This is a genomic window from Kitasatospora sp. NPDC056184 (genome assembly GCF_042268405.1).
GTDB lineage: Bacteria > Actinomycetota > Actinomycetes > Streptomycetales > Streptomycetaceae > Kitasatospora.
This window is the reverse complement of the sequence record NZ_JBHJUI010000010.1, coordinates 280,220-325,706: the sequence shown is the minus strand read 5'-3', so window position 1 is coordinate 325,706 and position 45,487 is coordinate 280,220. Positions and strand designations below refer to the sequence as shown.

The following is a 45,487-nucleotide window of genomic DNA, read 5'->3' as shown; positions in this document are numbered from 1 at the left end:
GCCTCCGGCACGGCGGCCCGGGCCGCGGCGGCGCGGCCGAGGCCGGCGACGGCCCGGGCGGCCGCGGCGGCCGGGTCGGCGGCCGGTTCGGAGCGGAGGGTGCCGCGGTCGGCGGCACCGGGCCGGCCGTCCCAGGCCGCGTCGGGCCCGGTGACGGCGACGGCGGCCACCACGGTGGTGAAGCCGTGCCCGCGGTCGAGGGTGTGCCGCACCGCCGTGACGTACAGCGGCCGCGCCCCGTCCCCGGGCCGCACCAGGTCGCCCGGCAGCAGCCGGGCGTCACCGGGGAGCCCGAGCCGGACGGCGGGCCGGTCGGCGCGCGCGCCGGCCAACTCCTCGGTCCAGCGCGGCCGGACGTCGTGGACGGCGACCAGGGCGGCCGGCCGGGCGCCGAGGTGCAGCACCCCGTCCCGGAACAGCGCGAGGGCGCGCCCGCCGCGGCCGCCGCGCTCGGCCAGGGCCGCTTCGAGGCCGGCCAGGTGCTCCAGGTGGCTGGGCCCGGCGGCCAGCGGCCCGCTCCGGACGGCGGCGCCGTGCGCCTGCACGTCCACGCCGGCCCGGCGGCCCAACTCGGCGGCCTGCGTGCGGTGGTCGCCCGCCGGCACCGGGGTGCGGGAGGCCGCCGACAGCCGGTGGTAGGCCCCGTCGATCCCGTCCAGCCTCAACTCCGGCCCGTACCGGCCCCGGTGGCGCGCCACCCGCTCGACGGCCGCGGCCGCCACCCGGGCCGCCGGGTCGAACGGCCGGCCGGCGGCCGCGCCGTGCAGGTACAGCTCGACGGCCAACGGCCCCGGACCGGCGAGCAGTTGGTCGGCGACGGCGTCGGCCAGCCCGCGCACGGTCAGCCGCACGGTGGCGGCGGCGAGGCCGGACGGCAGCGTCGCCTCGGCCCGCAGGGTGACCACGCCGCGGGTCTGCGCACCGGACAGCTCCAACGGCGCCGCTCCGCCGGTGATCCGCAGCGCCCAGTCACTCACGCCGCACCCCCGAGGTCCCACCAGGCGAGCCGGATCCGGGAGCCGTGGCGGCCCGCTCCGCGTACCGAACCGGCCCGCAACTCCCAGTCCAGCAGGGTGATTTCGGTGGCGACGCGGGGCGATCCCGGCAGTTCGACGATCCGCCGGGCCCCGGCGGTGAGCGACAGCGCACCGGCGTACGCGCCGCCGGCCCGCAGCACCAGCCGGAACGTCCGGCCCGGGTCGGCGGGGGTGCTGACCACGGCGGCCGGGTCGGCGTCGTGCCAGGTGTCGGCGCGGCCGAGCACCGCCGCCACGAACACGCCCAGGTCGGGGTGGAGCGGCAGGTACTCGGGCAGGCCGCCGTCCAGCGCGGCGTCGACCACGGTGGCGCCGGGCGGCAGCGGGTCGGGCTCGGCGGGGGTGAGCAGCCGGAGGATCGGTGCGGTGGGTCTCAACGGTATCCCTCCCTCGGCGGGCGGTTCGGTGGGGTGACGGGGCGGTTCATCGGATGCGCGGGTCGGTTCATCGGATGCGTGGGTCGCTTCGCCGGACGGGCGGGGCGGTTCGCCGGGGGACGGCGGCGGGGGGTCATCGGCGGCCGTCCCGGTCCCGGCGGCCCTCCCAGTCGGCGAGGGCCGAGAGGCCCGCCACCGCCGCGTCGGCCGGCACACCCGGTCCGCCCTTCCACTCGGGCGCGTGGGCGAGCGTGAGCGAGACCTCGACGACCTCCCGGCGTTCGGCCCGCTCGGCGAAGGCCAGCGAGACGATCCGCAGGTCGGTGCGGATGGTGGACTCGGCCAGCAGGGTCAGCTGCCGGCCCGCGGCCCCCGCGCCGGCGTCGGCGAGGCCCGCGAGGGCGGATCCGGCCGCGAACGCGCCGGTGCCGGTCTCGTGCTCGGCCAGCGCCTCCAGCGCCGCCTTCCAGGCGAACCGCTCGGCACCGACCAGCAGCCCGGAGACCACGACGGTCTCCCGCACCTCTGCGGGCCCGATCCGCTCGTAGCTGTACTGGCGGCTCAGGTCCAGGCTGGTCACCGCCCACAGGGGCACGGTGGCCAGCCCGTCCGAGAGGACCAGGGACGGCGGCCCGTACCGCTGGAAACTGGACACGATCGGTTCCCCCCTCAGTCCCGGCGCGGGGCGGGGTCGAGTGCCTCCAGCTGGGCGGTGAGCCGCTCCAGCACGAGGTCGGCGATGGCCTGGTGGTCGACCTGGGGCGCGTGGGCGACCTCGATCTCCACCGGGAAGTGGTAGTGCGCGGCCTCGGGCACGTGCGCTCCTCGGTTCGTGGCGGGTGGCGGGTGGCGTGTGGGGCGGCGGTGCCGGGCCGGCGGCCGGGTGCGGCCGCCGGCTCCGGTGCGGGCGCGCGGATCAGGGGATCGAGACCGCCGGACCGGACTTGCCCTCGACCTTCGCCGCGAGCGAGAAGCCGGAGAAGGTCGCGGTCGGCGCGCCGGCGATGCTCGCCGACTGCGCGGAGGCGGTGATCACGCAGTCCGACACGACCACGGTCCGGAAGGACCAGTCGGTGCCCGACTGCTCCTGGAGGACGATGTCGAAGCGGCCTCCGCGCAGCGCGATCGCGGTGAGCTCGGCGGCGGCGGGCCCGATGGCCTTCACCGTCATCGAGAAGTTGACCTGCGAGGGCTGGTGGACGACGCCGATGTGCGTCGCGCCGAGCGAGTGCAGCGGTTCGGCGTTGAGGTTGAACGTGGTCGACATCGAGTCGATCGGGGCGATCTCGGCGCTCTTGCCGGCGTCGTCGATGTACGCGACGGCCAGGCGGGTGTTCCAGTCGGCCATGGTTGCGGGCTCCCAAGGTCCTCGGCGGGGTTGGCGGGTGGCTAGTAGGTGACGGCGAGCTTGACGTGCAGGCGGTGCACGGCCGGGCCGTAGGTGATCGAGGTCTGGACGTCGACCGCCCGCTGCTCGCGCGCGGCGCGCACGGCGTCCCGGTCCGCCTGGGTCCACTCCGTCTCCGGGCGGCCGAGGACCTCCAGCACCGGGATCCGCACCTCGAACCCGGCGATGACCGCCTCGCGCAGCAGACCGCCGAGGATGCCCTCGGTGCGCTGCTTGAGCATGGTCAGGCCGGTGCGGGTGATCCGGGCGTCGCCGACGCTGCCGATCAGCCCGGCCCGCAGCAGGAACTCCACGTGGTCCACCACCCGCCGCAGGTCGATGTACCCGTACGCGGGGTCGGTGGTGAAGGTCTGGCCCTCGGCCAGGTGCAGTCCCTCCCCCGCGATCAGCGCCGGGTCGATCACCGGGTTCAGGCCGGCCTTGGAGAGCTCGATGATCTCGGACGGCCCGTACTGCTTCTCCTTCGCGATCCGCACCCCCTTGACCTGCTTGAGCAGCAGCGAGACGTGCGGCGGGTGGGCGGCGATCACCGCGGCGGTGGCGGCGGCGACGTCGCCGTCCGCGCCCCGGGCGGCGACCAGGACCATCCGGCCGCTGTCGCTGCGCAGCTTGAGCAGCGCCGGGGTCACCACCTTCGCGACGTAGTCCGGCGCCTTCTCCACCTTGGGGTCGATCATGGCGACGCCGATCCGGCGCAGCCCCTTCGCGGAGATCTCCTCGACGTGCGCGCGCAGCGCCAGCAGACCGGCCGGCGGGGTCTCGGTGCCGATGTCGGTCACACCGGCGAGGCAGACCACGGACACGTCGTCGGCCGCTTCCAGGGCGGCCAGCCCGGCGGCGTACTCGGTGCCCTTGGCGCGCACGCCGTAGATCTTCTGCGGCACCCGGTCCTGGGTGAGGGCGAGCAGCAGCGCCTTCTGCAGCACGCTGTCCTGGCCGAACAGGGCGCGCGCCTCGTCCGGGGTGGTGACGACGTACGGGACGTTGACGGCGGCGCCGCCACCGCTCGCGCCGTCCGGGGTGGTGCCGACGATCGCGATCACCCCGCTGGACGGCTGGACGCGGGGCGTCAGCCCGGACTTGTCGATCTCGATGTCGACGAAGGGGTACGCAGTGGGCATGGCTTTCCTCTCCTGCTCTCCCGCCGGTGAACCGGTCGGTGGAAGCGGTCAGTTCTGGGATGGCGCGGTGTCGGGGACGACCAGCAGGGCGATTCCCTGGGCGGCGAGCAGCCGCCCGGCCGCCGCCGCGCGGGCGGCGCGCTGCTCGGCGGGGCCGCCGACGGCGGTGCCGCCGGGCCAGTCCGGGTCGTCGAACACGGCCGGCGGCACCAGCCAGCCGACCTGGGCCCGGCCGCGCGGTGGCAGCGGCACCGAGCCCGGCGCCGCCGCCGCGCCGAGCGCGCCCAGCGCGTCGGCCAGCGCCCGGCTCTCGGCCAGCAGGTCGGCGGGCCGGACGGACTCGCGGACCAGCAGGGCCGCCAGCACCGGCAGGACCACCGGGCGCGGCGCCCCCGCGCCCGGCCGGTAGCGGACGGTCAGCTCCGGCCCGTCGGCCGGGGTGCGGGGCGCGGCGTCCACGGCACCGACCCGGTCGGCGCCGGCGCCGGTGCGCACCGTCACGCTGCCGCGCCACAGCACGTCGGCGGTGGGCCCGGCGAGGCCGGTCAGGGTGAACCGCCCCTCCTGGCGGGCGCCGCCGGGAGCGGACCAGCCGCCCTCGGCGGTGACCGGGCGCTCCAGTCGGACGCCGAGCCGCAGCTCGTCGAAGGCCGCCCGGTACGGGCCGGTCACGTCGGCGGCCGTCTCGTAGCCGGCCGCCACCAGGTTCTCCAGCGACCGCTGGTCGAACAGCCGGTCCCGCTGCTCCGGATCGGCCAGTCGGACCATGGTGCGGTCGCGGAAGTCCATCGCGTCCCCTCTCGGTCGGCCCGTGAACCGCTCGATCCGGTCCGGGGTTCCGTCATCCGCCACAGAGCGTGTCCGTCGGCGCGTGCAAACCGCGTGCAACCGGCGTGCATGACGCGTACACCCGGAGGAGAAGCCGGGCAGAGCGGCACTGGATCGTCGACGAAGTCTGCACACGGTCAAGCGTTTAGTCGCTGTTGAGTGGCCGTCTACGCGCAGAGAGCACGCTGCTCGCTCACGGTTGGAACAACCGGGAACACGAACGACAGGGAAGGTGGCGCAGCGTGATCGGCAGCGCGGGCGGCGGAACGGACGGCGGAGCGGGCGGCAGATCCGGCGGAGCGGGCAACGGAGTGGGCGGCGCGGGCGACGGGGCCTACGGAGCGGACTGCCGAGCGGACGGGGCATGGCAGTTGTGCGCGCTCGGCCCCCTGGAGATTCGGTTCGGCGGCGGGAGCCTGCCGATCGGCGGCACCCGGCAGCGGGCGGTGCTGGCCACCCTGCTGCTCTCCCCCGGCCGTCCGGTGCCGGTCGGACCGCTGATCGACAACGTCTGGGGCGGGCGGGAGCCCGCGAGCGCGCTCAACACCCTGCAGAGCTACGTCTCGCGCCTGCGCACCGCCCTGGCCCGCCCGGGCGACACCGGCGGATCGGCGCCGCGGCTGCTCGGCGGCCCGTCCGGCTACCGGCTCGTCGTCCGGGACGAACAGCTCGACTACCGGCGCGCCGAATGGCTCCTCGACACCGCCCGGGCCGCGTTCGCCGGCGGCGACCCGGCCGCCGCCCACACCTCGGCCCGGGAGTCGCTGGCGCTCTGGCGGGGCCCCGCCCTGGGCGAGCTCCAGGGCCTGCCCGCGTTCCAGTGGGAGGCCGCCCGGCTGGACGAGGTCCGGCTCGGGGCCGAGCAGCTGGTCGCCCAGGCGGACCTCGCGCTCGGCCGGTCGGAGGAGGCGGTGGCCCGGCTCCGGCGGCTGGCCTCCGGCCACCCGCTGTGGGAGCAGCCGCAGGCCCTGCTGATGCAGGCCCTGTACCGCACCGGCCGACAGGCGGAGGCGCTCGCGCTCTACCAGCGGACCCGCCGCCGGCTCGTCGACGAGCTCGGCATCGAACCCGGCGCGGAGCTCGCCGGCGTCCACCGCGCCATCCTGCGCCAGGACCCGCTGCCGGGACGGGCCCAGGAGTCCGCGCCGGGCGGGCGGCTTGCCCGTTCGGGCAGTGTGGAGCGGCACGGCGGGGACCGTGCGGGCGGCCCGCGTTGACACCTCTGCTGGTCTAGTCCACCGTAGTCGGAGGCCGGGCCTCGAACTGCCTGAGGCCTGGTGAACGCGCTTGTCAGCAGCGCGAATTCACCGCGTCCCAGGTCCGCGCCGCCCCGGCGGGCCCGGGACGCGGCAATGTGGGGGCGGCCCCGGTCCCGCCGCGCGCGGGCGCCCCTCGGGGCCCGGCGCATCACACCCTCGGTATCCGACGACCACTCAGCTCACCCATCGGAGAAGCGGCATGAGAAGAATCTGCCCCGCCCTGCCCGCCGACCGGGCGCGCGGCGCGATGATCACGGCCCTCGGCACGGAGGCCGCGCACGCCGCCGAACTCGCCCTCCCCGACGTCGCGTTGGCACCTTCCGGGCGACCGGCGGCCGCCGCGCGGACCGGGGCGGTGCGCGGATGACGGCGAGCACCGGCGCGGGAGCGGCCGTCACGGAGGCGGTCGCGTTCCGCCGGCTCGCCGAGGGCGACTGGGACACCGTGGTGGAGCTGGAGTCCGCCGCGTACGCCGCCGACGGCCTCTCCGAGGGACGCCAGGCGCTGTACTCCCGGGGCCAGGCCTCGCCCGACACCTGCTACGTCGCCGAGCACGACGGCCGGGTCGTCGGCTACCTGCTGAGCCTGCCGTACCCGCTCTACCGTTGCCCGGACCTGAGCAGCCCGGAGGAGGCCGTCTTCGAGTCGACCAACCTCCATGTGCACGACCTCGTCATCACCGAGGAACTGCGCGGCCGGGACCTCGCCCTGCGCTTCATCCGGCACCTGCGGGAGGAGGCGCGCCGCCGGGGCTTCGACCGGATCTCGATGGTCGCGGTGCGCCGCACCGACATCCTGCTCACCCTGCTCGGCTACCGCGCGCACCGCGACGTGGCCGTCCCCGAGTGCTACGGCGAGCGCGCCGTCTACATGTCGATGCCGGTCGACCGGTAGTCCCCGGCCCGCGCGGGGCCGGCGGCGCCCTGTTCGTAGGCCTCGACGGTGCGGACGAACAGGGCGCGCTCCTCGGGCGCGAGCGGCGCGAGGGCGCTGCGCCAGGCGGCCGCACCGTTGGCCAGCCAGCCCTCGATGGCCGCCCTGGTCTCCGGCTCCTCGGTGATGGTGACGATGGTGCGCCGGCGGTCCGCCGGATCCTCCCGGCGCTCCACCACGCCCTGCCGGCTGAGGTCGCTGACCATCAGGCTCACCGTGGTCGGGGCCACCTCCAGCCGCGCCGCCAACTGGTTCACCGGCATCGGCCCGTCGAACAGCAGGAAGGACAGCATCGACAGGTGACGGGGCGCCAGGTTCGCCGAGCGCAGCCGCTCGGGCACCGGCGTGCGCTTCAGCCGCGCCGCCACCCTCGGCATGAAGAGCAGCATCGCGCGCACCGCCTCATCGGCGCTCAGGCCGCCCTCGGGCACCGTGGACATCCGCCCCGCCCTCCTCTCCTCGCCCACACCGTACCGGACCGCCCGGCCGCCCCCGCCGAGGGCGGTCGCCGTCGCCGCAGGTCACAACGCCTGGGGCGGGGCGGTGATGTCCGGGACGGAGGTCGGGGCGGGCACCGCGTCGAACCGGAACACCTGACCGGACTCCGCGGGATCGCAGGCGAGTTGGACCACCGGGGTGCGCGCCGTCGTGGCGGCCCCGCCCGACACCGTCAGGCAGGAGCCGCTGTGCTGCGGCACGATCCGGAAGCCGCCGCCCGCGACCGGCTCCAGCCGGAAGCGCTCCGAGGTACCGCGCCCGCCGCAGTAGTCGTCCGCCGCCTGCGCGGCCGGCCGGGTACTGCCCTTCTCCACCCCGAGACAGCCGTAGCCGAACACCGGGTGCAGCGAGCGCAGCCGGAACAGCCCGCCGTCCAGCGGCTCCAGGGAGTACACCGGGAAGGCCGCGGCGCAGTCCGCCTGGTAGATGTGGCCCTTGCCCTCGTCCTCGTGTTCGGAGAAGCACAGGCCCGAGGCGTCCGAGCGGATCCGATAGGTGCCGGACGGCGGGGCGCCCGCCTCCGGGGCGGCCCGGTCCGCCGTTCCCCCCTCCGCCGTCAGCAGGTAAGCGCCGCCGCCCAGCAGGGCCGCCGCCGCGACGGTGGCCAGGGCGAGCAGCCGGGGGCCGGGCCGGCGCGCGGGCGGCGGCGGCGGCGGTACGGACTCGGCCGCGGCCTTGTCCGGCTCCGGGCCGGGGCCTGTTGCGATCCGGTGCCACGCCGCGAGCCAGTCGTCGGTGTCGGCGCCCTCCCCGCAGGCCCGCAGGAAGGCCAGCAGCACCTCCTGCCTCGGCAAGGTGTCGCGCCGCAGCAGATCGGCGATCGTGCTGCGCGGCAGCACCTCCCCGCGCTCGGCCGCGCGCTCCTCCAACTGCCGGAAGGACAGCCCCGACCGCTCCTTCATCTCCCGCAGCAGCGCGTTGAACTCCGCGGCGTCCCGGGCGTCCTGCGGCTTCGCTCCGCCCCGCCCCGGGTCCCTGCCCTCTGATCCGTCCCCGTCCTGGTCCCGCATGCGGCCGATCCTCCCCGAGCCGCGCCCGGCCGGGCAAGAGCACCTTCGGCCGACCTGACCGGCCGGTTCAACCCCGTTGCGGCAGCTGCCCCTTCTCCGCCCGATTCATTGCCGGACCGCCGGCCCGGGGGCGGGGGACACCCCCGGTACGAGCCGGCGGCACCGAGCGGCCCCCGGTCCGGCGCGGCGGCGCGCCGACTCCCGATCGACCCGGCGCCGGACGTACCGACGGCCGGCGGTGTCCCGGGAGCGTCACGGTCGGGCCACACCCCGGCCGCCGAGGTCGTCCGGCGCCCCCGCACGGGCAGGATCGGGGCGACAGCGACAGTCCAACAGGAAGGCCTGGACGTGGAGTTCACGACACGGAGGACGATCCTCCGGCGCGCCCGTTTCCGCATCCTCTGCTCGCTGGCGGTGGTGACCGGCACGGCCGCCTGGACGCTCGTCACCGGCTCCCGGCCGGGGGCGGCGTCCCTGCTCGTCCTGGCGCTCCTGGCGTCCGCCGGTCTGATCGGGCTCCGCGACCTGGTCCGCCTGAGGAAGCCGTTCCGGCTTCGGATCGACGACGACGGAATCACCCTGCGCGACGCCCATCTGCCCTGGCACCACGTCGAGTCGGCCATGCTGTACTACCCGCCGATCACCGACCGCGTACCCCGCAGCGCGGACGAGGCCCCGCCGGTCCCGCCCAAGCCCCGGCTGGTGCTCACCCTGGTGCCCGGGGTGGTCCTGCCGCGCAGGTCCGCCGTGCTCGGCTCCGGCGGGCGGTCCTACACCGTGCTGAACTGCGAGGACCTCGACCAGCCGATCCCCGACCTCGCCGACGCGCTGCGCCGCCACGCCGGGCCCCGGCTTGAGAGCGCCCCTCCCGGCGTCCTCCCGCCCGGCCCGGTGGACGTGGTGGATCCCCGTCGCGGCGGACCGGAACGGGTGTTCACCGCGGGTCGGGCCGCCTGGCTCCGGTCGCTCCTGCTGCTGACCGCCACCACCGCCGTCGCCGTTCCCCTGGCGGTCGTCGCCGGCCCCCCGCTCTGGCCGATCCTCACCCTCGTCGAGATGTTCCTGGTGTTCCAGGCCGTCCTGCACCGGCGCCGGCTGCTGCGGCTCCGGGTGGGTCCGGCCGGCATCGGGGTCCGCGAGGCGACCGAGGACGAGGTGTTCCTGCGCTGGGAGCAGCTCTCCGCCGTGACGTGCGGACGAGTGCCGGGGCGGACCGACCGGCACCCGTGGCTCGCGGTGTACTCGGCGCCGGGCGCCGAACTCGGCATCGACCGGTCCGACGTCGTGGACGGCCACCAGCTCTACGTGTTGCTGCGCCTGGACCACCTGCCGGACCGGGGCCGGGGCGTCCCCGACGCGATCCGCGCCTTCGCCGCCGACCGCTACGCCGACGCCGACGCCGCCCCGGACTGACCGACCGGCCGCTGCCGGGAGAACGCCCACCCGGCACACGGAACGACCCGGCGCGCCAACCCTCGCGATGTGCGGCGCGCCACGCTGGCGCAGAAACGTTCCCCCTCGCTCCAGGAAGTCGACCCGGCCGACTTCCCACTCCACACCACCCGCCGGCACGAGCCTCCATGGTGAGGGAACGATTCCTCCCCGGCGCAGGAAGCCGACCCGCACCGTATCTCTCCCCCCGGCACGCCTCAGAAGGTGCGGAAACGCTTCTCCTTCGGAATGGAAAGTCGGTCAGGCCGACTTCCCACTCCAGGCCGGCCGACCGGCGCGGGCATTCCAGGGATGCGGGAACGTTTCCTCTACGGCGTGGAAAGTCGGCCCAGCCGACTTTCCACGCCACCCCTCACTGGCCCCCGGGGTGAAGAAGCGGTTCCTCGCTGGCGCGGGAAGTCGGCCAGGCCGACTTTCCGCTCCAGGTCGGCGGCCCCGCCTGCGGGTGCTTCGGGGGGATGCCGGCGAGGTGAGTGAGGAGGTGACCGGTGGGGGTGGTGGAGAGGAGGTGGCCGGCGTGGGAGGTGAGGGTGCGGGTCGGGGGGAAGGAGGTCGTGGGGGTGAAGGGGGGATCGGGGGTGGTGGTCGGGGGGCGGGTGGTGAGACCCGTGGGGGTGGTGGCGTGGAGGCGGCCGCCCAGGACGGTGAGGGTGGTGGCGCCGGCCGCGCCGCAGAGGGGGCGCCAGGGGGCGTCCGGGTCGGTGGCGGGGCGGTGGTGCAGGGTGTCGTCGTGCGGGGTGACGGCGAAGAGGGTGCCGTCGCACACCGCGAGGGCGGCCGTGCCGGGCGGGGTGCGGCCGGCCGGGGTCCAGGGGGCCGCGCCGGGGACGGGGTCGCGGACCAGGAGGCGGTCGTCCTCGGTGACGGCGAGCAGGGCGAGCGGGAGCGGACCGGCGGCCTCCCGCGGGGCGGTGAGGCAGCGGATCCGCGGCGCGGGCGCCGGGCCCGCGGCCGGCGGGCACGGTGTCCACGGGAGGTTCTGGTCCGAGGGCTCGCGGTGCAGCAGGGTGGTGCCGTCCGCGGCCACCGCGAACAGCAGGCCCTCGCAGGCGGCGAGCGCGCGGACGCCGTCCGCCCGGCCGACGGCGTGCCAGCGCGGTGCCGGGGCGACACCGCCGAGGCGGTCCAGCACGTTGCGGGTGATCCGGTCGACGACCGGATCACCCAGCGCCCGGCCCCAGTTGATGGTGGCGGCGTTGAACACGGTGCCGGCGCCGAGCCGGAACACGCCCATCGTCGCCCAGCCGCCCTGCCCGTAGCGGCGCCAGTGCCGCAGGTCGGCGGTGGCGAGCACGGCGAAGGAGCGCGGTGTGCCGTCCCGCCCGGTGGCGCGCGGCACACCGGCGGACCAGTCGAGTTCGGCCGCGTCGGTCTCGTAGCCGAGCGAGCCCCGCGCGAAGGCGTCGCCGTCGGCGAGTCCGGTTCCCTCGAAGGCCCAGTGGTCGGCGAAGCGGACGGTGTAGGACTCGCGGCCGATCACCGCCATGCCCTCGCCCCAGGCGCCCGCGCCGTGGCGGAAGCTGACGCCGGTCATCCCGTTCTCGGGCCGCTCCACCGGGGAGCCGGACCACTCGACGGTGGCCCGGCGCGGGTCGGTGGCGGTGACCGGGTCGGCGGCGGCGTCGCGGTGGCAGACCATCGAGCGGCCGCCGTCGGGCTCGTCCTCGATCCGGATCTGCCACCACGCCGTGTTGGCCGCGAAGAAGGCGAGGTTGCCGCCCCGGCGGGCGAACTCCTCGACGCTGTCGCGCATGCCGGCGGACCAGTACTCGTCGTGCCCGTTGACCACCAGCAGCCGGTAGCGGGCCAGGGAGCGGGCGAAGGACCGGTCGTCCAGGTCGAAGCCGGAGCAGTACTCGACGGGGTACCCGGCCCGGGGCAGCCAGCGCAGCAGCGGCTCCTCCCAGCGCTCCGGCGGCGGCCCCCCGCCGGGCGCGTCGAGCCGGACCCGGACGGCGCGGTCGGGCTGCTCGGCGTAGTAGAGGCCGCGGCCGGTCTGGCCGGCCCGGTGGTAGGCGCGCCAGGTGGCGAACGGGACGGAGACGAGGATGCCGGAGCCGGCACCGGGGCGGGCGGCCCGCACCACGAACCAGACCTCGTGCTCGGCGTCGCGCTCGGGCGCCGGCTGCTCGGGGCGCTCGTCGTGGAAGCTCGCCCGGTAGAGCGAACTCGGCCAGTGCGCGGGGACGTCGAGGTCCCACCGGGTGACGCCGTCGAGGGCCGCCTTCAGCCGCACTTCCCCGCTCACCTCGTCGGTGACGACCACCCGGCCGCGCAGCGGGCGGCCGGCGGTGCCCCGGGCGCCGAGGCGGAAGCGGAGCCGGCCGCCCTGGACGCAGGAGGTCGCCTCGGCACCCGCCAGCGGACGCGCGACGCCGTCGGGGCCGTCCGCCGTCACGGGGCCGGGTCCCGGTGCTCGGCGAACCGGCCCAGCAGACCGGGCAGCGCCGCGAGCCGGGGCGGGGCCCCGGCGGCGGAGGCCACCACCACCTCCTCGATCGCCCGCAGATGGGCGTGGATCGCCGCCGGCGGCAGGTGGGCGGTGTCGGCGGTGAGCGTGACGGTGAGCGCGGAGTCGTCGCCGGTGAGGTGGAGGCAGTACCGGCAGGCCACCAGTTCCTGGGTGGCCGGGAAGTCCAGCACGGTCCGCCGCCGCAGCCCGGCCAGCTCCTCCGGGCTCGGCAACTCATCGGACGAGAGCGGTCGTTCGACGAGCCGCATGTCGTTGAAGCAGCAGTACGGATGCACCTCGGTGCCGCGCTCGCGGGCGATCCGGGCGAGCAGGGCGTCCCACTCCACCGGGTCGTACGCGGCCGCCCGGTAGCCGGCCAGCGCGGCCTGCCAGGCGGTGGGCAGCAGGTCGGGGAAGACGGCGCCGCCGTCGAGGTCGGCGGGCAGGTCGAGGACGACCAGGGCGTCCTGGGAGAGCGTGCCGACCAGATCGCGGTGGTCGGCGGCGGCCCGGTTCCCGGCGATGGGCATGACGGCCGCCGCCGGGTGGCCCCGGTCGGCGGCGACCAGCGCGGCCGCCGCGGCGAGCAGCACGGTGGAGCCGCTGACCCGGTGGACGGCCGCGAGCGCGTCCACCGCCCGGGGCAGCGCCGCCGACACCAGCCGGCCGGTCCAGAACCGGGGCGCGAGCGGCTCCGCCACCGGTTCGGCGAACATCGTCGGAGGCATCCGCCGCAGGTCCGCCTCCCAGCGGGCCAGCGCCGCCGCGCCCCGGCGGCGCCCGACCGGACCGTGCTGCCGGCGGGCGAGGTCGTACGGGGTGACGGCGACGGGGCCGCCCGCCGAGCCGCGCCGCACCAGCAGCCGCAGGTCGCGCACCAGCACCTCGGCGCCGTGCCCGTCCGAGGCGAGGTGGCACAGGGCGAACACGGCGTGGGTGATCCGTCCGCCGCAGCGCACCGCGCCGAACCGTACGGGCCACTCCCCCGTGTAGTCGAAGCGCCGCCCCGTGAGGTCGGCCAGCAGTTCCTCGGCGGCCCGGTCGGCGCGCGCGGGGTCGGGCTCGTCGCGCACCTCGACCGCGATCTCCCCCTCTGCCAGCAGGAGTTGGCCGGGCTCGCCGTCCTCGTCCAGGACCAGCCGGGTGCGCAGCGCCTCGTGCCGGCCGAGCAGCGCGGCGACGGCGCCGGCCAGCCGCGCCTCGTCGACGGGGGCGCCGCGGTCGGCGAGCGGGAGGATCCGGCCGAGGTTGAAGTAGTGGTCGTTGGGCGCGGTGCGGCCGATGGCGTGCCAGATGGCGCGCTGGCCCCAGGTCAGCGGGGCGCGGCCGGACCGGGCACCGCCGAAGCGCACGGCGAGGGCCGTCGCGGGGCCCTCCGTGACGGTCGATCCGCTCATCCGGCGGGCTCCACGACGGCGGCGTGATCGTTCAGCCGGGCGGCGAGGGCGGTCAGGCCGCCGGCGTGCAGCGCGGGGTCGCCGAGGTCGATCAGCACCTCGAACTCCTCCTCCAGGCCGTCGGCCAGCCGCAGCAGGGCCAGCGAGGAGACGCCGAGGGCGGTCAACGACTCCTCGGAGCCGAGGAGTTCCGCGACGGTGAGCTGACCGTCGGTGGCGGCGGACACCAGCTCGGCGAGCCGGTGGCGCAGGTCGGCGGGGGTGCTCATCGGGCCGCCTGCCCGGCCGCCGCGGCCTGCTCGGCGAGCCGGCGGCGCAGGCTGAGCGGGCGGATGTCCGGCCAGACCCGGTCGACGTGGGCGCCGCACTCCTCCTCGGTGCCGGTGAACCCCTCGGCGCGCCAGCCGGCGGGCAGTGGGGATCCGGAGGGCCAGAGGGCGTGCTGCTCCTCGTCGTTGACGACCACCTGGTAGGGGGCTTCGGTGCTCACGGGGGCTTCGGTGCTCACGGGGTTCGCTCCTGACGCAGATCGGTGACGGCGGCGGCGACGCCGCGGGCGGTGGGGGTGTCGAAGAAGACGTCCAACGGGACGGCGACGCCGAGCTGTTGGCGGATCCGGGCGGCGATCGCGGTGATCAGCAGGGAGTGGCCGCCGAGGTCGAAGAAGTCCTCGTCGGGGCCGAGGTCGTCCAGCCGCAGCACCTCGCGCCAGATGGCGAGGACGGCGGCGGTGGTCGGGTCGGACTCCGGCTCCCCCGCCGGGCCGGCCTCGACCGGCTCGGGTCGCCCGACCGCGGGTTCGGGCAGGGCGGCGCGGTCGAGCTTGCCGTTGGGGGTGAGCGGGAAGGCGTCGAGGACGGTGTACGTGCCCGGCAGGACGGCGGCCGGGAGGGTGGCCGCGAGGTGGGCGCGCAGCTCCTCGGGCGCGGGCACGGCGGGCCCGGCGGGGACGAGGTAGGCGGCGAGGCGGCGGTCCCCGTCGGGGCCGTGCAGGGTGGCGGCGGCCTGGGCGACGGCGGGGTGCTCGGCCAACCGGGCCTCGATCTCGCCGAGTTCGACGCGGTGGCCGCGCACCTTGACCTGGGTGTCGGCGCGGCCGACGAACTCCAGCCCGCCGCCGGGGTGGCGCCGGACGAGGTCGCCCGTGCGGTAGACCCGGGAGCCGGGCGGGCCGTAGGGGTCGGGCAGGAAGCGGCGGGCGGTCAGCCCGGGCCGGCCCCGGTAGCCGTGCGCGACGCCCGCGCCGCCGAGGTACAGCTCGCCGGGCAGCCCGTACGGCACGGGCTGCAGGCGCTCGTCCAGGACGTAGGCGCGAGTGTTGGCGAGCGGCGCGCCGATGCTCACCCGGCCGTCCGGGGCGGCGGGTTCGGCGAGGGTGGACCAGACGGTGGTCTCGGTGGGGCCGTAGACGTTGACCAGCCGGGCGGTGGCGGCGGCGAGGTCGGCGGCGAGCGGGGCGGGCAGCGCCTCACCGCCGGTGAGCGCGGTCAGGCCGCCGGGGAGCGCCCGGTCCGGGCCCGCCTCCAGCAGCACCCGCCAGCCGCTGGGCGTCGCCTGGACGTGGCTGATCTCCTCGCGGGCGATGAGGTCGAGCAGCGCGGGCCCGTCCCGGTGCGCGCCCTCGGGGGCGAGGACGACGCGGCCGCCGGTGATCAGCGGCAGCAGCAGTTCGACGGTGGAGATGTCGAAGGAGAGCGAGGTCAGGCCGAGCCAGCGGTCCTCGGGGCGGGCGCCGAGGTGGTCGCGCAGGCTGCCGAGCAGGTTGGCGAGCGCGCCGTGCGGCACCTCGACGCCCTTGGGGGTGCCGGTGGAGCCGGAGGTGTAGAGCACGTACGCGGGGTGCTCGGGCGAGGGCCCTGCGGGCAGCTGCGGCTCCGCGGCCGCGTCCACGGGCGCCAGCTCGGCCGGGGCGAGGTCCCCGGGCGCGGACGGCTCGCGGGTGATCCGCAGGGCGAGGCCGGAGTCGGCGCGCAGGAAGGCGAGCCGCTCGGCGGGGTACTCGGGGTCGAGCGGGAGATAGGCCGCACCGGCCGCCAGCACCGCGAGCACCGCGACGAGTTGGTCCCGTCCGCGCGGCAGGGCGATGCCGACCAGGGTGCCCGGCCCGGCACCGTGCCGGGTGAGAGCGGCGGCGGCGTGCGCGACGAGGCGGGCGAGGTCCCGGTAGCGGTACGCGGTGCCCTCGGCGACCAGGGCGACGGCCTCCGGCGCGGCGGCCGCGCGGGCGGCGAACAGGGCGGGGACGGTCGCCTCGGCGAGGCCGGGTCGCGCTGCGGGCGCGGCGAGTTGGGCGGCGCGCTCGTCGGCGCCGAGCAGCGGCAGGAGGCCGACCGGGGTGGCGGGGTCGGCGAGGGCGCCGTCCAGCAGGGTCGCGAAGTGTCCGGCGATCCGCTCCGGAGCACCGGGCGCGAAGGCCTCCGCCCGGTAGTGCAGGCTGACGTCCAACGCGTCCTCGGAGTCGACGAGTTGGAGGTTCAGGAGGTTGCGGGCGGTGCCCGCGAAGCCGATCCAGCGGACCGTGGCGGCGAGGCCGGGGCCGAAGTCGGGCCGCGGCACGCCGGCGGGGCGGCGGCGGTAGCTGACGGAGAGCGGGGTGAGCGCGGTGCGCGGGGTGAGGCCGCGCACCGCCCGTCCCAGCGGGACGGCCCGGTGCGGGTAGAGGCCGCGCAGCCCGGCGCGCACCGCGCGCGCGTGGCCGGCGAACGACCTGCCCGCCAACGGCTCGCTGAACAGCGGGAGTTCATTGACGGCGAGGCCGACGGCGACCGGCTCGCCGGGGCGGCGGACGGAGAGCTCGACGGCGGTGGCCGGCGCCGGGTTGCCGTAGCGCAGCAGCAGCGCGTGCCAGGCGGCGGCGAGCAGTTCGAAGCGGGTGACCCCCAGCCGCTCGGCGGTCGCGACGAGCGCGGCGTGCCGGGCACCGCCGATCCGGAGATCGACCGAGCCCCCGGGGCCGGGCAGGGTGCCCGGGTCGGTGACGGTCCGCAGCCCGGGCAGGACCGGCGGGCCCGGCTCGTGCCACCGCTCGGCCCAGTACCCGGCGGCGGCCTCGGCGGACGGCTCGGCGAACGGCTCGACGGACCGCTCACCGTCCGCCGCCGCGCCGGACGGCGAGGCGAGCGCCTCGCCCCGGTGGGCGACGGCGAGGTCGGCGACCAGCCGGTCCTTGGACTCGCCGTCGAACGCCAGGTGGTGCGCGGCGACCAGCAGCACGTGCCGTTCGGCGCCCGTCCGGTACAGGGTGAACCGGGCGAGCGGCCCGGCCGCGAGGTCGAAGCGGGCGGCGCTCTCGTCGGCGAGCAGCTTGTCGAGGTCCTCGGCGGGGCAGTCGACGGTCCGCAGCTCCGGCGCGGGCCCGGGCCGCACGGCGGGCCCGTCGGGGTCGATCCGCCCGGCGAGCACGGGGTGCCGCCGGACCACCCGGGCGCAGGCCCCGGCGAGGGCGGCGGCGTCGAGCGGGCCGGTGAACTCCACCGTGACGGCGAGGTGGTAGGCGGCGCCGGCGTCGAGGGTCTGCTCGGTGAGCCAGACGCCGTGCTGGGCGGGGCTGAGGGGGGTGGTCATCGGATGGCCTCGCTGGTGGTGGGGGTCTCGCCGGCAGTGGGGGGCAGATCGGGGCCGTCGCCGGTCACCAGGCGGCGCAGTTCGCGCTTGAGCACCTTGCCGCCCTCGTTGCGCGGCAGCGCGTCGCGGAACAGGACGGTGGCCGGCAGTTCGTGCGCGGCGAGGTGGCCGAGCAGGAAGCCGCGCAGCGCGGCTGCGGTCGGCGGCTCGGCACCCGGCACGGGCACCAGCACGGCGGCGACCACCGCGCCGAGCACGGGATGCGGGACGCCGAACGCGGCGGCGTCGGCGATCAGCGGGTGGGCGTGCAGGGCGTTCTCGACCTGGAGCGTGGAGACCTTGTGGGCACCGGACTTGACCACGTCCTTCTCCCGGTCCAGCAGGTGCAGGAAGCCGTCGGTGTCGATCCGGCCGAGGTCGCCCATCCGCACCCACCGGCCCTGGAACACCGCGCCGTCCCGCTCGCCGAGGTAGCCGCGCGGCGCGGTGGGCGAGCGCAGCCACAGCTCGCCCGCCTCGCCGGGCGGCAGCGGGCGGCCGTCGGCGTCGGTGATCCGCAGGTCGGCGAGCGAGGCGGGCGCGCCGGGCGAGTCGGGGTGCTCGGGGTCGAACAGCAGGGTGATCTGGGCGGGGGCGGCCTCGGTGGAGGTGTAGTAGTTGGCGATCTGGGCCCCCGGGAAGGCCCGGCTGAGCGCGAGCGCGACGGGCTGCGGCAGCGCAGCGGCGGTGGAGCCGACCAGCCGGACGCCGTCCAGGTCGGCCTTGGCCAGGGCGGCCGAGGCGAGCAGTTCGATCGCCATGGCGGGGACCAGGAAGACGCTGCCGATGCCGTGTTCGGCGATCAGCCGGACGAACCTCAGCGGGGTGAACTGCGGGGCGGCGACGCAGGTGGCGTGCGCGTTGAGCGCGTTGACCAGCATGGTCTGCCCGGCGTTGGTGCCGACCGGGAAGGCGTGCAGGAAGGCCTGCGAGTGGCGCAGCGGGCGGCGGCGCTCGTCGAGGGTGCAGCCGTACGCCAGGTTGGCGTGGGTCGCGGTGACTCCCTTGGGGGTGCCGGTGGTGCCCGAGGTGTAGAGGATCTGGGCGGGCGCGCCCGGGTCGGCGGGCGGCAGGTCCGGCTCGGCGGGGTGGCCGGCGGCGTCGGCCTCGGTGAGGGTGCGCACCCCGGCGGTGTCCGGGGCGGTTCCGGTGTGCAGCAGGAACGCGGCGCCCGAGTCGGCGAGGGCGTGCGCGGTGACGGCGGGGGCGAGCCGGTCGGAGAGCGGGACGGCGACGCCGCCGGCCCGCAGCACGGCGAGGTGGGCGACGGCGTAGGCCACCCAGTCGGCGGTGCCGTGGCGCAGGCCGACCCGGTCGCCGGGGCGCAGTCCGGCGGCGCGCAGGGCGGCGGCGAGGGCGCCGGAGCGGGCCTGCCAGGCAGCGAAGTCGAGCCGGTCGGCGCCGTTGACGACGGCGGTCCGGTCGGGGTGGGCGGCGGCCCGGTGGGCGAGCAGCGCGGGCAGGTCGGCGGGGACGGCGCGGTTCACACGGCCTCCCGGGTTCCGTCGGAGGAACGGCCGTCGGAGGAACGGCGGTCGGAGGAGCGGCCGTCGGAGGAACGCCGGTCGGCGGCCCTGGCCGCGGCGGCCCGGGCGCGTTCGCGCAGGCCGACCAGGTCGTCCGGCTCGGCGTCCGGCACCTCACGGTCGAAGCGGGCGAGCGCGGGCAGCCGCAGGCCGACGGCGACCAGGACGAGCATGGCGAGCCCGAACAGCACGTACATCAGCGCGATCCCGCGCCCGGGCCCGGTACCGATCAGCGGGCCGAAGACCGGGGCGAGCGCGCCGTCCGGCTCCATCAGCGGGCCGAACACCGCCGAGCCGAGCGGGGCGATGACCCCGTGGCCGAGCGGCAGGGTGGACCAGGCGACCAGGGTGTTCAGCGCGAAGACCCGGCCGTGGAACCGCTGCGGGACCTTGACCTGGACGATCGTCGAGTAGACGCCGTTGACCAGGGAGAGCGCGAAGGACATCCCGAACGCCCCGGCGGCGATCACCCAGAGCCCGGCGTGCAGACCGGTGACGGCGCCGGCCAGGGCGAGGACGGCGGCCAGGCCGAGCATGCCGCGCAGCCGGTGGCGGCGCGGTCCGCCCCAGAAGCCCATGGCGATGCCGCCGAGCAGGGCGCCCGCGCCGCCGGCGACGGCCACCCGGGCGGCGCCGTCGAGGTCGGAGAAGGCGAGCACCATCGGGGTGGTGAGCAGGAACAGCGGGGAGAGGAAGACGTTCAGCCCGGCGAACCAGAGCAGCATGGAGCGGAAGCCGCGCTGGCGCCAGGAGTAGCCGAAGCCCTGCTTGATCTCCTCGACCAGCGGTTCGCGCCTGGTCCACGGCAGGGTGCGCGGGAAGCGCACCGCGAGCAGGATGCCGACGGCGATCGTGTAGCTGGCCACGTCGATGATCAGGATGCCCCGCAGGCCGATCGCGGCGAGCAGCGCGACGGCGACCAGCGGGACCACGAACTGAGCGGCTCCGAAGGCGAGTTGCACGACACCATTGGCATGGCCCAGGTACTGCTTGGGGACGATCTGGGGCACCGCCGAGGCGTAGGCGAGGCGTTGGAAGGTGAGGGCGACGGAGAGCGTGCCGAGCAGGACGTAGACCTGCCAGGAGTGCAGCTGCCCCGCCAGTAGCAGGGCCAGCATGGCGGCCTGGGTGGCCCCGGCGGCGACGTCCCCGGCGAGCATGACCCTGCGCCGGTCCAGCCGGTCGACCAGGGCGCCGGCCAGCGGGCCGACGACGATGCCGGGCAGCATCGCGATGACGGCGTAGAGCGCGTACCGGGCCATCGATCCGGTCTCCAGCAGGATCCAGACCGGCAGCGCGAACTCGGTGAGCGCCGAGCCGGTGATGGAGACCAACTGGCCGGCGGCGACGGCCAGGAAGCGGCCCATGCTGGGCTGCGGACCCTCACCGGCGGGTTCCTCGGCCGCCGCCGACTCCTCCCGCGCCGGTGCGCCGGTCTCGCCGTGGAACCACCAGGAGCTGTCCGGTCCGCGCGCGGGCAGGGTGTCGGTCCGCCCGTCGAGCACGGCGCGGTGCACGGTGGTGACGGCCTCGACGACCTCCGCCGCGCGGTACTTGACGAAGAAGTGGCCGCCCTGGTCGAGCACCGCGACGGCGGAGCGCTCGGCGAGCAGCAGCCATTCGCGGTACCGCTCCTGGTAGAAGTCGGCGGCCGGGTCGTGGTCGCCGACCAGCGAGACCAGCGGCGCGCGCAGCCGGGGCGCGCCGGCGGCGACCTCCTCGATGGCGCGGGTGAAGTACGCCTCGGCGGCCTTGGAGTCGCGGCGCATGTTGCCGACGATGAACCGGACCTGCTCCTGGTCGAGTTCGGAGGTGTCGACGCCCATGCCGGTGAGCCAGTTGAGGTAGACCCGGTCGCCGAGCAGCGGTTCCAGGGCGGCGATGCCGCTGAGTGCGGTGAGCACCTTGCTGCGGGGCTTGGCGAACGGGAACTGGGCGCCGGCGTAGACGGCTTCGAGCTCCCGGCCTGAGGCCTCCAGCAGGCGGGCGGTGGCGACGGCGAGGGCGGTGCCGACGCCGCAGTGGCCGTAGACGACGACCGGGCCGTCCACCCGCTCGCGCACCTCGGCGGCCAGCTGCTCGGCCAATTCGTCGAAGGGCAGGTGCTGTTCGGTGACGCCGATGTCGTGGCCGGGGATCGCGACGGCCCACAGCTCGGTGTCGGCGGGCAGCAGGTCGGCGACCGGCTGGTAGACGACGGCGCTGCCGCCGCCGTAGGGGACGCAGACCAGGGTGAGCCGGCGGCGCTCCGCCGGGACGGGACGGGTGAGCCGGTGCAGCAGCCGGCGCGGACCGCGGTCCCGCTCGTCGAGCGAGGCGAGGGCGGCGAGGTCGCGGACGGTGCGACAGGTGAACAGGTCCATCACGCTGACCGGGCGGGCGCCGGCCTCGGCGAGGCGCTTGCGGGCCTTGGCGACGACCTGGGTGGCGAGCAGCGAGTGGCCGCCGAGGTCGAAGAAGTCCTCGTCGGTGCCGACCTCGGGCAGGCCGAGCACCTCGGCCCAGATCTCGGCGAGCACCCGCTCGGCCTCGGTCGCGGGCTCGGCGGCGCCGGCGTCGCGGCGCACCTGCGGGGCGGGCAGGGCGCGGCGGTCGAGCTTGCCGTTGGGGGTGAGCGGGAGGGCGGGCAGGACGGCGAAGGCGGCGGGCACCTGGTGGTCGGGCAGGGTGCGCTTGAGGGCGGCGCGCAGGGCGGCCGGGTCGGGCTCCTCGGCGCCAAGGGCGGGGACGAGGTAGCCGGTGAGCCGCTTGTCGCCGGGCCGGTCCTCGCGGACCACGACGGCGGCGTCGGCGATGCCCGGCCGGGCGCGCAGCGCGGCCTCGGTCTCGCCGGGTTCGATCCGCAGGCCGCGGATCTTGACCTGCTGGTCGATCCGGCCGAGGTGTTCGAGGGTGCCGTCGGGACGGCGGCGGGCGAGGTCGCCGGTGCGGTAGAGCCGGGAGCCGGGCGGACCGTAGGGGTCGGGGACGAACCGGGCGGCGGTGAGGCCGGGGCGGCGGTGGTAGCCGAGGGCGACGGCGGTGCCGCCGATGTGGAGTTCGCCGGGGGCACCGGGCGGGACCGGCCGCAGGACGGGGTCCAGCACGTACAGGCGGGTGTTGTCGATCGGCAGGCCGATCGGGACGGTGCGCAGCGGGCCCTCGCACTCCCAGGAGGAGACGTCGACGGCTGCCTCGGTGGGCCCGTAGAGGTTGGCGAGCGCGCAGCCGGGCAGGCGGGTGGTGAACTCCCGTGCGGTGTCGGGCGGCAGGGCCTCGCCGCTGCACACCACCCGGCGCAGGGTGGTGCAGCGCTCGATGCCGTCCTCGGCGAGGAAGACGGTGAGCATGGCGGGCACGAAGTGGGCGACGGTGACGCCCGCGCGCACCACCAGGTCGCGCAGGTAGCCGGCGTCCTTCTGGCCGCCGGGCTTGGCGAGGACGATCCGGGCGCCGCTGATCAGCGGCCAGAAGAACTCCCAGACGGAGACGTCGAATCCGGCCGGGGTCTTCTGCAGGACGCGGTCCTCGGGGCCGAGCCGGTAGGCGTCCTGCATCCACTGGAGGCGGTTGGCGATGGCCCGGTGGGTGTTGGGCACGCCCTTGGGGCGGCCGGTCGAACCGGAGGTGTAGATCAGGTAGGCGGTGTCGTCGGGGGCGGGCCCGGCGGGCCGCGAGGCCTTGGCGCGGACCTTGGGCCACTCGGCGGGGTCGTCGAGGAGCAGGACCCGGGCGGTGCAGCCGTCGGGGACGGGCAGGCGGCGCTGGGTGAGCAGGACGGGGGCGGCGCTGTCGGCGAGCAGGAAGGCCAGCCGTTCGGCGGGGTAGCCCGGTTCCAGCGGGGTGTAGCCGGCACCGGTGCGCAGCACGCCGAGCAGGCCGGCGACGAGTTCGGGCGAGCGCTCGGCGCTGATCGCGACCAGGCTGCCGGGCCCGACCCCCTCGGCGGCCAGCCGGACGGCGATCCGGTCGGCTGCGGCGTCGAGTTGGCGGTACGTCAGGGCGGCGCCGTCCTCGAAGGAGACGGCGACGGCGCCGGGGGTGCGGGCGATCTGCTCGGCGACCAGGGCGGTCAGGGTGGTGGCCGGGCGGGCGTTCGCGGTGTCGTTGAACCGCTCGACCTCGAAGGCGCGTTCGGCCGCGGGGAGGTCGTCGAGGGTGGACAGCGGGGCGTCCGGTCGGTCGGCGATCGCGGTCAGCAGCCGGGCCAGGTGCTCGGCGAGCCGGGCGATGTCGGCCTCGGCGAAGAGGTCGGTGTTGTAGTTGAAGGAGCCGAGCAGGCCCTGCGGCCACTCCTGGAGGAACAGCTCCAGGTCGAACCGGGTGCCGCTGGCGCGCACACCGAACGGCTGGACGTCGAGGGGGAGTTCGCCGGATTCGGCGGCCTCGCGCTGGACGGCGTAGTTCTGCACGGCGAGGACGGCCTGGAAGACCGGCGGGCGGCTGACGTCCCGGGGCACCTTGAGCTCGGTGACCAGCTGGGCGAACGGCAGCTCCTGGTGGGCGTAGGCCTCCAGGCAGGTGTCCCGGGTGCGGCGGAGCAGCTCGGTGAACGAGGGGTCGCCCTCCAGCCGAGCGGGCAGGGCCAGCACGTTGACGAACATGCCGACCAGCGCTTCGAGTTCGGGCTCGGTACGGCCGGCGACGGGCGAGCCGACCGCGAAGTCGCGCTGGCCGCTGAACCGGGCCAGCAGGGTCTGGAAGGCGGCGAGCAGCACCATGTGGACGGTGGCGTCGTGCCGCTTGCCGAGGGCGGTCAGCCGGTCGAGCAGCGCGCGGTCGACCTCGACGCCGTAGCCGGCGCCGTCGAAGGTCTGGCGCGGCGGGCGGGGGGCGGCGCAGGCGAGTTCGAGGGGTTCGACGCCGGCCAGCTCACGGGCCCAGTGGGCGACCTCGGCGGCGAGCCGGTCCCCGCTCAGCCGCTCGCGCTGCCAGATCGCGAAGTCGCCGTACTGCAAGGCGAGTTCGGGTAGCGGGTCGGGGCGTCCGGCGGCGTGGGCGGCGTAGCCGCGCAGCACCTCGCCGAGCAGCACCTCGCTCGACCAGCCGTCGCTGACGCTGTGGTGGACGACGAGCAGCAGCACGTGGTCGTCGGCGGCGAGCCGGATCAGGTGGGCGCGCAGCAGCGGCCCGTGCTCCAGGTCGAAGGGGACGGCGGCGGCCTCGTCGACCAGCCGTTCGGCCTGCGCGGCGTCGGCGGCCCCGGCGAGGGTGAGGTCGGCGGGGCCGGGCGGGTCGATGACCAGCAGCGGGCGGCCGTCGTCGGTGGCCGGGTAGCGCGAGCGCAGCGTCTCGTGCCGGGCGAGGACGGCGTCCAGCGCGCGGCGCAGGGCGGGGACGTCCAGCGGGCCGCGCAGCCGGCGCACGACCGGGATGTTGTAGGCGGCGGTGCCGGGGGCGAACTGCTCCATGAACCAGAGCCGTTCCTGGGCGTAGGAGAGCGGCACGGGCGCGTCGGCGGCGCGGCGGGCGATCGCCTGCCGGGGTGCGGTGCGGCTCCTCAGGCGGCGGCTGAGCAGTTCGCGCTTGGCGGCGGTGAGCCCTGCGGAGGAGCCGGAAGGGGTGGGGGTGGGGGCGGTGTCGGTGCTCATGACGGCGTTGCGGTCCCTTCCAGGGCGTCCTGCGCGGCGAGCAGCTCCTCGGCGGCGTCGTCGGACAGCGCGTCGAGTTCGGCGACCAGGGCGGCTTCGACGGCGTCGGCGAAGGCGGCCACCGTGCGGTGGGTGAAGAGGGTGCGCAGCGGCACGGCGAGGTCGGCCGCGGCGCGGATGCGGGCGACGACCCGGGTGGCGAGCAGGGAGTGGCCGCCGAGGTCGAAGAAGTCGTCGTGGACGCCGACCCGGTCCAGGCCCAGGACGTCCTGCCAGACCTCGGCGACCAGTTCCTCGGCCTCGGTGCGCGGGGCGAGGTAGGCGGCGCGCAGCTCGGGGCGGGTGTCGGGGTCGGGCAGCGCGCGGTGGTCGAGCTTGCCGTTGGGGGTGAGCGGCAGCGCGTCGAGGACGAGGACGGCGTTGGGGACGAGGTGCGCGGGCAGGGCGGCGGCGAGCGCGGCGCGCAGCGCGGCGGGGTCGGGAGCGGGCGACCCGGGCGCGGCGTCCGGCACGACGTAGCCGAGCAGGCGGTCCGCGCGGGCCAGCACGGCGGCCTGGCCGACGCCTGGCCGCGCGAGCAGCGCGGACTCGACCTCGCCGGGCTCGACCCGGTAGCCGCGCACCTTCACCTGGGCGTCGATCCGGCCGAGGAACTCCAGCGCGCCGTCGGCGCGGCGGCGCACCAGGTCGCCGGTGCGGTAGCGGCGGGCGCCGGGCGGCCCGTCCGGGTCGGGCACGAAGGCGCGGGCGGTGGCGCCCGGGCGGCCGAGGTAGCCGTCGGTGACACCGGCGCCGCCGACCACCAGTTCGCCGGGGGTGCCCGGCGGCACGGGCCGGCCGTGGCGGTCGAGCACGGCGACGGTGGTGCCGCCGACGGGCCGGCCGATCGGGGGGCGCCGGGCGGTGTCGGCGGCGCCGAGCTCGGCGGTGGTGGCGATGACGGTGGTCTCGGTGGGCCCGTAGGAGTTGACCAGCCGGACGGTGTCGCCGAACCGGGCGCGCCAGGCGGCGACGGCCTCCGGGCGGACCTGGTCGGCGCCGAGGACGAGCAGCCGCAGGCTCGCCGGCCAGGGCGTGGCGTCGAGGTCGGCGACCAGCTGGTGCCAGTACGGGGTGGGCAGGTCGAGGACGGTGAGGCCGTCGGCGGTGGGCTCGGCGAGCTGGTCCGGCAGCGCGGCGCCGGCCTCCGCGACGACCAGGGCGGCGCCGGCGGCGAGGGCCGGGAACACCTCCTCGGCGCAGGTGTCGAAGGAGAGCGAGGCGTACTGCAGGACGCGGTCGGCGGCGGTGAGGCGGTAGCCCTCGCGCATCCAGGCGACCCGGGCGGCGAGCGCGCGGTGCGGGACCAGCACGCCCTTGGGAGTGCCGGTGGAGCCGGAGGTGTAGATGAGGTAGGCGGGGTCGTCGGGCCCGACGGCGGCGCCGGCCGGAAGGGCCTCCGCTCCCCCGGCGACCGGCAGGACCGGCAGGACCGGCAGGGCCGCCGGCAGTCCGTCGACGGGCGCGCCGTCCGCCGTGACCAGGGCGGTCGCGCCGCTGTCGGCCAGCATGAAGGCGAGCCGGGCGGCCGGGTACTCCGGATCCAGCGGCAGGTAGCCGGCGCCGGCCCGCCAGGCGGCGAGCATGGCGACCACGGCGTGCGGCCCGCGCGGCAGGCAGAACGCCACCAGGTCCCCGCGCCGCACCCCGGCCGCCGCCAGTCGCGCGGCCAGCGCACCGGAGGCGGCGGCGAGTTCGGCGCGGGTGAGGCGGACGTCCCGCCCCTCGACGGCGGGGGCGCCGGGCTGCTCGGCGGCCGCCCGGTCGATCGCGTCGAGCACGGTCGCCGGGTGCGCGGGCAGCGCGGGTCCGGCCGCGCCGGCCGCCGCCTCGGCGCGCTCCTCGGCGTCGAGCAGCGGCAGCAGGTGCACCGGGGTGTCCGGGGCGGCGAGGGCGGCGCGCAGCAGGGTGTCGAAGCGGCGGCCGAGCCGCACCACCCACGGCTCGTCCAGCAGGTCGGTGCGGTAGCCGAGGACCGCCTGCAGGTCGTCGCCGTCCGGGCGGACGTCCAGGGCGAGTTCGAACTTGGCGGCGGTGTGGCCGCCGTCGATCTCGACGCAGCGCAGGTCGGCGAAGGCGTGCTCGCCGAGCGCGCCGCCGTCCTGGGTGTGCACGGTGAGCAGGGTCTGGAAGAGCGGGGTGCGCCCGGGGTCGCGGTCGGGGCTCAGTTCCTCGGCGAGCTGCTCGAACGGCACCCGGCCGTGGCCGAGCGCGCCGAGCCAGTCGGTGCGGACGCGGCGCAGCAGGGTGTCGAAGGTGGGGGCGCCGGCGAGGTCGGCGCGCAGCACGAGCGCGGAGGAGAAGTAGCCGACGGTCCGTTCGCTGTCGACGGTGGTGCGGGCGGCGGTGGGCACGCCGACGCAGAAGTCGTCCTGGCCGGTGCAGCGGTGCAGCAGGGCCTGGTAGGCGGCGGCCAGCACCATGAACGGGGTGAGCCGGCGGGCGCGGGCGAAGGCGTCGAGCTCGGGGCCGAGGCCGCGCAGGATCCGGGTGTGGAAGGCGCCGGCACTGCTCGGTCCGGTGGGCCGGGGCCGGTCCAGCGGCAGGTCGAGGGCGGGCGCGCCGGCCAGGCGCTCGCGCCAGTGGGCGAGCGCCTCGGCGGCCTCCGGCCCGGCCAGCCAGGCGCGTTCGGCGGCGGCGTGGGCGGCGTAGGAGGGCGGTGCGGGCGGCTCGGGCCGCGGGCCGCCGGCGAGGTGGGCGGCGTAGCGGTCGGCGAGTTCGGTGCGCAGCAGGCCGAGGCTCCAGCCGTCGGCGACGATGTGGTGCAGCACCAGGCAGAGCACGTGCTCCCGCTCGCCGGTGCGCAGCAGGGCGGCGCGCAGCAGGGGCCCTGCTGCGAGGTCGAAGCCGCGGTTGACGCGCTCGGCGAGGGCGGCGGCCACCTCTTCCTCCGGCCGTCCGCGCAGGTCGGCGAGGTCGAGCGGGACGGGCCCGGGCGGGTCGACGACGGCGGCGGGCCGGCCGTCCTCGGCGGGGAAGCGGGTGCGCAGCGCCTCGTGCCGGGCCGCCACGCCGTCGAGGGCGGCGCGCAGCGACTCCGTCGAGGGCTCGCCGGTGAGGCGCAGGACGAGCGGGATGTTGTAGGAGGGGTCGCCCGGGTCCAGCTGGTCGAGGAACCAGAGCCGTTCCTGGCCCACGGTGAGGACGGACGACGCGGACCGGCCCGTGTCCCGGGCGGGTTCGGCGCTTCCGCCGGGTTCGTGGACGGACTCCTGGGTGGTCGCGGGCATGACACTCCTCGGCACTCGCCTCACGGCGGAACGGCGGTAACTCGGACAACGCCCGGCCACATGCCCGCAGGGTGGGAGGGAGTAGCGCGCTCGGCGGATCGGCGGCGGGCCCCCGTACGGCCGCCGCAACGTCGATCATGCTAGGAAGCCCCCGCACGGAGCGTCAATGGTCTGGACCACCTTGACTGCTGGGGCCGGAGTGACCAATGGGACGAGTGGGGACGCCCCGGGACAACCGACCCCGGTCGGGGTCGGCGTACCCCGCGAGGAGGAGGAGCGCGGTCCCGTCCTCCGCCATCGGAGTGATCATGAACGCGACCTTCCGCCGACCGGACGGGCCCGACCCGGCCCCTAGGCTCGAAGCCGATCACCGGGGACACCGCCGGTGACCAGCGAGAACGGGCCGGCCACCGGCCGCGCGACGACAGACCGGGAACGATGACCACCTACCGCCACACCCTCGCCGAGCTCCGCGGGCAGCTGCGCCGGCTCGTCCTCAGCGGAGCCGCCATCGCCCTCGGCGTGGCCTTCCTCATCGCCTCGGTCAGCGGCAGCGGCGCCCTGGTCGACTCCTTCAGCCAGTCCGCGGCCGCCGAGGTCGGCCCCGCGGACGTCCAGATCACCCGCCCGCTCGCCGGCGGCGGACTCGACACCGCCGCCGCCGAGCGCGCCCGGCAGGTGCCCGGGGTCGCCGCGCTCGCCCCGCGCCTCACCGGCCGCGGCGGGCTGCTGACCGCCGACGGCCGCCCGCTCGACGCGGACGCGGCGGTCAGCGCCGTCGCCGCCGACCCCGCCCTGCGCTGGCAGCTGCTCACGTCCGGGCAGTGGCCCACCGGACCGGGCGAGGTGCTGCTCGACGCCGACACAGCGCAGCGCCTCGGCGTCCGCCCCGGCGCGGACGTCCGGCTCACCGGGGCCGACGGCGCCCCCACCACCGCCCGGCTCACCGGCACCCTCGACGGCCGCGGCGCCCCCAGCCTCTCCGGACACCCCGTCATCGGCGTCCCCGAGAGCGCCGTCGGCCGGTACGCCGTCGGCGCCGCCGCGGAACAGCTCGACCTGCGCCTCTCCCCCGGCACCTCCGCGACCCGCACCGTCGACGCGCTGCGCGAGGCGCTCGGCACCGGCGGCACCGCCCCCGAGGTGCACACCCGGGAGGTCTCCGTGCGGAACGCCACCCGGGCGAGCGGCACCCTGTACGGCGTGGTGCTGGTCGCCGCGCTCTCCTTCGTGCTGATCGCGCTCGCGGTCGCCCGGATGGTCGTCGGCAACACCTTCACCGTCGTGCTCGCCCAGCGCACCCGCCAGTTGGCGCTGCTGCGCTGCATCGGCGCCGACCGCGCCCAGGTCCGCCGGATGATCCGCCGTCAGGGCCTGCTGCTCGGCGCGGGCGCCTCCGCCGCCGGAGTCCTGCTCGGCCTCGGCGTCTGCGCCGCCGGCCAGGCCGTCGCCGCCACCGCCGACCTCGGCCCGGTCCACCTCTCGCTCACCCCCTCGCCGCTGGTCTGCGCCCTCGCCGCGCTGTTCGGCGTCCTGCTCACCCTGCTCGCGGTCCGCGGCCCCGCCAAGGCCGCCTCCGCCGTCCCGCCGATCGCCGCGCTCGACGCCGGCGGGCACGGCACCACGGGCGGCGCCGGCACGCGTCTGCGGGCCACCGCGTGGGCGGTGTTCCTGCTGGTGGCGGGCACCGCGCTGGTGGTGGCCGGCACGCTCGCCGCGCCGCCGCTCTCGCTGCTCGCCGTCACCGTCGGCGCCATCGCGAGCTTCTTCGGCGTCCTGCGGCTCGCCCACCGGCTGCTGCCCGCCACCGTCGCCCTGCTCGGCGCCCCGGCCCGCCGGCTCGGCGGCACCGCCGGCCGGCTCGCCACCCAGCAGCTGCGCCGCAACCCGCTGCGCACCGGCGCCACCGGCTCCGCGCTGCTGCTCGGGGTGACCATGATGGTCGGCGCCGTCACCACGCTGGAGATCACCTCCAACTCGCTGGTGCCCCTGGTCTCCGCCCGCCAGCCCGGCGTGTTCTCGGCGACGAGCGCCGTGGGGAGCGCCGGAGGCCCGGCCGGAAGCGCCGTGCCCGCCGGGGCGCTCACGGCGCTCACCGGAGCGCGCGAACTCTCCGTCACACCGGTCCGCTCGGCCACCGTCCGCGTCGACGGCCGCGACACCGTGGTCGCCGCCGCCGACCCCGCCCGGCTCAACCCCACCGCCGACGACCTCGACCGCGCCCGCGCCCTGACCGACGCCACCGCCCTCGGCGGCCTCGACGACGGCCGCACCCTCACCGTGGCCGGCGCCGACGGCCGCCCCGACAGCGCCCTGCGCGTCGAACCCGGCCGCAGCCCCCTCCCGTTCGCCCTCCAGAGCGGCGCCACCCTGCTGGTCACCCCGGCCACCCTCGACCGGATCGCCCCCGGCGCCCCCGCCACCACCCTCTGGATCACCCCCGCCCCCGGCACCGACCGCCCCACCGCCCGCCGCGCCGTGGACCGCGCCCTCGCCGCCCACCCGGGACTCACCGTCACCGACACCGCCGCCCAGGCCGAGAGCCTGCGCTCGCTGCTCGACCGGATGATGCTGATCTCGATGGCCCTGCTCGGCTTCTCCGTCGTCATCGCCGGCCTCGGCGTCGCCGCCGCGCTCGTCCTCAGCATCAGCGAACGCTCCCGGGAGATCGGCATGCTGCGCGCCATCGGGATGACCCGCACCCAACTGCGCCGGATGCTCACCCTGGAGGCGCTGCTGCTCTCCCTCGCCACCGCCCTGCTCGGCACCGCCCTCGGCCTCGGCTACGGCTGGGCCGGCGCCCGCTCCGTCACCGCCACCCTCGGCACCCTCGGCGGCCCGCCCGTCCTCCCCGTCCTCGGCGCCGTCGCCCTCACCGTCCTGACCGGCCTGGCCGCCGCCGTCCTCCCCGCCCGCCGGGTCGCCCGGATGACCGCCGTCGCCGCCATGCGCACGACGTAGCGAGCGCGGCCACGATCGGCGCACGACCAGGGCTTCCTGCGTCGAGCAGGGGTTGGACGAGGCCGAGACCGAACTCGCCCTGGCCCGCGGCCGGCTGGAGGAGTCCACCCGCCTGCGGAGGGGACTCGGCTTCCCGCCCGGCGGGGCGGCCGACCCGGCCGGCCCCGGACACCTCGCCACCCAGCAGGACCGGCGCGACGAGGCCGCCGCCCTGCTCGCCGCGGCCGCCGACCTCGCCGGAACCGCCGGCGCCCACGACCTCCCCTGACGGCGCGCCCGTCAGCCGCCCTGGTAGACGAAGGCCGCCCAGACGTCGAGCGCACCGGGGTCGCGGCGGGCCAGCGAGACGAGCTCGGGCGGCGCGCCCGGCGGCAGGCTTCGGTCCGGGTCCAGGGCCCACAGCTGGGTGCGCCGCAGCGCCTCGGCCGGCGGGTCCCCCGCGGCGAGGCGGCCGTGGAGGACGTACATCAGCACGCACACCATGTCGTCCACCACCTCCCAGCGCGAGCCGACCACCCCCGTCGCCCCGGCGGCGAGGAAGGCGCTGGAGAGCGTCAGCGCCTCGTCCACGTCCCCGCCGGTGTGGTCGCTGACGCAGGCGTCCAGCACGACCAGGCCGCCCGGTGAGTCCGGCGGCCGGCCCTGGGCCTGGCGCAGGATGTCGCCGACCGGCAGCCGCCCCAGCCGGTCCGCAGCCCGCGGGTCGGGTGCCAGACCGAGGTAGGCGTCCAGCGGCGAACGCTCCGACGGCAGCGCGTGGCAGGCCAGATGGAGGACGGACGCCCCGGCCCGCCCGGGCGCGGGCAGCGCCGCCAGCACCTCGGCCGGCGTGCCCGCCCCCACCGCGTCCTCGACGTAGCCGAGCAGCGTGCCGTGCGGGTAGTGGTCGGCGTGCAGGTACTCGGCCTCGGCCTCGGCGAACATCAGCTCCCTGGTCGGGTCCCCGACGATCACCGGCCGCTCGGCCAGCGGCAGCCGCGGCCGGCGGACCACCTCGCAGAACTGCCGCGCGGAGGCCGCGTACGAGATCGCCGCCCGCTCCACGGCCCGCACCGGCCGGCCGCCGTCCCGCAGCCCGCTGCTCAGCAGCGCCGCGTGCCAGGGGATGCCGCCGAGCTCGCCGAACGGCACCAGGACCAGCCGCGGCGGCGCCTGCGGGCCGCGCCGGACGGCGGCCCGCAGCGCGGGGTGGCGCAGCAGCGGGCGCAGCGCCGCGGTGCCCGCCCAGTCGCAGAGTTCGGCGAGGGTGGCCTGCCAGCGGCGCCGGGCGGCGGCCCGTTCCGGGTGGCGGGGCGGCAGGGTGTCGAGGGTGGCCTGCCGGTCGCGGTGCGCGTGCCGGTAGGACGCCAACGGGCCACCCCGTCCGAGCGCTTCGGAGCTGACCAGGGTGAGCGGCAGCAGGTGCGCGGCACCGCCTTCGGCAGCCGTGATCAGCAGGGCGTCGCCGCTGCGTCCGGCGCCCGGCGGCAGCAGGTAGACCAGGGCGTCCGCGCCGGCCGCGCGCAGGCTGCGGGCGATCTCCTCCAGCGGCAGCGGCCCCATCAGCGCCTCCCCGGCCGGGGAGGCGGCGAGGGCGGTGAGGGCGCGGCGGCGCAGGTCGTCCGGGACGGGGATGTCGGCGCCGCCGGGGAGCGAGTCGAGCAGGGTTCCGGGCAGGCCGAGCAGGGCGTCGAATCCGAAGGCGTCGGCGGCCGGTCCGTCCCGGTGGGTGCCGCCGGACAGCCACGCGTCCGCGAGGTCCGGATGTCCGGCGGCGCGCAGCAGGTCCGGGACGTCGGTGGTGGCGGTGGAGGCGTGCAGGACGAGGCCCCGGCCCAGTTCCAGCACGGCGACGGCGGCTGGCAGATCGGAATCGGCGCCCCCTGGCGCCTCCTCCCTGTCGGCGAGGTGCCAGCGGGCGATGGTCAACGCGCGGGTCGCGCTCTCCCGGGCCAGCACGAGGGCCGGGGCCGCCGATGCCTGGAGCAGGGTGGCGGCGGCCGTCTGCCGCAAGGTGGCCAGCCCGGCCTCGTGGGCGGCCTGCCGGTCCCCCGGACCGAGCCGCGCGCGGTGGGCCACGGCGGTGATCCAGGTCGCCGCCGCCAGCAACTGGGTCGGCGCCCCGTGCCGCAGCCCTTCGCGAACGGCGCCGGCCGCGGCCAGCGCCCCGGCGGCGTCCTCCGGCCGGCCCGCGCGCCGGTAGCGCGCGAGCAGCAGGACCGCCCGCATCAGGTGGGCACGGGAGCCCTCCAGGCCGGCCGGGTCGGCTCCGGTGTCGGTGAGGAAGTCGTCGAGGTACCGCAGGGCGGTCTCGGCCCGGTGCTCGGAGAACGAGGCCTCCGTACCGCCCATGGCGAGCGCCCCGAGGGCGGCGGCGGCCCGCAGGCGCAGGAACGGCTTGTACAGGTGCCCCGCCGGGGTCCGCTCCGCCGCCTCCGTCATCAGTCCGATCGCCCTCGCCAGCAGGTCCGTCCGCCCGTGGAGCGCGAGGACGAACAGGGCCGCGCCCAGGTCGCCGAGGGCCGGCAGCCGCAGCGGGTCGTCCTCGGGCACGGCCGCGACCAGTTGCTCCAGCGCCTCCACCGCCCGGACCATGCCGGGGACGTCACTGGCTGCCGCGGTCTCCTGGAACTCCAGCAGCACCCTGGTCCGTTCGAGAATCGGCCGCTCGGTGGCCACGAGCCTTTCCAGACCCGCGTGTTCGGCGACCGACAGATGGGCGAGCACCTCCTCGGTGTAGCGGCGGCTGGCCTCCAGGTCCCGCGGATCACCGGCGGCGACGTAGCGCTGGTAGAGGTTGACGGAGAGGTTCTCCAGGTAGACCACCCGGTTGGCGTCGTCCGGGTCCGCCCGGCGGAACGCGGCGCGCTGGTGGCGGATCGCCGCTTCGAGGTCGCCGACGGCGCCGGTGAGCGCGAACCGCTTGCCCATCGCCGCCGCCAGCGAGCCGTCCGGGTGGTGGCCGGGTCGGCGGCTGTCCGGCGAGGACCGCGCGCGGGCGGCGTCGAGCAGGCCGATCACCCGGTCCAACTCGGCCCGGTCGGTGGAGAACTCGTCCTTCGCCAAGGTGGCGTGGGCGAGGTGGTGGAGGACGTCGCCGCGGTGCAGGCCGCCCAACTCCTCCTCCTGCATGGTGTCCAGCGCCCGGGTGAGGTGGTGCAGGGCCTCCTCGACGCCGTACGCCTGCGGCTCGTGCTGGCGCAGCGCGTTGACGAGCGTGCCGAGCACCCCGTGCGCGGCGGGCCGCACCGGGTCGTCCTCGGCCATGCCCGCCACGCCCTCGCGCAGCACCTCGACACCTTCGCGGGCCTCGGCGCTCGCGGTGTACCCCTTCCGCTGAGAGAGGCCGGAGAGGGTGTCACCGAGCAGCCAGCGCACCGTCCCGCCGAGCGGATGCTCGGGCGGGAAGAGCCCGCGCAGTTCGCGCAGCCGGTCGAGCTGATGGGCGGTGTCGCCGTCCCCGTCGCCTCCGGAACAGTACAGGCCGACCAGGCGCAGGGCGGCGGGCAGCCGGTGGGGGGAGCTGGGAGCGGTGGCGGCCACGATCCTCTCCAGGTGGGCGACGGCCCGGTCGGGGCCCCGCGCGTCCGTGCCCCCCTCCGGCTCGTCCAGCAGCAGCCGGACGAGGCGCCCGCGCACCTCCAGCTCGATCGGGTCCGCGAGATCCTCCGCTCCGTCCGGACCGCCGGGCCCGCTCCACGGCGCCGGGTGGAACCGGTCGAGGAAGCCCTGCAGCACGGCGTCGGCGGCCGCACGGTCGGCCGCGGCGTGCTCGCGCCCGGCGCGGTCGGCGAGGGCGCAGCCGAGGGTGGCGAGCGCCGCGGGGTGCTGCGCCTCGTACGCGGCCTGCGCTGCCCCGGCCTCGTCCTCCCCGGCCGCCGACCAGGGGCCGGGTGGCACCGGGACGGGGCAGCTCAGCCGCAGGGCCTCGATCGCCCGGTCCAGGTCGTCCGGACGGGCCGTCGGATCGGCGACGCCGGCGGTCGCACCGTCCTCGAAGCGCGCGTGCAGCAGGATCCCGAGCTGCAGGGCCGCCTCCGCCCACTCCGGCGCGCCCCGGTCGTACGCGGCCACCGTGAGCGTCAACAGATCGACCGCCTCGGCCCGTTCGGCGAGCACGGCGCCGCGGATCCCCTCGTCCTCGGTGAACTCGGGCTGCCCGACGGCCTTCCAGTAGCGCGCCGAGAGCGTCACCCCGACCAGGAACCGTGCCTCGGCCGGCGTCCCCGCCGGCCCACCGGCCCCCGCCTCCTCCACCATCCTGCGCGCCGCCGAGAACGCCGTGAGCGCCCCGGACAACGCCAGGGCGGCCCGCCGCGGGTCGTCGGCCGCGTCGTGCTCCTCCAGCAGCCGCCGCCCCCGCCCGAGCAGCGCCCGCGCCTCGTCCTCCACCGCCACCGGACTCCCCTCCCCGTCCCCGCCGTTCCCCCGACCGCCGACCTCAGCAGTACGCGATGCGTTCGACCTCGAAGAGCTGGGCGGCGCCGATCCGGCCCGCCTCCAGCGAGAGCAGCCAGCTCACCAGCTCCGGCCCGGCGGGCAGTTCGTCGTAGAAGCCGAGCCGGAGATCCGCGATGCCCCACTCCACCAGCCACTCGTCGAGCGCGTCGTCGAGGTGGCGGTCCGCCGCCTCGGTCCGGGTTCCGGCCCAGACGGCCAGCCACGGCGCGAGGCTTCCCGTGCTGACGGAGACCGCCTCCAGGACGGCGGTGACGGAGTCGACGGCCGGGTACGCGTGCAGGGTCGACCGCCACCAGGCCCCCCAGACGCGCTCCAGCGCCCGCCGTTCCGGTGCCGGCCAGTCCTGCCAGCCGGCCGCGAGCAGCCGGGAGGCGACCAGCCCGTGGTCGACGTGCAGCCGGCCCGTGACCAGGAGGCGGACGATCCGGGGTGTCATCCGTCGGTACAGGGCGGCGAAGTCGTCCCAGTGGTCGGCCACTTCGGCGGCGACGGAGGGGACCAGCTCGTCCGGCACCCCGTGCACGGGGCCCGCGAGGGCTTCGAGATCGGCCCCGGTGTAGCAGGACGTGCAGCCGCCGACGGTGAACGGGGTCTCGGAGAGCGGCGCGAAGGCGGCGTCGAGCGCGTCGAGCGCGGTCTGGAGATGCTGGGAAGGTGTGGTCACGGGCACCTGCGGAGGACCTCATCCGGCGTACCGGAGAAGGGAGCGACGCTATCACACGGCTCGTCACGGCCGAGGGGACAGCCCCTCGGGGAGGCGGAAATCCGCTGGTCGCACCGCCCTCCGGCCGCTACGGTGCACGGACGACACCGAGGGGGTGCACGATGCGACCGCCGCTGCTGCTGGACGTCGACGGACCGCTCAACCCGTACGCGGCCAAGCCCCACCGGCGCCCCGAGGGCTACGGCACGCACCGGCTGCTGACGCCGCGCTGGGAGGCCGCCGAGCGCCGCCGGCTGACCGCCTACGGGCTTCCCGACAAGCCCGCCAAACCCCTGCGCGTCTGGCTCGACCCGGAGCACGGGCCCGCCCTGGCCGCGCTGCCGTTCGACCTCGTGTGGGCGACGACGTGGGAACACGAGGCCAACGACTTCCTCGCGCCCCTGCTGGGACTTCCCGCGCTCCCCGTCATCACCTGGTCCGAGCCCCGACCGCAGCCGGACGGAGGGGTGTTCTGGAAGACGCCCGACATCGTCGCGTGGGCGGCCGGCCGGCCGTTCGCCTGGGTGGACGACCAGATCACCGACGCGGACCGCGCCTGGGTCCGCGCGCACCACGGCGGCCCGGCCCTGCTCCACCGGGTCGACCCCCGGATCGGCCTCACCGCCGGGGACTTCGCCGCCCTCGCGGCCTGGGCCACCCCGGCGGCCAGGCCCGGACGGTGAGGGCCGCGGCCAGGGCGGTGGCGGCCGCGAGGACTGTCCGGGCGGGGGTGTAGCCGCCGGTCGTGTAGCGGAGCAGGCCGAGGGCGGGCGCCGCCGCTACAGCTCCCGGCGCTGCGCCGATCGCAACGCCGTCCGGCGGGCGGCTGACCCGTCGACGGGACCGTTCGCAGGGCCGATCGGATGGAACACCGGTCCTTTCACCCGGCCCGTGCCTCGGACGGACGGCCCGTCGGCCGGTCGTCGCCGACGATCGGCTCAGCAGACCCCCTCCGAACCGCAGAGAGGCCCCGCACCATGAGAAGACGCTCCCCGACCCGCGCGCTCGCCGCGGCCGTGCTCGCCGTCGCCACGCTCGTGCCGCTGACGCTCGGCGCCGCACCGGCCGCCGGACCCGCGCCCGTGACCACGGCAGCCGCCACGGCCGCCGGGGACGCCGGCGGCACCCCCGAACTGAGCCCGGCGCTCCAGAAGCAGCTCGACGCGGCGATCCAGCGGGTGATGCGGCAGGCGGGCATCCCCGGCGTGCAGGTCGGCCTGTGGATGCCCGGCCGGGGCGCCTACCTGCGGGCCTTCGGCGTCGCCGACAAGGAGACCGGCGCGCCCATGACGGACCGGATGACCGTGCGGATCGGCAGCGTGACCAAGACCTTCACCGCCACCGCCGTGCTGCAGCTGGTGGACGAGGGCCTGGTCGGCCTCGACGACCCGATCGCGGCGTACCTCGACGGCGTCCCGGGCGGCGAGGAGATCCGGGTGCGCGACCTGCTCGACATGCGCAGCGGCCTGCCCGACTACACCGAGGACACCGACTTCATCGCCGCGTTCCTCGACGACCCCCAGCGGGTCTTCACGCCCGAGGAACTGCTCCCGTACGCCTACCGGCACGACAACGAGTTCACGCCGGGCGAGCGCTTCCGGTACTCGAACACCAACTACCTCCTGCTGGGCCGGCTGGTCGAGCGGGTGAGCGGCCGGAGCCTGGAGGACTTCGTCCAGGGCCGGGTCATCGCGCCCAGCGGGCTGCGGCGCACCGTCTTCCCGCACGGCACCGAGCTCCCCGCGCCGTACGCCCACGGCTACACCAACCAGACCGCCAACGGCGAGGTCACCGATTCCACGCACTGGAGCCCGTCGTCGTCCTGGGCGTCGGGCGCGCTGGTCTCCGACCTGCGCGACCTCGGCCGGTGGGCGAGGGACCTCGCCACCGGCACGCTGCTGTCGCCCGGGACGCAGGCGCAGCGCCTCGACTTCCTGCCCACCGGCGTCACCGACACGGGGTACGGGCTCGGGATCTTCAACATCCACGGCTGGACCGGCCACGCCGGCTCGCTGTTCGGCTACCAGAACCTCACCGTCTACCTGCCGGAGGAGCGCGCGACCCTGGTCGTGCTGCTCAACTCCGACGTCACCGTCGACGGCGCCGAACCCAGCACCCTGCTGGGCCGGGCCATCACGGGCATCGTCACGCCCGACCACGTCTACGACCTCCCGTCGCGCTGACAGCCCCGGGTGCCGGAGCGGGAGGCCGGACGGGCCGATTCCCCGCTCCGGCCCCGCGGCCGGGGGCGGAGCTGCCAAGCTGGGCAGGCGGGTGCCGCCGGGGCGTCCGGCGGGTAGGTGAGGGGGCGTTCATGGGGGACGGTCCTGCGGGGGACGGCGGGGCGGCGGACGGCCGGGCCGCGCCTCCCCCTCCGTTCGATCCGGAGCTGCGGGCCGCGCTGACGGCCGCGGGGGCGGGCGCCCGGCAGCCGCTCACCCCGGAGAACCTCGCCGCGTGGCAGGAGCGGGACGCCGCCGCCCGCCCCCGGCCCACCGTGGCGGCGCTGCGCGACGGCGGACGGTTCGAGGTGGCGGAGCTGGACGCGCGGGGCGTTCGGCTGGTGAGCGCGCGGCCCGCCGGGGCGGGCGGGGCGCTGCCGCTGCTCTACTACCTGCACGGCGGCGGGCTGGTCACGGGCAACGCCTGGTCCGTACTCCCGCGCCTGCTGCGGGAGTTGGCTGAGCCGCTGGGCCTCGCCGTGGTCTCCGTCGAGTACCGCCTGGCACCGGCGGCGCGGTACCCGGCGGCGGTGGAGGACTGCTTCGCCGGGCTCCGCTGGACGGCCGGGCACGCGGACCGGCTGGGCGTCGACGCCGGGCGGATCGTCGTCGGGGGCAAGAGCGCGGGCGGCGGCCTCGCGGCGGCGCTCGCCCTGTTGACCCGTGACCGCGGCGGTCCGGTCCCGGCCGGACAGCTGCTGCTCAGCCCGATGCTCGACGACCGCAACGACACTTTCTCCGCCCACCAGTTGGCCGGCCACGACACCTGGGACCGGACCTCCAACGCGACCGCCTGGCGGGCCGCGCTGGGCGAACGCCGGGGCGCCCCGGACCTGCCGCCGTACGCGGCCCCGGCGCGGGCGGCGGACCGCTCGGGACTGCCCCCGGCCTACGTCGAGGTGGGCTCGGCCGAGACCTTCCGCGACGAGGCCGTGGCGTACGCCGACGCGCTCTGGCGGGCCGGCGGCGAGGCCGAACTGCACGTCTGGCCGGGCGCGTTCCACGGTTTCGACACCTTCGCGCCCGGAGCGGCGCTCAGCCGGGACGCCCGTGAGGCGCGGATCCGCTGGCTCCGCCGGATCCTCGCGCGCTGAGGTCTCCGGTCACTCCGCGGCCGGCTGCGGCGGAGTGCCGAGCAGGTCGGCGAGGGCGGCGTGGTCGTGGAAGTCCCGGCTGTGCACGACGAGGCCGTCCCGGGCGCGCAGCACCTGGAGGTTGGCCACCGTCAGCTCCCGCCCGGTGGTGCGGTGGCGGGCGCGGTAGTCCCACTCGGCGACGACCACCTCGGGGTCGTCGGTCGCGCGGACCACGACGTCGCGGGCGGCCAGCTCCAGCGGCGAGTGCTCGCCGACGGCGAGGAACCGCTCCCGCAGGGCCGCCCGCCCCTCCACCCGACGCGGGCCGACCGGCGCGAACACCATCTCCACCACGGCGTCCTCGGCGTAGAGCCCGTCCAGTTCGGCGAACCGCCCCGCCGTGATGCCGTCGAGCAGCGCGTGGAACACCTCGCGCGGTGACCGTGTTTCGGACATGATCAACCTCCGGAACGATGCACGGCCGCCGGAACCGGACCAGCGACTCCGTTTAGACCATACGGACTCGCCGCTCCGCTTGTCCAGGGGCGGAGGTCCGTCGTTTCCGCCGTCGACGAAGGGGAGTTGGAGAATTGAGCGGCACTCAGGACCGCCCGCTCCGGGCGGACGCGGCCCGCAACCGGGCCAAGCTGCTGGACGCCGCCACCGAGGTGTTCACCACCCGGGGCGTCGGCGTGCCGACCGAGGAGATCGCCCGCGCGGCCGGCGTCGGGGTCGGCACGCTGTTCCGGCACTTCCCCACCAAGGAGGCCCTGTTGGAGGCGGTGATGGTGCGCCGGCTGGAGGTGATCGCGGCCGGGGCGGCCCGGGCCGCCGCCGAGTCGGGTCCCGCCGACGCCCTGTTCGCCTGCTTCCGGCTGATCGCCGAGCAGTCGGTCGGCAAGACCGCCTTCGCCGAGGCCCTCGCGGCGGCCGGGATCGACGTCCACACCTCGCTGCGCGGCCCCTCGGCCGCGATCCGCGAGCTGCTGGCCGACCTCCTGCGCGACGCCCAGCGCGCCCGCGCCGTCCGCCCGGAGCTGACCCTGCCGGAGCTCCTCGCCCTGCTGGTCGGCGCCAACGCCGCCCTGGAGCAGCTGGGCCCCGACCCGGCCGCCCGCGCACGCGTCCTGGAGGTGGTCCTCACCGGCCTGCGGCCGCACTGACGGCGGCGCGGGCCCCGCCGGGCCCCGCGCAGGTCCCGCACGCCCGGCCGGGCGAACCCGGACGGCTGCACCCGGCCGGGCGAACCTCCCGCGTTGCTCCGGCCACAAGCCCGTGCGCGCTGGAAGCGTCACCCCTGGTGAGCGGCCGACGCGCGGGCAGAACGCCCCGGCGGCCACCACCTCCCCCCATGGCGCGTCCGTCCGACAGGTGGTACAGCAGCATGTCCCGAACCGGCAGACCTCCGAGCCCCTCCCCCGTCCGGGCCCTGGCCGCCCTGCTCGCCGCACTCGCCGTGGTCCTCGGGGCCGCGCCGGCGCTCGCCTACGAGGCGCCGAGCGGACCGGGTTCGGGCAGCCCGGGCTTCAACGGCCACCGCGACCTCCCGTTCCCCTCGGGACTGTCGGTGCGGGCGGCCGTCACCGGCAACATCGAGGTCCAGAACGGCCTCACCCTGAGCTCCATCGGCAGCCCCGCCTCCGCGCACTACCAACCGCCGGTGGACCCCTCGCGGGCCTACGCGATCCAGGTGCAGACGCTGCCGGCGCAGAACTGCCCGGCCGACTCCGTCTGCCCCGCGGGCACGCTCACCGTCACCTTCGAGCACCCCGTGCGCGACCCGGTGCTCAACCTCGCCGGCCTGGGCGCCGGGGTCAACGGCTCCGGCGGCCTCACCTCCGGCACGTACTCCCAACTGACCCTCACCGGTTCGGACCGCCCCGCCGCCATCGGCCCCGTCAGCACCGGCGCCACCCTGCTGGTCACCGGGCGGACGATCCGGCCCCGCAGCGGCACCGCGCGGGCGAACTGCCAGGACGCGAACGCCACCCTGCGGGCGGGCTGCGGCAGCGTACCGCTGGTGGGCACGGTCACCTCGCTGACCTTCGCCGTCGACTTCGTCACCGAGGCCGTGGCCGTCGGGCCGAACTCGACCACCAACGGCCGCGACGCCTGGGCGCTGTCCGCACTCGTCCGCGACGACTGCTCCAACGCGCCCGCCTCCTACGGCAACGCCTCGCACGTCATCGGCGATCTGACGCTCGGGCCGGACGTCACCGCCGACGTCCCCGACACCTCGATCACCCAGGCCTGCCGCAAGGACGGCGACGAGAACGACCTCGACCCCGACTTCGGCACCCTGACCGCCGGGACGGCCGGCCGGCCGTACTCGGTGACGGTCCCGGTGGCGGGCATCGGCGCGCAGGCCCGCGCGGCGGCGTGGATCGACTTCAACGGCGACGGCGTCTTCGGGGACGCCGAGCGGGCCACCTCACCGGTGGCACCCGGCCAGGCCTCGGTGACCTTCACCTGGACGGTGCCGGCGGGCGTCGTCGCCGGGCCGGCCTGGAGCCGCTTCCGCCTGGGGTACGACCGGGCGGACGTGGACGCCCCGACCGGGATGGCCGACTCCGGCGAGGTCGAGGACTGGCCGCTGACCATCGCCCCGGCGCCCTCGCTCACCCTGGCCAAGGCGGCCGATCCGGCCACCATCGCCGGGGCCGGGGAGCGGATCACCTACACGTTCACCGTCACCAACAGCGGGACCTTCGCGATCACCGACCCGGCCGTGAACGAGGTGTCCTTCTCCGGCACCGGAACCGCCCCCCAGGTCGTCTGCCCGCCCGGCACCCTCGCCCCGGGCGCCTCGGTGGCCTGCACCGCGACGTACACCGCCACGCAGGCGGACGTCGACGCCGGACGCATCGACAACACCGCCACCGCCACCGGCACCCCGCCGCCCGGCATGAACCCACCGGTCTCCCCCGAGGCCTCCACCACCGTCACCGCGCCCCCGCGGCCGGGCCTGGCCCTGCGCAAGACGGTCACCGAGACCGGCGCGCTCCAGGTCGGCGAGGTGCTCCACTACGCCTTCGAGATCACCAACACCGGCAATGTGACGCTGACGGCGGTGGGCGTCGACGAGACGGCCTTCACCGGACGCGGCACGCCGCCGCAGACCGTCTGCCCGGCGGGTGCCGCCTCGCTCGCCCCCGGCGCGGTGGTCACCTGCACCGCCGAGTACACCGTCACCCAGGCCGACGTGGACGCCGGCTCGGTCGAGAACACCGCGACCGCCGCCGGCACCCCGCCCGGCGGCGGCACCCCCGTCACCTCCGATCCGTCGACCGCCGTCGTCCCGTTCACTCCGCGGCCCTCGCTGGAGGTCGACAAGCGGGCCGACAAGCAGCGGCTGGTCGTCGGCGAGACCCTCACCTACACGTACACGGTGACCAACACCGGCAACGTCACCCTCACCGGCGTCACCGTCAACGAGGGCGCCTTCACCGGCACCGGGCCGCTCTCCCCGCTCACCTGCCCGAACGCGCCCGCCACGCTGGAACCGGGCCGCTCGGCGACCTGCACGGCGACGTACACCGTCACCCAGGCGGACGTGGACGCCGGGCGGATCGACAACGCCGCCACCGCCACCGGCACCCCGCCCGGCGGCGGCACGCCTGTCACCTCGCCGCCCGGCGGCACCACCGTCACCGCCGACCGCGAGCCCGCGCTCACCGTCGTCAAGTCCTCCGACAAGGAGCGGTTGGTCGCCGGGGAGACCGTCACCTACACCTACACGGTCACCAACACCGGCAACGTCACCCTCACCGGGATCGCGGTGGGCGAGACCGAGTGGACCGGCTCCGGCCCCGCGCCGCAGGCCGTCTGCCCCGGCGGCCCGCTCGCCCCCGGGGCCTCGGTGACGTGCACGGCGCACTACACCGTCACCCAGCAGGACGCCGACCGCGGCACCCTGCGCAACTCGGCGACGGCCACCGGCGTCCCGCCCGGCGGCGGCACGCCCGTCACCTCGCCGCCGTCCTCGGTGATCCTCCCGCACGAGTCGCGGCCGGCCCTGGGCCTCGTGAAGAAGGCCGACCCGGCCACCGTCGGCAAGGCCGGCGAGCAGGTCGTCTACACGTTCACGGTCACCAACACCGGCAACGTCACCCTCACCGACGTCAAGGTCACCGACACGGCGTTCACCGGCAGCGGCGGGGCGCCCGAGGTCGACTGCCCGGGCAGTCCGCTCGCCCCCGGCTCCGTCCTCACCTGCACCGCGCGGTACGTCGTCACCCAGGCCGACGTGGACGCCGGGCGGATCGACAACACCGCCACCGCCACCGCGACCCCGCCCGCCGGGCTGGACCGGCCGGTCTCCCCCGAGGCCCCGGCCACCGTCACGGCCCCGCCGCGGCCCCACCTGACGCTGCGCAAGACGGCCGCCGAGACCGGCGCGCTCCAGGTCGGCGAGGTGCTGCACTACGCCTTCGAGATCACCAACACCGGCAATGTGACGCTGACGGCGGTGGGCGTCGACGAGACGGCGTTCACCGGGCGCGGACCGGCGCCGCGGGCCGTCTGCCCGGCGGAGGCCGCCTCGCTCGCCCCCGGCGCGGTGGTCACCTGCACCGCCGAGTACACCGTCACCCAGGCCGACGTCGACGCCGGCTCGGTCGAGAACACCGCGACCGCCGGCGGCACCCCGCCCGGCGGCGGCACCCCCGTCACCTCACCGCCGAGCAGCACCGCGGTGCCGTTCGTCCCGCGGCCGTCCCTGGTGGTCGAGAAGAGCGCCGACCGGCAGCGGCTGGTCGCCGGGGAGACCGTCACCTACACCTACACGGTGACCAACACCGGCAACGTCACCCTCACCGGCGTCACCGTCACCGAGGGCGCCTTCACCGGCACCGGGCCGCTCTCCCCGCTCAACTGCCCCGGGGACAGCATGACGCTGGAGCCCGGACGCACCCTCCTCTGCACCGCGACCTACACCGTCACCCAGGCGGACGTCGACGCCGGCTCGGTCGAGAACACGGCCGTCGCCGGCGGCACCCCGCCCGGCAGAGCCACCCCCGTCACCTCGCCGCCCGGCGGCACCACCGTCACCGCCGACCGCAGGCCCGCGCTGACCGTGGTCAAGTCCGCCGACCGGGAGCGGCTGGTCGTCGGGGAGACCGTCACCTACACGTACGCGGTGACCAACACCGGCAACGTCACGCTCACCGGCGTCACCGTGAACGAGACCGAGTGGACCGGCTCCGGGCCCGCCCCGCAGGCCGTCTGCCCGGACGCGGCGACGTCGCTGGCGCCCGGCGCGCAGGTGCTCTGCACGGCGACGCACACGGTCAGCCAGGCGGACGTGGACGCGGGGGTGGTCCGCAACACCGCCGCCGCCCTCGGCACCCCGCCCGGCGGCAGCGCGCCCGTCACCTCGCCGCCGTCGTCCGCGACCGTCCCGCAGACCGCGCGGCCGGCGCTGACCCTGGAGAAGGCGGCCGCCCCGACCGGCGTCGGCAAGGCCGGCGAGCAGGTCGTCTACACGTACACGATCACCAACACGGGCAACGTCACGCTCACCGGCGTCCACCCCGTCGAGACCGCGTTCACCGGCACCGGCAAGCGTCCGCCGATCGCCTGCCCGGCCGGGTCGGGCGAGCTGCGGCCCGGGCAGCAGCTGATCTGCACCACCGCCTACGTCGTCACCCAGGCGGACGTGGACGCGGGGGTGGTCCGCAACACCGCCGTCGCGCTCGGCACCCCGCCCGGCGGCAGCCCGCTGCACAGCCCGCCCGCGACGGCGGACGTCACCGCCGCGCCGGCGCCGGGGCTGAGCCTCGTCAAGAGCGCCGACCGCGGCAGCGCGGCGGCCGGGGAGACCGTCACCTACTCCTTCACGCTGACCAACACGGGGAACGTCACCCTGCACGACGTCGCGGTGCGGGAGGGCGCGTTCAACGGCTCCGGGCGGCTCTCCGCCGTCTCCTGCCCCGCCGCGGTCCTCGGGGTCGGCGAGCGGCTGGTCTGCGCCGCCGCCTACCGCGTCAGCGCGGAGGACGCCGCGGGCGGCCCGCTCACCAACACGGCGAGCGCGACCGCCGGCCCGCGGGTCGAGACACCCCCGTCCACGGCGACCGTCACCACCACCCGCGCCTCCCTCCCCCACACCGGCTCCCACCTCGCCACCACCGCCGCCGCGGCCGCCGCCACCCTCACCACCGGCGCCGCCCTGACCCTCCTGACCACCCGCCTCCGCCGCAGAAGGCAGTAACCGCCACCCCGACCCGTGGGGGGGGGGGGGGGGCCCCCCCCCCGACCCCCCCCCCCCCCCCCCCCCCGCCCCCCCCCCCCCCGGGCCGCGGGGGGGGGGGGGGGGGGCGCCCGCCCCCCCGCCGGGGGGCCCCC

At 76.7% G+C, this 45,487-nt stretch carries 30 protein-coding genes and 1 pseudogene; 11 read left to right on the top strand and 20 right to left on the bottom strand.

The features are described 5' to 3' along the window. The 7 genes and pseudogenes from ACFC0B_RS22015 to ACFC0B_RS21985 all read right to left on the bottom strand — a co-directional run. Positions 1–977, bottom strand: a pseudogene (locus ACFC0B_RS22015) (hypothetical protein); the annotation flags it as partial. Beyond that, a complete protein-coding gene (locus ACFC0B_RS22010) occupies positions 974–1,414 on the bottom strand; it encodes a hypothetical protein (protein ID WP_376088133.1) in 441 nt (146 codons plus the stop codon). The gene ACFC0B_RS22010 and the pseudogene ACFC0B_RS22015, both read right to left, overlap by 4 nt. 133 nt (positions 1,415–1,547) lie before the next feature. Then, a complete protein-coding gene (locus tag ACFC0B_RS22005; protein ID WP_376088130.1) occupies positions 1,548–2,069 on the bottom strand; it encodes a hypothetical protein in 522 nt (173 codons plus the stop codon). 14 nt (positions 2,070–2,083) lie between these two features. Then, positions 2,084–2,230, bottom strand: coding sequence for a hypothetical protein (locus ACFC0B_RS22000; protein WP_350547294.1), 147 nt, complete (start codon positions 2,228–2,230; stop codon positions 2,084–2,086). A gap of 100 nt (positions 2,231–2,330) precedes the next feature. Beyond that, positions 2,331–2,762, bottom strand: a complete 432-nt coding sequence (locus ACFC0B_RS21995; protein WP_376088126.1) for a hypothetical protein — start codon at positions 2,760–2,762, stop codon at positions 2,331–2,333. Between the two features lie 41 nt (positions 2,763–2,803). Further along, positions 2,804–3,943, bottom strand: a complete 1,140-nt coding sequence (locus ACFC0B_RS21990; protein WP_376088123.1) for a hypothetical protein — start codon at positions 3,941–3,943, stop codon at positions 2,804–2,806. Between the two features lie 48 nt (positions 3,944–3,991). Then, positions 3,992–4,732 carry a hypothetical protein gene (locus tag ACFC0B_RS21985; protein ID WP_376088120.1) on the bottom strand — a complete coding sequence of 247 codons (741 nt, stop codon included), beginning with the start codon at positions 4,730–4,732 and terminating at the stop codon, positions 3,992–3,994. A gap of 281 nt (positions 4,733–5,013) precedes the next feature. On the opposite strand from ACFC0B_RS21985, the gene ACFC0B_RS21980 reads away from it, so the two are divergent. From ACFC0B_RS21980 to ACFC0B_RS21970, 3 genes are all read left to right on the top strand, one after another. Next, positions 5,014–5,988: a BTAD domain-containing putative transcriptional regulator gene (locus ACFC0B_RS21980; protein WP_376088117.1), complete on the top strand. Its 975-nt coding sequence runs from the start codon at positions 5,014–5,016 to the stop codon at positions 5,986–5,988. A 241-nt stretch (positions 5,989–6,229) separates the two neighbouring features. Further along, on the top strand, positions 6,230–6,397 hold the full coding sequence (locus ACFC0B_RS21975) for a hypothetical protein (RefSeq protein ID WP_376088114.1): 168 nt from the start codon (positions 6,230–6,232) through the stop codon (positions 6,395–6,397). Then, complete coding sequence (locus ACFC0B_RS21970; RefSeq protein ID WP_376088111.1) at positions 6,394–6,924, top strand: GNAT family N-acetyltransferase; 531 nt, start codon at positions 6,394–6,396, stop codon at positions 6,922–6,924. The genes ACFC0B_RS21975 and ACFC0B_RS21970 overlap by 4 nt, the downstream gene beginning before the upstream one ends. Here the strand turns inward: ACFC0B_RS21970 and ACFC0B_RS21965 are convergent. Further along, entirely contained in the window at positions 6,897–7,403 is a 507-nt protein-coding gene (locus ACFC0B_RS21965) for a MarR family winged helix-turn-helix transcriptional regulator (RefSeq protein WP_376088108.1), read from the bottom strand. The two genes, ACFC0B_RS21970 and ACFC0B_RS21965, sit on opposite strands and share 28 nt — an antisense overlap. Positions 7,404–7,484: 81 nt before the next feature. After that, positions 7,485–8,471, bottom strand: a complete 987-nt coding sequence (locus ACFC0B_RS21960) for an RICIN domain-containing protein (protein ID WP_376088105.1) — start codon at positions 8,469–8,471, stop codon at positions 7,485–7,487. A 348-nt stretch (positions 8,472–8,819) separates the two neighbouring features. Between ACFC0B_RS21960 and ACFC0B_RS21955 the strand changes: the two genes are divergently transcribed. Further along, on the top strand, positions 8,820–9,884 hold the full coding sequence (locus ACFC0B_RS21955; RefSeq protein ID WP_376088102.1) for a hypothetical protein: 1,065 nt from the start codon (positions 8,820–8,822) through the stop codon (positions 9,882–9,884). Positions 9,885–10,275: 391 nt separating this feature from the next. On the opposite strand, the gene ACFC0B_RS21950 is transcribed toward ACFC0B_RS21955, so the two are convergent. The 8 genes from ACFC0B_RS21950 to ACFC0B_RS21915 are packed head-to-tail and all read right to left on the bottom strand — an operon-like array spanning position 10,276 to position 27,740. Continuing rightward, entirely contained in the window at positions 10,276–12,321 is a 2,046-nt protein-coding gene (locus ACFC0B_RS21950; protein WP_376088099.1) for a N,N-dimethylformamidase beta subunit family domain-containing protein, read from the bottom strand. Further along, positions 12,318–13,772: a condensation domain-containing protein gene (locus tag ACFC0B_RS21945; RefSeq protein ID WP_376088096.1), complete on the bottom strand. Its 1,455-nt coding sequence runs from the start codon at positions 13,770–13,772 to the stop codon at positions 12,318–12,320. The genes ACFC0B_RS21950 and ACFC0B_RS21945 overlap by 4 nt, the downstream gene beginning before the upstream one ends. After that, positions 13,769–14,041: a hypothetical protein gene (locus tag ACFC0B_RS21940; RefSeq protein ID WP_376088094.1), complete on the bottom strand. Its 273-nt coding sequence runs from the start codon at positions 14,039–14,041 to the stop codon at positions 13,769–13,771. The genes ACFC0B_RS21945 and ACFC0B_RS21940 overlap by 4 nt, the downstream gene beginning before the upstream one ends. After that, on the bottom strand, positions 14,038–14,280 hold the full coding sequence (locus ACFC0B_RS21935; RefSeq protein WP_376088091.1) for an MbtH family protein: 243 nt from the start codon (positions 14,278–14,280) through the stop codon (positions 14,038–14,040). The genes ACFC0B_RS21940 and ACFC0B_RS21935 overlap by 4 nt, the downstream gene beginning before the upstream one ends. After that, complete coding sequence (locus ACFC0B_RS21930) at positions 14,277–17,336, bottom strand: amino acid adenylation domain-containing protein (RefSeq protein ID WP_376088088.1); 3,060 nt, start codon at positions 17,334–17,336, stop codon at positions 14,277–14,279. The genes ACFC0B_RS21935 and ACFC0B_RS21930 overlap by 4 nt, the downstream gene beginning before the upstream one ends. Beyond that, entirely contained in the window at positions 17,333–18,862 is a 1,530-nt protein-coding gene (locus tag ACFC0B_RS21925) for a class I adenylate-forming enzyme family protein (protein ID WP_376088085.1), read from the bottom strand. Before ACFC0B_RS21925 ends, ACFC0B_RS21930 begins: the two co-directional genes overlap by 4 nt. After that, complete coding sequence (locus tag ACFC0B_RS21920; RefSeq protein WP_376088082.1) at positions 18,859–24,471, bottom strand: amino acid adenylation domain-containing protein; 5,613 nt, start codon at positions 24,469–24,471, stop codon at positions 18,859–18,861. The genes ACFC0B_RS21925 and ACFC0B_RS21920 overlap by 4 nt, the downstream gene beginning before the upstream one ends. Next, positions 24,468–27,740: an amino acid adenylation domain-containing protein gene (locus ACFC0B_RS21915; RefSeq protein WP_376088079.1), complete on the bottom strand. Its 3,273-nt coding sequence runs from the start codon at positions 27,738–27,740 to the stop codon at positions 24,468–24,470. Before ACFC0B_RS21915 ends, ACFC0B_RS21920 begins: the two co-directional genes overlap by 4 nt. Positions 27,741–28,178: 438 nt before the next feature. Between ACFC0B_RS21915 and ACFC0B_RS21910 the strand changes: the two genes are divergently transcribed. Continuing rightward, complete coding sequence (locus tag ACFC0B_RS21910) at positions 28,179–30,701, top strand: ABC transporter permease (RefSeq protein ID WP_376088076.1); 2,523 nt, start codon at positions 28,179–28,181, stop codon at positions 30,699–30,701. A 52-nt stretch (positions 30,702–30,753) separates the two neighbouring features. Then, positions 30,754–30,969, top strand: coding sequence for a hypothetical protein (locus tag ACFC0B_RS21905; protein WP_376088073.1), 216 nt, complete (start codon positions 30,754–30,756; stop codon positions 30,967–30,969). Between the two features lie 11 nt (positions 30,970–30,980). On the opposite strand, the gene ACFC0B_RS21900 is transcribed toward ACFC0B_RS21905, so the two are convergent. Both ACFC0B_RS21900 and ACFC0B_RS21895 read right to left on the bottom strand, forming a co-directional pair. Next, positions 30,981–35,078, bottom strand: coding sequence for a CHAT domain-containing protein (locus tag ACFC0B_RS21900; RefSeq protein WP_376088070.1), 4,098 nt, complete (start codon positions 35,076–35,078; stop codon positions 30,981–30,983). 43 nt (positions 35,079–35,121) lie between these two features. After that, positions 35,122–35,805 (bottom strand): hypothetical protein, encoded by a 684-nt coding sequence (locus tag ACFC0B_RS21895; protein ID WP_376088067.1) that lies wholly within the window; start codon positions 35,803–35,805, stop codon positions 35,122–35,124. 161 nt (positions 35,806–35,966) lie between these two features. Between ACFC0B_RS21895 and ACFC0B_RS21890 the strand changes: the two genes are divergently transcribed. The 3 genes from ACFC0B_RS21890 to ACFC0B_RS21880 all read left to right on the top strand — a co-directional run bounded on the left by ACFC0B_RS21890 (position 35,967) and on the right by ACFC0B_RS21880 (position 39,160). Then, a complete protein-coding gene (locus tag ACFC0B_RS21890) occupies positions 35,967–36,527 on the top strand; it encodes a hypothetical protein (RefSeq protein WP_376088064.1) in 561 nt (186 codons plus the stop codon). Positions 36,528–36,821: 294 nt separating this feature from the next. Beyond that, on the top strand, positions 36,822–38,027 hold the full coding sequence (locus ACFC0B_RS21885) for a serine hydrolase domain-containing protein (protein ID WP_376088061.1): 1,206 nt from the start codon (positions 36,822–36,824) through the stop codon (positions 38,025–38,027). Positions 38,028–38,158: 131 nt separating this feature from the next. Next, positions 38,159–39,160 (top strand): alpha/beta hydrolase, encoded by a 1,002-nt coding sequence (locus tag ACFC0B_RS21880; protein WP_376088058.1) that lies wholly within the window; start codon positions 38,159–38,161, stop codon positions 39,158–39,160. A gap of 9 nt (positions 39,161–39,169) precedes the next feature. Here the strand turns inward: ACFC0B_RS21880 and ACFC0B_RS21875 are convergent, their stop codons facing one another. Then, a complete protein-coding gene (locus tag ACFC0B_RS21875; RefSeq protein ID WP_376088055.1) occupies positions 39,170–39,598 on the bottom strand; it encodes a nuclear transport factor 2 family protein in 429 nt (142 codons plus the stop codon). 134 nt (positions 39,599–39,732) lie between these two features. On the opposite strand from ACFC0B_RS21875, the gene ACFC0B_RS21870 reads away from it, so the two are divergent. After that, complete coding sequence (locus ACFC0B_RS21870) at positions 39,733–40,305, top strand: TetR/AcrR family transcriptional regulator (RefSeq protein WP_376088052.1); 573 nt, start codon at positions 39,733–39,735, stop codon at positions 40,303–40,305. 221 nt (positions 40,306–40,526) lie between these two features. Beyond that, complete coding sequence (locus ACFC0B_RS21865) at positions 40,527–45,353, top strand: GEVED domain-containing protein (protein ID WP_376088049.1); 4,827 nt, start codon at positions 40,527–40,529, stop codon at positions 45,351–45,353. Positions 45,354–45,487 lie beyond the last annotated feature (134 nt).

Coding starts and splice junctions, on each gene's coding strand:
- ACFC0B_RS21995 (WP_376088126.1), bottom strand. CDS start 2,762: ATGGCCGACTGGAACACCCGCCTGGCCGTCGCGTACATCGACGACGCC.
- ACFC0B_RS21990 (WP_376088123.1), bottom strand. CDS start 3,943: ATGCCCACTGCGTACCCCTTCGTCGACATCGAGATCGACAAGTCCGGG.
- ACFC0B_RS21985 (WP_376088120.1), bottom strand. CDS start 4,732: ATGGACTTCCGCGACCGCACCATGGTCCGACTGGCCGATCCGGAGCAG.
- ACFC0B_RS21975 (WP_376088114.1), top strand. CDS start 6,230: ATGAGAAGAATCTGCCCCGCCCTGCCCGCCGACCGGGCGCGCGGCGCG.
- ACFC0B_RS21970 (WP_376088111.1), top strand. CDS start 6,394: ATGACGGCGAGCACCGGCGCGGGAGCGGCCGTCACGGAGGCGGTCGCG.
- ACFC0B_RS21965 (WP_376088108.1), bottom strand. CDS start 7,403: ATGTCCACGGTGCCCGAGGGCGGCCTGAGCGCCGATGAGGCGGTGCGC.
- ACFC0B_RS21960 (WP_376088105.1), bottom strand. CDS start 8,471: ATGCGGGACCAGGACGGGGACGGATCAGAGGGCAGGGACCCGGGGCGG.
- ACFC0B_RS21945 (WP_376088096.1), bottom strand. CDS start 13,772: ATGAGCGGATCGACCGTCACGGAGGGCCCCGCGACGGCCCTCGCCGTG.
- ACFC0B_RS21940 (WP_376088094.1), bottom strand. CDS start 14,041: ATGAGCACCCCCGCCGACCTGCGCCACCGGCTCGCCGAGCTGGTGTCC.
- ACFC0B_RS21930 (WP_376088088.1), bottom strand. CDS start 17,336: ATGACCACCCCCCTCAGCCCCGCCCAGCACGGCGTCTGGCTCACCGAG.
- ACFC0B_RS21920 (WP_376088082.1), bottom strand. CDS start 24,471: ATGAGCACCGACACCGCCCCCACCCCCACCCCTTCCGGCTCCTCCGCA.
- ACFC0B_RS21915 (WP_376088079.1), bottom strand. CDS start 27,740: ATGCCCGCGACCACCCAGGAGTCCGTCCACGAACCCGGCGGAAGCGCC.
- ACFC0B_RS21910 (WP_376088076.1), top strand. CDS start 28,179: ATGACCACCTACCGCCACACCCTCGCCGAGCTCCGCGGGCAGCTGCGC.
- ACFC0B_RS21890 (WP_376088064.1), top strand. CDS start 35,967: ATGCGACCGCCGCTGCTGCTGGACGTCGACGGACCGCTCAACCCGTAC.
- ACFC0B_RS21885 (WP_376088061.1), top strand. CDS start 36,822: ATGAGAAGACGCTCCCCGACCCGCGCGCTCGCCGCGGCCGTGCTCGCC.
- ACFC0B_RS21880 (WP_376088058.1), top strand. CDS start 38,159: ATGGGGGACGGTCCTGCGGGGGACGGCGGGGCGGCGGACGGCCGGGCC.
- ACFC0B_RS21875 (WP_376088055.1), bottom strand. CDS start 39,598: ATGTCCGAAACACGGTCACCGCGCGAGGTGTTCCACGCGCTGCTCGAC.
- ACFC0B_RS21865 (WP_376088049.1), top strand. CDS start 40,527: ATGTCCCGAACCGGCAGACCTCCGAGCCCCTCCCCCGTCCGGGCCCTG.